This window comes from Kribbella sp. NPDC051936, assembly GCF_040680955.1.
In the GTDB taxonomy this organism is placed as follows: domain Bacteria; phylum Actinomycetota; class Actinomycetes; order Propionibacteriales; family Kribbellaceae; genus Kribbella.
In genome coordinates this window covers 454,681-510,275 of the sequence record NZ_JBFAXS010000002.1, presented here as the reverse complement: position 1 = coordinate 510,275, position 55,595 = coordinate 454,681, and the positions used below count along the sequence as shown (strand labels likewise).

Here is a 55,595-nt window from a genome sequence, read left to right as displayed (position 1 = left end):
CGCTGACCCGCCACCTGCGGGAGCGCGGTGCGATGCGCGCCGGGATCTCCACCGAGGTCCTGGACCCGGCCGAGCTGCTGGCCAAGGTGCTCGAGCAGCCGCCGATGGTCGGCGCCGACCTGGCCTCGGAGGTGACGACGTTCGAGCCGTACGTCGTGCCGGCCGAGGGGGAGAAGCGCTTCACGGTGGTCGCGCTCGACCTGGGCATCAAGTCGATGACGCCGAAGCGGATGTCCGAGCGCGGCATCGAGGTGCACGTACTGCCGGCCACCGCGACCCTCGAGGAGGTGCTCGCGGTGAACCCGGACGGCATCTTCATGAGCAACGGCCCGGGTGACCCGGAGACCACCGAGCACCCGACCACGCTGCTCAAGCAGCTGCTCGAGCAGGACAAGCCGTACTTCGGGATCTGCTTCGGCAACCAGGTGTTCGGGCGGGCGCTCGGGCTCGGCACCTTCAAGCTGAAGTACGGGCATCGCGGCATCAACCAGCCGGTGCTCGACCGGGCCACCGGCAAGGTCGAGATCACCGCGCAGAACCACGGGTTCGCGGTCGACGCGCCGATCGACTCCGTGGTGCAGACGCCGTACGGGACGGCCGAGGTCAGCCACGTCTCGCTCAACGACAACGTCGTCGAAGGGCTGAAGCTCACCGGCAAGGACGGCCGCGTGCTCGCCTTCTCGGTCCAGTACCACCCCGAGGCGGCGGCCGGCCCGCACGACTCGGCGTACCTGTTCGACCGCTTCGTCGAACTGATGGAAGGGCGGAACTGATGCCGCGCCGTACAGACATCGATTCGGTCCTGGTGATCGGATCCGGGCCGATCGTGATCGGCCAGGCCTGCGAGTTCGACTACTCCGGGACCCAGGCCTGCCGGGTGCTCAAGGAGGAGGGGTTCCGGGTCGTCCTGGTGAACTCCAACCCGGCCACGATCATGACCGACCCGGAGTTCGCCGACGCCACCTACGTCGAGCCGATCACCCCGGAGTACGTCGAGAAGGTGATCGAGAAGGAGCGCCCGAACGCGCTGCTCGCCACCCTCGGCGGCCAGACCGCGCTGAACGCGGCGATCGCCCTGCACGACAACGGCGTCCTGGACAAGTACGGCGTCGAGCTGATCGGCGCGTCCGTCGACGCGATCCAGCGCGGTGAGAACCGGGAGTCGTTCAAGCAGATCGTCGAGAAGCTCGGCGCCGAGGTCGCGCGGTCGCGGATCTGCCACACCCTCGACGACGTGATGGGTGCGGCCGGCGAGCTCGGGTACCCGCTGGTCGTCCGGCCGTCGTTCACGATGGGCGGCGTCGGCTCCGGGATGGCCTACGACGAGGCGGACCTGCGGCGGATCGCCGGCGCCGGGCTGCACGCGTCGCCGACGACCGAGGTCCTGATCGAGGAGTCGATCCTCGGCTGGAAGGAGTACGAGCTGGAGGTGATGCGCGACAAGGCCGACAACGTCGTGATCATCTGCTCGATCGAGAACGTCGACCCGATGGGTGTGCACACCGGCGACTCGGTCACGGTCGCGCCGGCGATGACCCTGACCGACCGCGAGTACCAGGTGATGCGGGACCTGGCCATCGGCATCATCCGCGAGGTCGGGGTCGACACCGGCGGCTGCAACATCCAGTTCGCGGTGAACCCGGCCGACGGCCGGCTGATCGTGATCGAGATGAACCCGCGGGTGTCCCGCTCGTCCGCGCTGGCCTCGAAGGCGACCGGGTTCCCGATCGCGAAGATCGCCGCGAAGGTCGCGATCGGCTACACGCTGGACGAGATCCCGAACGACATCACCCGGCAGACGCCGGCCAGCTTCGAGCCGACGCTGGACTACGTGGTGGTGAAGGTGCCGCGGTTCGCGTTCGAGAAGTTCCCGGCCGCGGACGCGACGCTGACCACGCACATGAAGAGCGTCGGCGAGGCGATGGCGATCGGCCGGAACTACACCGAGGCGCTGCAGAAGGCGCTGCGCTCGCTGGAGAAGCCGGAGGCCCGGTTCTCCTGGGCGGGGCAGCCCGCGTCGGAGCTGGAGCCGTTGCTCGAGGCCATCAAGACGCCGCAGGACGGCCGGCTCCGGATCGTCATGGACGCGATCCGGGCGGGCGCGACGCCGGAGCAGATCTTCGAGTCGACGCGCATCGATCCCTGGTTCGTGGACCAGCTGTACCTGATCCACGAGACCGCCCTGCAGGTCGCGGCCGCGCCGCGGCTGACGCCCGACGTGATCAAGCTGGCCAAGCGGCACGGGTTCTCCGACCTGCAGCTGGCCGAGATCCGCGGGCTGACCGAGGACGTCGTCCGCGGTGTCCGGCAGGCGCTCGGGATCCGGCCGGTCTACAAGACGGTCGACACCTGTGCGGCCGAGTTCAAGGCCGAGACGCCGTACCACTACTCGTCGTACGACGAGGAGACCGAGGTCGCGCCGCGCGACACGCCCGCCGTCCTGATCCTGGGCTCCGGGCCGAACCGGATCGGGCAGGGGATCGAGTTCGACTACTCCTGCGTGCACGCGTCGATGGCGCTGCGCGAGGCCGGGTACTGCACGGTGATGGTGAACTGCAACCCGGAGACGGTCTCGACCGACTACGACACCTCCGACCGGCTGTACTTCGAGCCGCTCACCTGCGAGGACGTGCTCGAGATCGTGTACGCCGAGCTGCAGGCCGGCCCGGTCGCGGGCGTGATCGTCCAGCTCGGCGGCCAGACGCCGCTCGGGCTGGCGCAGCGGCTCGCGGACGCCGGCGTACCGATCGTCGGGACGTCGCCGGAGGCGATCCACCTGGCCGAGGAGCGGGGCGCGTTCGGCAAGGTGCTCGCGGACGCGAAGCTGCCGGCGCCGAAGCACGGCACGGCGCTGTCGGCCGACGAGGCGCACCAGGTCGCCGGGGAGATCGGGTTCCCGGTCCTCGTCCGGCCGTCGTACGTGCTCGGCGGTCGCGGCATGGAGATCGTCTACAGCTCGGCCGAGCTGACCGCCGCTCTGGAGCGGCTCGGCGGCGACGGGGCGTTCGAGCACCCGGTGCTGATCGACCGGTTCCTGGACGACGCGGTGGAGATCGACGTCGACGGGCTGTTCGACGGCGACGAGCTGTTCCTCGGCGGCGTGATGGAGCACATCGAGGAGGCCGGGGTGCACTCGGGCGACTCATCGTGCGCGCTGCCGCCGATCACGCTCGGGAACGCCGACATCGAGAACATCCGGAAGTCCACCGAGGCGATCGCCCGCGGTGTCGGCGTCCGCGGCCTGCTGAACGTCCAGTACGCGCTCGCCGGCGACGTGCTGTACGTGCTGGAGGCGAACCCGCGGGCGTCCCGGACGGTGCCGTTCGTGTCGAAGGCGACCGCGACGCCGATGGCGAAGGCGGCCGCCCGGGTGATGCTCGGCGCCACGATCGCCGAGCTGCGCGCCGAGGGTCTGCTGCCCGCGACCGGTGACGGCGGCACGCTGCCGCCGACCACGCCGATCGCGGTCAAGGAGGCCGTGATGCCGTTCAACCGGTTCCGGACCATCGACGGTTCGTCGGTCGACACGGTGCTCGGGCCGGAGATGAAGTCGACCGGCGAGGTGATGGGCGTCGACGACACCTTCGGTACGGCGTTCGCGAAGTCGCAGGCGGCGGCCTCGCAGCCGCTGCCCGGTGCCGGCAAGGTGTTCGTCTCGGTCGCGAACCGGGACAAGCGGCACATGATCTTCCCGGTCAAGCGGCTGGCGGATCTCGGCTTCCAGATCTACGCGACCGAGGGGACGGCTGACGTTCTGCGCCGCAACGGGGTCGAGGCGGTCACGGTCCGCAAGAGCAGCCAGGGCCCGGGCCCGAACGGTGAGCCGACGATCGTCCAGATGGTCCAGGACGGCGAGCTGAACCTGATCGTCAACACGCCGATCGGCATCACCCAGGGCGGCTCGCCGCGTCTGGACGGCTACGAGATCCGCAGCGCAGCCGTCGCCCGCAACATCCCGTGCATCACGACGGTCCAGGGCCTCGCGGCTGCGGTCCAGGGCATCGAGGCGCAGCGCGCCGGCGACATCGGCGTCCGGTCCCTGCAGGACTGGGTCCCGAGGATCCGCGGTGTCTGACCGGTCGATGTACGAGCGCCTTGTCCGGCCGGTCCTGTACCGGCTGGGCAAGGGCGACGCGGAGGTCGCGCACGAGCAGACGCTCGCCGCCCTCCGCCTGCTCGGCCGCATCCCCGGTGCTCCCCGCGCCGGAGCCCGGCTGTACGGCGCGCCCGCGCCGCGCACGGTCTTCGGCGTCCGCTTCCCCTCACCGGTGGGGCTCGCTGCCGGGATGGACAAGAACGGCATCGCACTGCGCGCGTGGCCGGCCATCGGCTTCGGCTTCGTGGAGGTCGGCACGGTCACGGCGCACCCGCAGCCCGGCAACGAGAAACCGCGGCTGTTCCGCCTCGTGGAGCACGAAGCCGTCATCAACCGGATGGGCTTCAACAACCTCGGCAGCGAGGCACTGGCCGCGCGGCTGGCGGCGTACGGCGACCTGGGCTACCCGCTGGGCATCTCGATCGGGAAATCGAAGGTGACGCCGCTGGAGGAGGCGGTCGAGGACTACGTGACCTCCCTGCGCCGCCTCTACCGGTACGGCGACTACTTCGCGGTCAACGTGTCGTCGCCGAACACCCCCGGCCTGCGCTCGCTGCAGGACGCCGGCCACCTCCGCGAACTGCTGACCGCGCTGCACACCGAAGCCGCGGGCCTGACCGTCGCGGGCCTCGAGCCGAAGCCGATCCTGGTGAAGATCGCGCCGGACCTGACCACCTCGGCGATCGACGAGCTGCTCCAGGTCTGCACCGACACCGGCGTCGCCGGCATCATCGCCACCAACACCACCATCGGCCGCCCCGGCGTCGAGACCCACCCGCTCGCCGGTGAGGCGGGCGGTCTGTCGGGCCGCCCACTCGCGGAGACGTCGGCCAAGGTCGTGGCCCACATCCACAGCCAGACCGGGGGAGAGCTGCCCGTCATCGGTGTGGGCGGGATCGTCGAACCGTCGGACGCGATCCGCCTCTTCGACGCCGGCGCGAGCCTCGTCCAGGTCTACTCCGGACTCATCTACAAAGGCCCCGGCCTGATCCGCCGGATCAACAGGAGCTTGCCATGAGCAACCAACCTTTGGGGAGCGACATGCGTAACAAGCCGTTCGGCGCCCGGCTGCGCGCCGCCATGGACGCCCGCGGCCCGCTGTGCGTCGGCATCGACCCGCACCAGCACCTCCTGGACGCCTGGGGCCTGCCCGACACCGCGCAGGGGCTCGCGTCCTTCACGTACGGCGTCGTCGACGCGCTCGCCGACCGGGTCGCGGTGTTCAAGCCGCAGTCGGCGTTCTTCGAGCGTTTCGGGTCGGCCGGGGTCGCCGTCCTCGAGCAGGCGACGATCCGCCTCCGCGAGGCCGGGGCGCTGGTGATCATCGACGCCAAGCGCGGTGACATCGGTACGACGATGGCGGGCTACGCGGCGGCGTACCTGGCCGAGAAGGGCCCGCTGGCCTGTGACGCGCTGACGGTCAGCCCGTACCTCGGGTTCGGCTCGCTGCAGCCGGCGATCGACGAGGCGCGGGAGGCGGGGGCGGGACTGTTCGTGCTCGCCCTGACCTCGAACCCGGAAGGCCCGCAGTTCCAGACCGCCCGGACCGCGGACGGGTCGACGGTCGCCGGCGCGGTCCTCGACGGGCTGCGCGAGCTGAACGCCGGCGTCGAGGGCCTGGGCTCCTTCGGCGCGGTTGTTGGGGCGACCATCAGCTCGACCGAGGAGAACCTGGACATCAACGGCCCGCTGCTCGCCCCCGGCCTCGGCGCCCAGGGCGGCACGGCCGAGGGCCTGACGAAGGTGTTCGGTCCGGCGGTGCGCAACGTCGTCCCGTCCAGCTCCCGCGAGATCCTCGGCGCCGGCCCCGGCGCCACCGCCCTCCAGGACGCCGCCGCCCGCACCAACGACGCCTACCGAAGCGTTCTCGGCTACTGAGCATCTGCAGCTCGACAGGAGGTATCCGGACCAGCGGTCACCGGCCACGCTCGTCCAGGCACCCGATCGGCCCGAAAGGGCCGACACCTCCTGTCGAGCTGCAGAACGAACGCGAACGACTGCCGTCAGTTGGTGGGGTCGCTCGACTCGCGGTAGAGCGCGGCCAGCAGGTCGACGGCGGCCTGGGTCGCCGGGTGCGGGTCCTCGCGATGCCAGATCAGGTGGACGTCGACCGGGGGCGCGTCCCGCACCGGGCGGTAGACGACGCCGTCGCGGCGGTACTGCGTCGTGGTCGCCTGCGGCGTGAGCCCGGCGCGGCGCCCCGACGAGATCGCGGCGAGCCAGTCGTCCACGTCCTGGGTCAGCTCGATCTTCGGCCGCGCGTCGTCCGGCCACAGGTCGGCCGTGGTGCTTCCGGTGCGGCGGTCGATGACGATGGTGCGGTCCCGGAGCTGGTCGAGCGTCAGCGACCGCTTGCGCGCCAGCGGGTCGTCGGCGGGCAGGGCGCAGTACCGGGGTTCCCGGGTGAGCAGGACGTGGGCGAAGCGGCCGAGCTCGAGGTGGCTGCGGACCACCGCGAGATCGCACAGCCCCTCGGCGAGACCGCCGGTCGCGGTGTTGGTGCGGATCAGCTGCAATTCGACGCCGGGGTGCTCGGCTGCCCAGCGGCGCTGGAATTCGCGGGTCCGGCTGCCGAACGCCGACCACGCGTGACCGACTCGCAGCCGCGTATGGCCGCTCGTCGCCTCACTCACCAGCTCGTCGAGCTCGGCGAGGATGTGCCGCGCCCGGGCCAGCACCCGGACACCGGCCGCGGTCGGGGTCAGCGAACGGCTGGTCCGGTGCAGCAGGCGGACGCCGAGCTCCCGCTCCAGGGCCAGCAGATTGCGCGACACCGCCGCCTGGGAGATTCCCAGCTCGATCGCGGCGTCGGTGAACGTGCCCGAGTCGACGATCTCGACCAGGCACCGCAACTGCCGGATATCCATGACTCCAGCGTATAGATCGGCGGGCGCCTGCATTTTGCGAACGGCGGCTTCCGGCGGACGCTCGGTGATCGTGAGGCGCGAACGGTTGACCGGTGTGGTGATGATGCTCGGCAGCGGCCTGTCGACGCAGGTGGGTGCGTCGGTGGCGGCGCTGGCGTTCCCGGTGATCGGCCCGGCCGGCGTGGTGGCGATCCGGCAGTGGGTCGCGGCGATCGCGCTGCTCGCGGTCGGCCGCCCGCGGCTCCGGTCGATCACCCGCCGCCAATGGCGCCCGGTGGTCGGTCTGGCGATGGTCTTCGCGGTGATGAACCTGTCGCTGTACACCGCCATCGACCGGGTTGGACTGGGCCTCGCAGTCACGCTCGAGTTCCTCGGACCGCTCGCCGTTGCGTTGCTGGGCTCCCGGCGCATGGTGGATCTGGTGTGCGCGCTGGTCGCCGCCCCCGCAGTCGTCCTGCTGACCCGCCCGCAAGCGACGACGGACTACCTCGGCGTCGGCCTGGGCTTGCTCGCGGCAACGTGTTGGGCGTTCTACATCCTGCTCAACCGCAAAGTCGGCCGGGAGTTGCCGGGCGCAACAGGTTCGGCCGCGGCGGCCGCGCTGTCGGGTCTCGCGTACGTCCCGGTCGGCGTGGTCGTCCTGCTGCATCACCCGCCGACGCCGGCCGCGGTGTCGTACGCCTTGGTGGCCGGTCTGCTCTCGTCGGCCGTGCCGTTCCTCGTCGACCTGCTGACGCTCCGACGCGTACCGGCCCAGTTCTTCGGGGTGTTCATGAGCGTGAACCCGGTGCTCGCGGCCCTGGTCGGGCTGGTGGTTCTGGGGCAGCGGCTCGCGATCCTCGACTGGGCGGCGATCCTGGTGATCGTGTCGGCGAACGCGGTCGCGATCACCGTCGCCAGACCTGAAGTCCACTCGAAGGACGGCGACGCGCCACATCACAACCCGGTTCCAGTCGCCGGGTGCGACGTTCTTCACGGCGTGCCGGAGCTCGCGTTGACCCCGGCGTTCGGAAAGGTGTCCGCGGACGGGGAGCCACGGACTTCCCGCGCGACACAGTGAAGGAACACGATGCGGAAGCTGGCAGCCCTCGCGGCCGTTGTGACGATGAGTGTTGGCGCCCTGACGGCCTGCTCGGGTGGCGACTACTGCGCGGACCTGAAGGGGTACGTCGACTCGTCGAAGGACCTGGACATCAAGGACTCCGACGCCGTCGGCAAGATGCTGGACCAGGCGAAGAAGGTGTCGAAGTCGGCGCCGAAGGACCTGCAGGACGACTGGAAGACCGTCATCGACTACGCCGAGAAGGCGCAGGACGCCAAGGGCGACACGAACAAGCTGGTGGAGCTGGCGAAGTCCGACGGCGACAAGATCAAGCCCGCCATGGACGCGATCACCAAGCAGGCGAAGGACACCTGCAAGATCGACCTGCCGGGCGCCGGCAACTGACGCGGTCCTGACCCGACGTGACCTGGTGGGACGGCTCTGCCCGTTCCGTCCCACCAGCCCGGAACGTATTCGTTTCGGATGATTTGGTCACTCCCGGTAGCGTGAGCCCGATGAAGCGTTCTCTCGCCATCCTCGCGACCGTGGCCGCCGGTGCCGGTGTGCTGACCGCCTGCACCGACGAGCAGGCGTACTGCGTCGATCTCGCCAAGTACGCCGCCAAGGCGGTCGACGTCGATCCGCAGAAGCCGGTCGACTACGTGAAGATCCTGGACGACGCGAAGAAGCTCCAGGAGTCCGCGCCGCAGGACGTGAAGGACGACTGGGGTGTCGTCGTCACGTTCGCCGAGAAGGCGCAGAAGGCCGGTACGGACGCGGCCAAGCTGGCTGAGCTCAGCAAGCAGACCGGCGGCGTCATGACGGCGTACAAGAACATCTCCAGCCAGGCGAAGGACAGCTGCAAGGTCGACCTCCCGGCACTGAACTGATCAACTGATCGTTCTAATTCGCGCGTTGTCCGGCGACTCTGTTCCACCACGGCCAGACCGCGGGCTGAACCCGTGTTAGGTTCCCTTGCGAAGCCATACAACGGGACAGGTGAAACGGTGCCACTTCCTTCTTTGACCCCGGAGCAGCGTGCGGCGGCTCTGGACAAGGCCGCGGCGGCGCGGCGTGAACGAGCCGAGATCAAGAACCGGATCCGGCACTCGGGAGCGTCTCCGACGGAGGTGCTCCACGAGGGGCAGACGAACGACGTGATCGGCAAGATGCGGGTCAGCCAGCTGCTGCAGTGCATCCCCGGCGTCGGCAAGGTCCGCGCCCAGCAGATCATGGAGCGCGCCGGGATCTCGGAGACGCGGCGGGTGCGCGGCCTCGGATCGAACCAGATCGCCGCGCTCGAGCGCGAATTCGCTGAGTGATTGCCGAGTGATTTCAGGGTGAGCCAGACCAAAACCTCGACCGGCTCGTTGGACACTGGTGTGACGATGACCACGCACGCGGGACACAGTTCGAACGAGCCGGCGGCGGCTCCCGACCCGGCGCGGCTGACCGTGCTGGCCGGACCGACCGCGGTCGGGAAGGGCACCGTCGCGGCCGACATCCGCGAACGGTTCCCGGACATCTGGATCTCGGTCTCCGCGACCACCCGCAAACCCCGGCCGGGCGAGGTGCACGGCGTGCACTACCTGTTCGTGTCGGACGCCGAGTTCGACCGGATGATCGCCGACGGCGAACTGCTGGAGTGGGCCGTGGTGCACAAGGCCGCCCGCTACGGCACCCCGAAGCAGCCGGTGCTCGACAAGCTCGCGGCCGGCCGCCCGGCCCTGCTGGAGATCGACCTGCAGGGTGCGCGCCAGGTCCGCGAGACGATGCCGGAGGCGCAGTTCGTGTTCCTCGCGCCGCCGACCTGGGACGAACTGGTCCGTCGGCTGCTGTTCCGCGGCACCGAGACGCCGGAGGAGCGGGAGCGCCGGCTGGAGACCGCGACCGTCGAGCTGGCCGCCGAGAAGGAGTTCGACGTGACGATCGTCAACGCCTCGGTTCGGGAGGCCGCCGATCAGTTGGTAAAGTTGATTCGATCACCCTCCATCTCTGGAAAGAGCTGAACTTGTCTGGCAACCAGCCCGTCGCCATCGGCATCACCTCCCCGCCGATCGACGACCTGCTCACCCACACCGACTCCAAGTACAAGCTCGTGCTGTACTCGGCCAAGCGGGCGCGGCAGATCAACGCCTACTACTCGCAGCTCGGCGAGGGCCTGCTGGAGTACGTCGGGCCGCTGGTCGAGACGCACGTCCAGGAGAAGCCGCTGTCGATCGCGATGCGCGAGATCAACGACGGTGTGCTGACCTGCACCGACATCGACCCCGAGGCCGAGGCGGAAGCCGCCGCCGCGGAGAAGTCCGAGTAACTCACCCCGTATGAAGCCCAACGTGGTGCTCGGGGTCGGCGGCGGCATCGCGGCGTACAAGGTCTGCGACCTGCTCCGGAGGCTGACCGAGTCCGGGCACAGCGTGCGCGTGGTGCCGACCGCGGCCGCGCTGGAGTTCGTCGGCGAGGCGACCTGGGCGGCGCTGTCCGGGCAGCCGGTGACCGCCGATCCGTTCGACGACGTGCAGGAGGTTCCGCACGTCCGGATCGGCAAGGCCGCCGAGCTGGTCGTGGTGGCGCCCGCGACCGCGAACCTGATCGCCAAGGCCGCCCACGGGCTGGCCGACGACCTGCTCACGAACACCCTGCTCACGGCGCGCTGCCCGATCCTGTTCGCGGCCGCGATGCACACCGAGATGTGGGAGCACCCGGCCACCCAGGCGAACGTCGCGACCCTGCGTTCGCGGGGGATCACCGTCCTCGACCCGGCGGTCGGGCGGCTGACCGGCGCCGACACCGGCCGCGGCCGGCTGCCGGAGCCGTCGGAGATCTTCGCGATCAGCCAGTTGATGCTCGCCGACGAGGCCGCCCGCGCGGCGGGCCAGTCGGTGGCCGACCTGACCGGCAAGCAGGTGCTGATCAGCGCCGGCGGGACCCGTGAACACCTCGACCCGGTCCGGTATCTCGGCAATTCCTCGTCCGGCAAGCAGGGCTACGCGCTCGCCCGGATCGCCGCCGCCCGCGGCGCCAAGGTCACCCTGGTCGCGGCGAACTCCGAGCTGCCCGACCCGGCCGGCGTCCAGGTCGTCCCGGTCACCAGCACCCGCGACCTGTACGACGAGATCACCGGGCGCGCCGGGGACGCGGACGCGATCGTGATGGCGGCCGCCCCGGCCGACTTCCGCCCGGCCGACGTCGCCGAGCACAAGATCAAGAAGACCGCCGACGGCTCGGTGCCGGCGGTCAGCCTGGTGCAGAACCCGGACATCCTGCAGACGATCTCGCACGACCGGGCCCGCACCGGTCAGGTGATCGTCGGCTTCGCCGCGGAGACCGGCGACGCGGACCACTCGGTCCTCGAGCTCGGCCGCGCCAAGCTCGAACGCAAAGGCTGCGACCTCCTGGTCGTCAACGACGTCTCCGGCGGCAAGGTCTTCGGCAGCGACGTCAACGAGGCCGTCATCCTCGACCGCGCCGGTAACGCCCTCCCGGTCCCCTCCGGGAGCAAGGACGCCCTCGCCGGCGTCATCTGGAACCTAGTCGCCACCCACTGGTCCTAACTCACCACCGCCTCGGCCACCCACCCCGTGGGGCACCCACCCCCTAGGGCCCCCACCCCCTGGGGCACCCACCCCTGGGGCACCCACCCCCTGGGGCACCGCCCCCCCGGCCACCCACCGCCCCCGCACCCGGCCACCCACCCCGTGGGGCACCCACCCCCTAGGGCACCGCCCCCACGGGCACCCACCCCCCGGCCACCCACCGCCCCGGCACCCGGCCACCCACCGCCCCCGGCACCCGGCCACCCACCGCCCCCTGCCGCCCACCACCCCCGGGCTGCCCGTGGGCCGTTTGCGAGGTGAACCTTTCGGCTTGCCCGTTCACCCTTGGCATGCGAGCTGCTAACGGTCCGTTTCAGTGGTGAACCACTGAAACGGTTATCCACAGAACAGCGAATCGGCGGTGTGCGGGGTGCCGGTGGCGCGGATGCTGTAGGGGTGAACTCAAAGCTCAGGTTGGTGGCGGAACGGCAGGGTGGTGTCTTCAGTCGGCGTCAGGCTGTCGCCAGTGGCTACACACCGAAGCAGATCCGCGCGCGGCTGCACGACGGTCGATGGGTCCGGATCCGGCATGGTCAGTACGCCGAGGCGCTCGACACGACCGGGGTCGAGCCTTGGGTCCTGGCCCGTCAGGACCACCTGCGATTGGTCCACGCCGCCGTCAATGCACGGCGGACCGCCGCGGTCGCGATCAGCCATCAGTCTGCGCTGGCTCTGCATGGTTTGCCGTTGTGGGGACTGGACCTCAGCTGCGTTCACATCACCCGGCGGGACGACACGACCAGCGGGACAGTGGCAGGTGTGCATCACCACGCGGGCGGCTTGGCCGACGCCGACCTCACCCGGGTCGGCGGGCTCGTGACGACGACCGCCGCTCGTGCGGTGTTCGAGACCGCGTGTACGACGTCCTTCGAGGCAGCCGTCGTGAGCTTCGACGCAGCGCTGCGCGACTGCTCGATCAGCGCGGCCGACGTACGGCGGTTGCTCGATGCGACGGCGTACTGGCCGGGCAGCGCGACAGCCCGTGCCGCACTGAACTTCGCTGATCTGCGTTCGGAATCCGTGGGGGAGTCCCGGATGCGGGTGCTCTTCGCCGACCACGGGCTGCCGGCTCCTGAACTGCAGGTCGAGTTCCACGATGCCCGCGGGTTCGTCGCCCGGGTCGACTTCTTCATCGCCGAGTTCAACACGGTCGTCGAGTTCGACGGGAGACTGAAGTACGCCGGCTCCTCCAGTGAGGTTCTGGTGCAGGAGAAGATCCGTGAGGACCGGCTGCGAGCGCTGGGGCTCGAGGTGGTCAGAGCGGATTGGACAGACTTCCACCGACCGGAACGCTTGCTGACCGACATCCGGAGCGCGTTCGCCCGCTCCGGCCGGGCGGCCTGACCCCCGCCGGTCCGCCGAGGAGGTCAACCGCTCATTTGGCCCCTTCCTGCCACGGATAACGCAGGGGGAACGGGCACCGTCGGGGGTTCACCTCTCAAACGTGCCGGTGCCCGGTGCCCGGTGCGGGGGTGCGGCGGTGCGGGGGTGCGCGGTGCGGGGGGTGCGGGGATGCGCGGTGCGGGGATGCGCGGTGCGGGGATGCGCGGTGCGGGGATGCGCGGTGCGGGGATGCGCGGTGCGGGGGTGCGGGGTGTGGGGGTGTGGGGATGTGCGGTGCGGGTGTGGGGAGAAGGGGACAGGGGCTGTCCGCTTTGCGTTTTAGGGTCGGGGTGTGGAGATCAGTTGGGAGGCCGTCGTAGCGCGGCGGATGCGGCGGCATGGGTTGATGGCGCCGGTCGGTACGGCGGTGGATGCTGTGCGGGCGATGTGTGGGGCGCATGCGCAGATCGCGGCGGCGGGGGAGGCTTCCGTGGCGCTCCGGGTGGAAGGGGCGACGCGGGACACAGTGCGGCGGGACGAAGGGCTGGTGAAGACGTTCGGGCCGCGGGGGACGGTGCATCTGTTGCCGCTCGAGGATCTGCCGATGTGGACCGGGGCGCTGGGTGCGCTGCCGGCGAACGGTTCGCAGCCGGAGCCGATCCGGATGACGCCGGACGAGATCGATCAGGTGGTCGTCGCCATCGGCGCGGCCCTGGCGCACGACGACCTGACCGTCGACGAGCTGACCGAGGAGGTCGTCCGGCGGACCGGTGAGTGGGCCCGGGAGCCGACGATCCCGGCGTTCCAGGGCGCGTGGGCCCGCTGGCGGCAGGCGGTCCACGTGGCAGCGCACGCCGGCGTCCTCTGCCACGGGCCGATGCGCGGCCGTCTCGTGACGTACGCGAACCCGCACCGCCTCCGGCCGTTCGAGCCGATGCCCGCCGAGCAGGCCCTGACCGAGCTCCTGGAGCGATACCTCTACTCCTACGGCCCCGCGACCCCGCAACAGTTCGCCCGTTGGCTCAGCGTCGCTCCGACGCGAGTCAAGCCGTACTTCGAGGGCCTTCCGCAGGTCGAGCTCGACGGTCAGGCCGCCTGGGTGGCTCCCGGTGACGACGAGTTCCCCGACGACCGCGCCGAGGGCGTCCGGCTGCTGCCGTACTTCGACGCGTACGGCGTCGGCAGTTTCCCGCGCGAGCTGCTCTTCCCGGGCAAGGCGTTCGCCCGCGCGACCGCCCGCGGCCAGGCCGGCAACTACCCGCTGCTGCTCGTCGACGGCATCGTGGCCGGCGTCTGGCACCAGAAGAAGTCCGGCCGGAGGGTGCAGGTCACCGTCGAGGCGCTCGCCCCGCTGAACAGGCGCCGCCGCGCCCTGCTGGACGCGGAGGTAGACCGCGTGGCTGCGATCCTTGGTGCTACGGCGTCGCTCACACTGGGCGACGTGACGGTCGGCGCTCACGCCTGAAACGGCAGCGATCGTCCAGAATATGGTCACAGATCTCGTATCCTGGATGAATTCGGAGCGTCACCGGGACGCGGGTGGAAACTGCTGGCATACTTCCCAAGATGCATCGCCAACCGCCGGTGCATGGGGGGATCGCGCGGTTGTGCCAACGCGCAACCGGGCGGCACAAGAGGAATCCGAGGGAGAACTGTGGCGAGGCGCCTTTTCACGTCCGAGTCCGTGACCGAAGGTCACCCGGACAAGATCGCTGACCAGATCAGCGACTCCATTCTCGACGCGTTGCTGGCCGAGGACCCGAAGAGCCGGGTCGCGGTCGAGACCCTGATCACCACGGGTCTGGTCGTTGTCGCGGGAGAGGTCACCACGACGGCGTACGTCGACATTCCCGGGATCGTGCGATCGCGCATCCTGGAGATCGGCTACGACTCGTCCCTGAAGGGTTTCGACGGCGCGTCCTGTGGGGTGCAGGTCGCCATCGGGAGCCAGTCCCCGGACATCGCGCAGGGTGTCGACACGGCGTACGAGACGCGCTCGGACGCGTCCCAGGACGCCCTGGATCTGCAGGGCGCGGGCGACCAGGGCCTGATGTTCGGCTACGCGTCGAACGAGACGCCGGAGCTGATGCCGCTGCCGATCACCATCGCGCACCGCCTGTCCGAGCGGCTCGCCGAGGTCCGCAAGAACGGCACTCTGGCGTATCTGCGGCCCGACGGCAAGACCCAGGTCACAGTCGAGTACGACGGCGACAAGGCGGTCCGGATCGACACCGTGGTGGTGTCCAGCCAGCACGCGGCGGACATCAACCTGGAGTCGATGCTGACGCCGGACATCAAGAAGCACGTCGTCGACCCGGTGCTCGAGCAGTTCGACATCGACGCGAGCGACTACAAGCTGCTGGTGAACCCGACCGGCCGGTTCGAGATCGGCGGCCCGATGGGCGACGCCGGGCTGACCGGGCGGAAGATCATCATCGACACCTACGGCGGGATGGCGCGGCACGGCGGCGGCGCGTTCTCCGGCAAGGACCCGTCCAAGGTGGACCGCTCGGCGGCGTACGCGATGCGCTGGGTGGCGAAGAACATCGTCGCGGCCGGTCTCGCGGACCGGGTCGAGTGCCAGGTCGCGTACGCGATCGGCAAGGCCGCGCCGGTCGGCTTCTACGTCGACACGTTCGGCACCGAGAAGGTCCCGGTCGAGAAGATCGCCGACGCGGTCCGCGAGGTCTTCGACCTGCGGCCGGCCGCGATCATCCGCGACCTCGAGCTGCTCCGGCCGGTGTACGCCCAGACCGCGCGGAACGGCCACTTCGGCCGCACCGGCGAGGGCTTCACCTGGGAGCGCACGGACCGCGTCGAGGCTCTCAAGGCCGCGGTCGGCAAGTAGTTGGCCTCATCGTTGTCCACAGCGGGTCGGCAGTGCACAACCGCACTGTCGGCCCGCTGCTCTAGCATTCCTCAGTGACATCGAACGTGGCCTCGGACGGGGATTCGCCGGAGCAGCTGACGCTGCTGCGCGACACCGTCCGCAAGTCACGCACCAAGGAACCGGCCGAGATCACCACGTCGTTGCCGGTGGCCCGGATCGCGGTCGACGTCTCGCTCCCGCACCTGGACCGGCCGTTCGACTATTTGGTGCCCGACGACATGGCCGATGCGGCGCAGCCCGGCGCCCGGGTCAAGGTGCGGTTCGCGGGCAAGGACCTTGACGGGTTCGTCCTGCAGCGGCTCGACGAGTCCGACCACGACGGCAAGCTGGTCCGGCTGCGGAAGGTCGTCTCGCCCGAGCGGGTGCTGACACCGGAGATCGCGGACCTGTGCCGCGCGGTCGCCGACCGGTACGCCGGGGTGCTCGCGGACGTCACCCGGCTGGCGGTCCCGCCGCGGCACGCGAAGGTCGAGGGGGAGCCGCTGCGCTGCGATCAGCCGGCGCGCCCGCCGGTGTCGACGTCCCGCTCCGAGTGGTCGCCGTACCCGGCGGGGTTCCTCGATGCGATCGAGCGTTCGGAGTCGCCGCGGGCCGTGTGGACCGCCGTACCGGGGGCCGACTGGGCGCTGGCGTTCGCGCAGGCCGCCGCGGTGTGTGCGGCGTCGGGGCGGGGTGCGTTGCTGCTCGCGCCGGACGCGCGGGATCTCGAGCGGCTCGCCGCCGCGTGCGCCGAGGTGCTGGGGGAGTCCGGCTTCGTCACGCTGTCCGCGGATCTCGGGCCGACGGCTCGCTATCGCGCGTTCCTGTCCGCGCTGCACGGCTGTGCGCGAGTGGTGATCGGGACCCGGGCGGCGGCGTTCGCGCCGGTCGCGGATCTGGGGCTGGTGGCGATGTGGGACGACGGCGACGAGTCGTACGCCGAGCCGCGCGCGCCGTACCCGCATGCCCGGGAGGTGCTGCTGCTGCGGGCGTTCCGGCAGCAGTGTGCGGCGTTGCTCGGCGGGTTCGCGCGCTCCGCCGAGGCGGCGGCGCTGATCGAGTCCGGGTTCGCGCACGAGCTGATCGCGGACCGGAAGACGATCCGGGCCGCCGCGCCGTCGGTGCACGTCGCGGGGGAGTCGGACATCGACCTGGCGCGCGACCCCGCGGCGCGTGCTGCCCGGTTGCCGCACCGCGCGTTCGAGATCGCCCGTGAAGGGCTGCGGGCCGGGCCGGTGCTGGTGCAGGTGCCGCGCGCGGGATATCTGCCGAGCCTGGTGTGCCAGACGTGCCGGGCGCCGTCGCGGTGCTCCACGTGCGGCGGCACCTTGCGTCGTACCGGCGGATCCGGACCGGCCAGCTGCAGTGTGTGCGGCCGTCCGGCCGTCGATCACCGGTGCCCGGAGTGCGGCGACACCCGGATGCGTGCGGCGGTGATCGGCGCCCGTCGTACGGCGGAGGAGCTGGGCCGCGCGTTCCCCGGTGTCGTCGTGCGGACGTCGGGCGGGGACAACATGCTCGACGTCGTACCGGACGCGCCGGCACTGGTCGTCACCACGCCGGGAGCCGAACCCGTTGCCGAGGGCGGGTACAGCGCGGCGCTGCTCCTCGACACCTGGCTGATGCTCGCCCGCCCCGACCTGCGCGCCCCTGAGGAGGCTGTCCGGCGCTGGTTCAACGCGGCCGCCCTGGTGCGCGCGGGCAGCCCCGTCATCCTGGTCGGCGACCCGTCGGCCTTGCCGCTGCAGGCGATCGTCCGCTGGAGCCCCGAGGGGTACGCCGCCCGCGAGATCGAGGAACGCCGTACGGCGCGCCTCGCCCCCGCCGCCAAGCTCGCCGAGCTCACCGGCCCGTCGGAGTCGGTCAACGACCTCGTCACCCGCCTCCGCGACCTGATCCCGCCGTCCTCCGGCCTCGAGGTCCTCGGCCCCGTGGACCTCGACGACGAGACGGTCCGTGCCGTGGTCCGCACCCCGCGAGCCCACGGCACGGCTCTCGTCCGCGCGTTGAAGGAAGCCCAGTCGACCCGAGCCACGAAGAAGAGCCCGGGCGCGGTCAGAGTCCAGGTCGACCCGCCCGGCTTCGGCTGACGCCCTACCTGCGGAACGCGGCTCTGGTCGCGGCCGCGGTGGAGGCGATGTACTCCGGTGGCTCGATGAACCACCACTCGTCGAACGGCACGCCGTTGGTGAGGTCGCGGTGGTAGCCGAAGCACACCAGGTAGAGCGGCCTGATGTACATCACCCCTTCGAGCCGGTCGAGTTCCTCGTCGGTCAGCTCGACATGCTTGCGGTAGGCGCTGACGACCGCTTCGACGTGCCCTTCGTTGGTGCGTCGGGCGGGAGCCCAGTCCCCGGTGCCCCACAGCAGGAACGCGAGGTCGGCGATCCTCGCCCCGCGGCCGGACGCCTTCCAGTTGATGGCCATCGGCCCGTCCGGGCCGATCACGGCGTGGTCGGGAGCATGCAGGAGGTTGCCGTGCAGCAGCCCCTCGGGCAGGCCGTCGCCGTCGTCCGCGGTGCGCACCTGCTCGAGGAGCTGCTCGAAGCGCTCCCGATCGGCCGCCCCGACCTTCGTGTCCACCGCGTCGAGAAAGGCCAAGCCCGCCAGGAGATCCTGCCGCGGCGTGCCCGTCCGGCGCGGGTCCTCACCGCTCGCCCCGCCGGGCCGGCTGACCGATTCGTCGAACGGCAGCGCGTGCAGCCGTCCGAGCAGGTCGCCCATGATCGCGAATCCCTCGCCGGGCGGAAGCGGGGTGTGGTCGATGAACTCCGTGACAAGCACCGAGCTGCCGTCGAAGTCGGACACCGCATCGTCGACGGCGAGACGTTCCGCGGGATAGTCGTGCTGCTCGAGGAAGCGCAGGACCGCGGCATCGCCCTCGACGTGGGCCCGCGGCCGCGCGGGCGGGAACGCCCGCGCGATCCACGGGGCGCCGTCGTTGCGGTCGATGCGGAAGACGTACGTCTTGTGCACGCTGAGCTTGGTCGCCGAGACCGCGTCGATCCCGTACCGCTTCCGCAGGTGGGCGAGCAGCCGGTCCGCGTCCGGCTCGTGGTAGATGCGGTCGTCGAGACCCTCGAGATCGGTCAATGCCTCGGTGTAGCGCTGCCCGGTCTCCTGGGCGTGCCGCCGTACGACCTTCTTGAAATTGCCGTCCTTCGTCACGACAAGCCTCTCCGTCGACACCTTCGTCCCCCAGTGACGTGGTGTTGAGAGATGGCCTGCTGGCATCAACGACCGAGAGGGCTGACTCCCCTTCGCGAATGGAACCCCGACTGGGGCGGATGTCCCACAGCTCGGCGACCGGTCGGCGCCGTCAGCCAATCTCGCGGATCGCCGCGGCGCTTGTCAAGGATCAGGCGGTCGTGGCGAGGGTCGTGGAGGCGGCCAGGAGTTGATGGCCGAGCGCGGTTCGATGGTAGAGCACGGCCCGGCCGTCGCGGCGGGACGTCACGACGCCGGCGTTGCGAAGGATGCTCAGGTGAACGCTGAGCGTGGGGGCGGAGACGCCCAGCTGGTTGGCCAGATGGGTGGTCGACATCGGCAGGTCGAGGTGGCTGACGATCGCGGCCCGGGTGCGGCCGACCAGGTCGGCGAGCGGCGAGTCGGTGGTTTCCTGGCGGTCCTCCCACAGCCTGCCGAGCCCGCGCGGCGGGTACGTGATGGTCGGGACGTGCGGCGCGCCGGTGACCGCCAGCCCGGCCGGCCAGGTGAACACGCACGGCACCAGCAGGACGCCCTGTCCGGCCATCGGCTCGCCGTCGCAGCAGTACGGCCGGTCGATGTCGATCCGGTCCCCGCTGAACTTGATCGACGGGTGCAGGTTGCGGAACAGCCGCTCGATGCCGCCGGCGGCCAGCTCGTCCAGCCGGAACGCGAGGTCCTCCTGCAGCAGCGACCGCATCCGCCGCCAGTCGGGCTCGATCGCGCGCCGCCAGTACGTCTCCAGCGCCGAGGTGATCAGGTCGAGCGCCGCGGCCGGCCGGGCGATCAGATCCGGCAGCATCGGATGCGGAGTGGCCCGGTACAGCCTGGTCAGCTCGGCCGTCGCCAGCGCGTGCGGTGTCGCGGCGATCGCGGCGAGACCGGACTCCAGGCTCGTCGACCGTCGCGGCGGGGCCGGGGTGAGGAAGTCCGGGATGTAGCCGGCCGACGGGATGAGGGCCCTGAGCAACGTCAGGTCGTCGCCCTCGATCGACGGCCGGACCTTCTGCAGCCACGGGCCGTGCACGCTCCGCGCCGTGTTGTTGCTCAGCGCGCGCACGCTCGTGACCGCCTCCCAGACCGGCGACAGTGCGAACCGGATCCGCCCGATGTCGCCGGCGTTCAGCCTGATCGTGATCACCGGCCAAGATTAGCCGTGAGCCTAATCGTCGACAAGGTCCGGGCCGTTCGCGGACAGTTGCCCCATGAGTGCAACCGCCGTCGGCAACCCCACGTCCACCGCGCTGCCGCGGGCCTTCTGGGCGTTGTGGGTGTGCCAGCTGGTCAACCGGCTCGGCAGCTTCGTGCAACCCTTCCTCGTCCTCTACCTGACCCAGGACCGGCACCTCTCCGCGGGCACGGCGGGCGCTGTCGCCGCTGCCGTCGGCCTGGGATCGGTCGCCGCACAGCTCGTCGGCGGCTTCCTCACCGATCGCATCGGTCGGCGGCTGACGATGCTGATCTGCTTCTTCGGGACCGGCGCCGCCCTGGTCCTGCTCGGCTCGGCCCGGTCGATGGCGCTGATCTGGGCGACCGCGTTCCTGGTCGGTCTGCTCGGTGACCTGTTCCGCCCGGCAGTCCAGGCGACCGTCGCGGACCTGCTGCAGCCGACCGAGCGGGTCCGCGCCTACGGTCTGCTGTTCTGGGCCATCAACCTCGGCTTCTCGGTCTCGACGGTCGCCGCGGGCGTCCTGGCCTCCTTCGGGTACGGCCTGCTGTTCTGGGTGAACGCCGCCACGTCGGTGATCGCCGGGCTGGTGATCTGGACGATGGTTCCGGAGAGCCGCCCGGCGCCGGTGGCCGGGGCGGCGAGCCGGGCGCTGTTGCCGGTGGTCGCGCGCGACACCGTGTTCCTGTTGATGATCCTGATCCAGATCGGCTACGCGACGATCTACATGCAGGGCTACTCGACCCTTCCGCTCGCGATGGCGGGTGACGGTCTGTCGTCGCGGGTCTACGGCCTGGTGATCGGGCTGAACGGCGTGGTGATCGTGCTCGTCCAGCCCTTCCTCGGCCGGTGGATGGTCAAGCTCGACCGCCCGAAGCTGCTGGCCACCTCGATGCTCGTCGTCGGGCTCGGGTTCGGTGTGGGCGCGGTCGTGCACAGCTGGTGGGGTTACGCGCTGTCGGTCGTGGTGTGGACGCTGGGGGAGATCGGGTTCGCGGCGGTCATCGGCGCGGTGTTCGCCGACCTCGCCCCGATCGACCTGCGCGGCCGCTACATGGGTCTGTCCGGTATGGCGTTCGGCGTCGGGACGGTGATCGGCCCGCTCGCCGGGACGAACGCGCTCGAGCACCTCGGCCCGACTGTCACCTGGCTCGGCTGCGCGGTCCTCGGCGTCACGATCTTCCTCGGCCAGTACGCACTGGCTCCCGCCCTGCACGCCCGCGCCGCGTCGAACGCCGAGGTGGCCTCGTAGGGTTGCAGTTATGAGCGACCGGACGATCGACGTGGTGGTGTTCGACATCGGTGGGGTGCTGCTGGACTGGAGTCCGACGTACCTGTACGCCGACCTCATCCCGGACGAGGAGCAGCGCACGCACTTCCTGACCAAGGTGGCTACGCCGGCCTGGAACCACCAGCAGGACGAGGGTCGTCCGTGGGCGGAGGCGGTCGCGGAGCTGACCAGCCTGCACCCGGAACACGCCGAGTGGATCGAGGCGTACGACACGGGGTGGCTGAAGATGGTGAAGGGCGTGTTCGAGGACACCGCCGATGTGCTCGCGCAGCTGCAGGCCGCCGGCGTCCCGACGTATGCGCTGACGAACTTCTCCGGTGAGAAGTGGGAGGTCGCGAAGGAGGCCTTCCCGATCCTCACCCACTTCGACGGCGAGGTCGTGTCCGGTGTCGAGCAGACGGTGAAGCCGGACGAGAAGATCTACCGGATCCTGATCGAGCGTTTCGGGCTGGACCCGGCGCGCACGTTCTACACCGACGACATGGCGTACAACGTCGACGGCGCGCGGGCGGTCGGGCTCGACGCCGAGCTCTTCACCGGCGCCGCCGACCTGCGAACCCAGCTGCGTGAGCGGGGTCTGCCACTAGAGTGAGCCGGTGACGTCGATGCCAGAAGACCGCTCGCCCGCGATCGGGGACGTGGACCGCAACGCGGCGGTGGAACGCGTCCAGGCGGCGTACACGGGTGGGTATCTCACCCACGACGAGATGGAGCAGCAGCTCCACCAGGTGCTGTCCGCCAGGACCCGCAAGGATCTCGAGGTGGCCGTCGCCGCGCTGCCGGCCGAGCAGCCGGGCCGCTCGGCGACCATCGGCGCCTCCGCCGGCCGGATCGTCCGGCGCGGTGTGTGGCGGGTGCCGCGGCACCTCAAGGTCGAGTCCCTGCACGGGCGGGTGCGGCTGGACCTGTCGCAGGCGCAGTTCGAGCATGGGGACGTCGACATCGAGCTGAACGTGCTGCACGGCGGCGTCAAGATCACGCTGCCGCGGGACGCGGTGGTCGACTTCGACGCGGTCCGCACCGAGTGGAAGGACACCCGGTACAAGCCGGCGCGCAACTCGACCGGCGACGGCCCGCGGATCCGGATCACCGGCGTGATGGGCTTCGGCCGGCTGAAGATCCGGCACGCGCGCCGCTAGAGCGCTGCCGAGATGCTCTCGGTGTACGTCGGGGAGCTCGCCAGGTACGCGGCCTCGACGTACACGGTGTTGTCCTGGCACGTCATCGGCGTGAGCGCGACGCCGGGCTCAGCGGCGTACAGCCGTTGCGGGGCGGCGAGACCGGGACGCCAGCGGTTGATCTGGTAGGTCTCCTGGCCGGCAGGGCTCACGGTCCTCGTCTCCCACAGGATCCAGTTGTCGCAGGCAAGAATCGTGTCGGTGACGACGGTGCCGAGCGGGCGGGCGGGGGAGTCGCCGGACTCCCGGACGTACGCCTTGCTCTGGTACTGGTCCGGGTCCGAGGCGCCGACCTCGGACCACACGGTCGCGCCACGCAGGGTCGCGCCGCTCCACTGGATGCAGTTGGTTGCCGCGGGCACCGGCTGTGCGGCGCCCGCGGACAGCGGAGCGGCGAGGAGGCGCTTGCACCGGCGGGCAGTCTCCGGCGCGACGATCTCGCTGAACGTCACGGTGTCGGCCGACAGCACCGGATCGGCCACGTAGCCGGGCGCTGCGACGCAGGTGACGGTGCGCGACTTCAGCGTCGCCAGGTCTGCGACGATCAGGCAGGAGCGGTTCCTCGCGTCGGTGGAGCTGTACGCGAAGGTGCCGTCGTACGCGCCGATCTCCGGCTCGGACACGGGCGGCAGAGCGGCCGGAACGGTGGCCTTGCCGGTCGTGAGGTCGTAGCGGACGACCTTGATCTGCGGATCGGGCCCGTCGGAGCGGATGTCCTCGACCAGCGCCCACCGATCATCGATGACGACCGGCGACTGCGCGACGAACCCGCTCGCCGGAACGTGCCGGACGACCACCCTCTTGCTCGTCCGGTCCGCGATGGTCGTCGTACCGGCCTCGTCACTGCCACGCGTGACGACGTACTTGCGCTGCCGCGTCACGAGATGCTGCCCGTCGACCGGCTGCCGCAGAACCTTTGCCCACGCCGGCAACGCGGTACCGGTGTCCGTCGGGCGGGTCGGCTGAGGCTGTGTCGTCGGCGCCGCTGACGTGGTCGGTGTGCGGCTGGGGGACGGGCTGCTCTGCGGCGGTTCGCTGGAGCAGCCCGCGACGAGCAGCACCAGGAGGGTGCCTGCGGCAACGGAACGACGACGCATTTACAGCCCGATGTTCTGGAAGGAGTTGGCCAGGGTGGCGTTGAACAGGGCGCTGGCGGGGATGTTCTTCGGGCCGTCGGTGACGTTGCCGCGGCTGTTGAAGCGGCGCTCGTTGAACACCTCGAAGATCGCGATCGTGCCCTGCGCCTTGTCGTAGCCGCGGCCGACCTGGTAGTGGCCGCTGTGGTTGAAGGCCAGGTACGGGAAGTACCGCTTGAGGAGCTGCACGTGCTCGATCACCGGGGCCTTGTACACGCCGAGGTGCTTCTGGTGCACGGTGAAGAAGGTCTGCGCGTTCCAGTGCGAGACGTTCTGCACGATGTACGTGCCGGCCGACTTGGGCCACGCGGTCTTCAGGTTCGTCTGCTTCACCATCGCCGAGATCGCCGTACCGGACGTGGTCGAGCCGAGGTCCTTCGCCCACGACGCCTGGGTGTCCTTCTGGTTGTCGTCGGCCCAGTCGATCGACTGGAACGTCGCCGGACCGCACCAGTACCCCTTCTCCTGCGAGGTCTGGAAACCCTTCATCAGGTACGCCGAGGCAGGTGCGGCGACCGGCGCCACCGGAGTCGTCGGCACCGCGGTCGGCGTCCCGCCGGTGGGAGCGGTCCGCGTCGGCGTGACAGTCGGCGTCGTGGTCGGTGTGGTGGCCGGGGCGGTGGTTGCTTCGTTCGTTGGCGTCGCGGGCGCGGTCGGCTGTGCTGTTGCGCTCTCCGGTGTCTGCTCGGTTTGCGGTGTCTGTGGGTTGGGCGGCGGCGTCTCGGCTTCGGCGAGTTGACGGAGTTCGCGGGCCTTCTCGCGGCCGTTCCAGGCGGCTTCCATCTCGTCGAGTTCGGCGGTCACCCGCTGGGTCTTCGGCAGCGCGGCCCGCTGGGCCACGAACGCGGCCGGCGTCAGATCACCGGTCGAAATGTCCTGCTCGGCACCCACCTCGTCCGCGGCGCGAAGGCTCGACTCGGCCATCAGCGCGTGCCGCTGCGGCCCGGTCGGCACCTCCTGCACGAACCCGAGCCCGAGGCAGTAGTTCTCGGCGTCGAGCTTGAAGCATCGGAGCATGGACGCGGCCTGCGCGGAGGTGTCGGCCGAGCGCAACTGCACATCACCCGGCGACGTCTCGCTGACCTGCTTCACCACCTCACTCCACGACCGCGCCGCAGGCTGACCCGAGCTCGACGTCGAGGCAGGAGGTTCCGGGGTCGGCGTCGTCGGACCGGCCGCTCCGGTGCGGAACTCCGGTTCGCGTGGCTGGTAGGCCTGGGCGGTGAGGGGTGCCTGGGCGAGCAGTGCACCCAGGAGGACCAGAGTTGCTCCCCGTGCTGCTGTGCGCATTGGGTCTCCCGAGCGGCGTGTGACGGCAGTGACTGAGGGTACGCCTGGGACCACAGTACGTGCTCGTGGCAACAAACGGGAGGGGCCTCCCACCGGAAACGGCTCCGGCAGGCCAACTAGACTTGCCCGGTCCCGGTTCGTGGAGCCCTGTGGAGAGTCTGTGTCGGTCCAACCCATCCGTCTGTTCGGCGACCCCGTTCTGATCACCAAGGCCGAGCCGGTCGTCGACTTCGACGCCGAGCTGCGCCGCCTGGTCGCCGACCTCACCGACACCATGCAGGACGCGCCCGGATCGGGGCTGGCCGCACCGCAGATCGGCGTCGGCCTGCGCGTGTTCACGTACCACGTCGAAGGCGAACTCGGGCACCTCGTCAACCCGGAGCTGACGCTGTCGCTGGAGGAGCAGTTCGGCCCCGAAGGCTGTCTGTCGATCCCCGGCCTGACCTTCGACTGCCGCCGGGCCCAGTCGGTGATCGCCAAGGGCTTCAACATGTACGGCGACCCGGTGGTGATCGAGGGCTCCGATCTGCTGGCCCGCTGCATCCAGCACGAGACCGACCACCTGGACGGCGTCCTGTTCGTGGACCGCCTCGACCGCGAGACCCGCAAGCAGGCGATGAAGGCCATCCGCGAGGCCGAGTGGTCGGGCCTGGGCGGCCCACCGCAGATCAAGGTCTCCCCGCACCCCACGAACGGATTCGGCCTGTGAGAGTCGTCTTCGCCGGTACGCCGGAACCCGCTGTCACCGCGCTCGAGGCGATCGTCGCCAGCCGGCACGAACTGGTCGGTGTCGTCACCCGCCCGGACGCGCCGGCCGGCCGCGGCCGGAAGCTGGTCGCGTCGCCGGTCGCGCAGTACGCCGAGGAGCTGGGCGGCATCGAGATCCTGAAGCCGGTGAAGCCGAGCGATCCCGAGTTCCTGGCCCGGCTGCGGGAGATCGCCCCGGACTGCTGCCCGGTCGTCGCGTACGGCGGTTTGCTGCCGCAGGCGGCGCTCGACATCCCGCGGCACGGTTGGATCAACCTGCATTTCTCGGTGCTGCCCGCCTGGCGCGGCGCCGCACCCGTGCAGCACTCGATCATCGCGGGCGACGACGTGGCCGGTGCGAGCACGTTCCGGATCGTGAAGGCGCTGGACGCCGGACCGGTTTACGGCGTACTCACCGAACCGATCGGCCCCGAGGACACCTCGGGCGACCTGCTGCACCGGCTGGCGGTGTCGGGCTCGAAGCTTCTCGTCGACACGCTCGACGGCATCGAGGCCGGCGTGCTGGAGGCCCGCGAGCAGCCCGCCGACGGCGTGACGCTGGCGCCGAAGATCACCGTCGAGGACGCGGAGCTGGACCTGACCGCGCCGGCGCAGCGGGTCGATCGGCTCGTACGCGGCTGCAACCCGGCGCCGGGTGCGTGGACGATGTTCCGCGGCGAGCGGCTGAAGGTCCTCGCCGTACGGCTGACCGACGACGACCTGAAGCCCGGTGAGCTGCGGGCGACGAAGTCGAGTGTGCGCGTCGGCACGGGGAGCAAGGCGGTGGAGCTGGTGACGGTTCAGCCGCAGGGCAAGAAGCCGATGGCCGCACCCGACTGGGCCCGCGGCGTCCGCCTCACCGACGAGGACCGGCTGGGACCTGCGGCGTGAGCGATCGGAACGCGCGGAACAGGGCGCCGCAGCGGCGGCCGGATCCGGTACGGCGGGTCGCGTACCAGGTCATCCGGCAGGTCACCGGTGAGGGCGGGTACGCGAACCTCGCGCTCAACAAGGCGCTCCGGGAAGCCCGGCTCGGCGGGCGGGACGCGGCGTTCTGCACCGAGCTCGTGCACGGCACGCTGCGCTGGCAGGGCACGTACGACGCCTTTCTGAAGCGGTGCGTTTCGCGGCCGCTCGCGGACCTCGACCCCGAGCTGCTGGACGTGCTCCGCCTCGGCGCCCACCAGCTGCTCAACATGCGGGTGGACTCGTACGCCGCGGTGGACGAGATGGTCACGTTGACTCGGTCCGAGCTCGGTCAGAAGCGCACCGGCCTGGTGAACGCCGTACTCCGCAAGATCAGTCAGCGCAGGCTGGACCAGTGGATCTCGACGACCGCGCCACACCCGGACGATGATCTCCTCGGCTACCTGGCGATCGCCGAGGCACATCCGCGATGGGTGATCGAGTCGTTCGACCGTGCACTCGCCGCGGGTCCGGGCGCCGCACCGGCGGGTGAGGCCGCGAACGAGCTGGAGCGGTTGCTGGTTGCCGACAACGAGCCCCCTCGGGTGACGCTGGTGGCTCGTCCTGGGCTTGCAGATGTGGATGAGTTGGTGGCTGCGGGGGCTACGTCGGCTCGGTGGTCGCCGTATGGGGCTGTGCTCGACGGCGGTGGGGATCCGGGGCGGATCGAGGCCGTCGCGACCGGGCGCGCCGGTGTGCAGGACGAAGGGTCGCAGCTGGTCGCGGTCGCGCTGGCCTCGGCGAAGGTCGACGGGAACGACGCGCACTGGCTGGACCTGTGCGCGGGCCCGGGCGGCAAGTCGGCCCTACTGGCGGCGCTCGTCCAGGACCGCCAGGACGGCCGGCACGGTCAGCTGACCGCGGTCGAGCCGCTCAAACACCGCGCGGAACTCGTCCGCCAGAACCTGCGCGCGATCCCCGGCAACCACAAGGTGCTCGTCGGCGACGGCACGAAGCCCACCTGGCCGGCGGGTTCGTTCGACCGCGTGCTGGCGGACGTGCCGTGCAGTGGTCTCGGTGCGCTGCGCCGCCGCCCGGAAGCGCGCTGGCGCCGTACGCCGGAGGATGTCGAGGAGCTCCGTCCGCTGCAGGAGGCGTTGCTCGACTCGGCGATCACGTCCGTCCGGCCCGGCGGGGTGGTGGCGTACGTGACCTGCTCGCCGCATCCCGACGAGACCCGCGCGGTGGTCGACGCCGTCCTGGGCCGTCGCGGCGACGCGACCCTTGAGGACGCACGGCCGCTGTTCCCCGACGTACCGCACCTGGGCGCCGGTCCGGATGTCCAGCTCTGGCCGCACCTGCACGGCACCGACGCGATGTATCTGGCGCTGATCCGCCGGTCATGATGCGGACCTGCTGTCAGGCGCTATTGGTCGAACGGTGATGATAGTGCGGTGACCACCACCGCCACCCGTCCCGCCCCTTCGACCCGGCGGCACCATGTCGTCGGCCTCGCCTCGGCGTTCGGGATCGGGATGCTGGTAGCGGTCCAGTCCCGTTTGAACGGTGAGCTCGGGGGCATCCTCGGCGACGGCATCCCCGCGGCGCTGATCTCGTTCGGCACCGGTCTGCTGATCCTGCTGGTCGCCACCGCCGTCGTGCCGCCGGTGCGGCGCGGCCTGGTCACGGTGTGGCGCACGATCCGGCGTCCGATGCGCGGGTACGGCGGCCTGCGCTGGTGGCAGTGCCTGGGCGGCATCGCGGGGGCGTTCCTCGTGGCGACGCAGTCGATCACTGTGTCCGTGATCGGTGTGGCGGTGTTCCTGGTGGCGGGCGTGGCCGGGCAGGCGATCAGCAGCCTCGTCGTCGACCGCCTCGGTTTCGGTCCGGCCGGCCCGCAGCCGCTGACCGCCGTCCGCATAGTCGGTGCGGTGATCGCGCTGGTCGCGGTCGGCCTCGCCGTGTCCGAGCAGTTGAGTCACCCCGACGGCCTGCTGCTGGCGATCCTGCCTGCGCTGGGCGGCGTCGGCACGGCTGTCCAGCAGGCCATCAACGGGCGGGTGGCGCGGACCGCGTCCTCCGACGCGTACGGCGCGGTCGCGGCCGGGGTGGTGAACTTCCTGGTCGGATTCGTCGCGTTGCTGCTCGTGTTCCTGGTCGATCTCTCGGTCCGCGGTGCGCCACGGCACCTGCCGAGCGAGCCCTGGCTGTACTTCGGCGGCGCGTGCGGCGTGATCTTCATCAGCGCCGCGGCCGCCGTGGTCCGGGTGGTCGGCGTCTTCGTGCTCGGCCTCGGCACGATCGCCGGTCAGCTGATCGCCAGCCTGTTCATCGACATCTTCCTGCCGGTGGCCGACAAGCCCGTCACCACGCCGGTCGTCGCCGGCACCCTCCTCGCCCTGGTGGCCGTGGTGGTCGCCGCGATCCCCAACCTGCGCCGCATCTGACGAGCGCCGGGCGGACCTCCACCACCCACCAACTGCTGCCCGCCCCGGCGCCCGACGCTCAGCCCCGGTCGGCGGCCACCCACCGGGCGGGGTTACTGAGTGGCGCAGGTCCGCACACCTCAGGTTGCCGCGGCCGCAACGACCGGCTTGCGGCGCACGGTCAGCAGGCCCTGGGAGACGGCGACGCCGAGCAGGACGACGAGACCGCCGACGGGCTGGTACCAGGTCAGGTGCTCGTGCAGGACGAGGATGCCGACGACGATCGAGAAGATCGGCATCAGGTAGGTGACCATCGACGAGCGGCTGGCGCCGATCAGGCGGATGTTGCGCATGTTCAGGACGAAGGCCAGTCCGCTGCCCAGCGCGCCGAGGGCGAGCACGCTCAGCACGGTCTCCGGCGACAGCGACCACGGCGGGGGCGGCGCCTGCCTGGTGACCAGCGGCGCGACGACGGCCAGCTGGACGGTTGCGCACAGCAACAAGCTGGTGGACAGCGCGGTGCCGGACAGCGTCGTACCGGCCAGGAACCGTTTCTGGTAAGGGATCGCGAGCCCGTACGACACCGCGGCGAGCATGCACAGCGCCTGACCGGCCAGGTCCGCGCCGCCCTGCACCCGCCAGGCGCCGAGGACGACGAGCATCCCGGCGAAGCCGATCAGCAGCCCGATCCCGCGTTGCGCCGAGAACTTCTCGGTCCGGAAGATCAGCACCGCGATCGGCAGCACGACCAGCGGGGTGATGCCGTTCCAGATGCCGGCGAGCAGCGACGGGATCCGCTCCTCGCCGTACCCGAACAGGGTCCATGGGATCGCCGAGCCGATCGCCCCGACCACGAACGAGTGCGCCCACAGCCACGGGTCGCGCGGCAGCGGCTCGCGCTTGGCGATCAGGATCGTGAGCAGGACGACCGATCCCGCGATCACCCGGCCGAGCGCGAGGTAGAGCGGCGGCAGCTCGCGGACGCCGACCGAGATGAACAGGAAGCTGCAGCCCCAGATGGCCGCCAGCGCCAGCATGATCGGGAGCCAGGCCCGGACCGGGGCCGCCGTGCTGTCAGGAGTCGTTACCGTTCTCACTCCTGACATCCTGCACTACTCCCCGGACAGTTCGCGCATTTTTATCCGTATTCGGGCAGGCGGTAGCGCGCGCTGTCAGGACCGAGAGAGGATGACGCGCATGAATGCCTTCGACGTGGTCGCCGTCCGCAAGCAGTTCCCCGCGCTCGACGAGGGAGCCGCGCACTTCGACGGCCCCGGCGGGTCCCAGACCCCGCAGGCCGTGGCCGACGCGGTGGCGCACACCATGACCTCGGCACTGGCCAATCGCGGCCGGATGACCGCCGCCGAGCGCCGCGCCGACGAGATCGTGGTCGGCGCCAGGCAGGCGATGGCCGACCTGCTCGGCACCACCGCCGAGGGGATCGTGTTCGGCCGCAGCATGACCCAGCTGACCTACGACTTCTCCCGCGCGCTCGCAAAGACCTGGTCCGCGGGCGACGAGGTGATCGTCACCCGGCTCGACCACGACGCGAACGTCCGTCCGTGGGTGCAGGCCGCCGAGGCCGCCGGCGCCACGGTCAAGTGGCTCGGGTTCGACCCGGAGACCTCCGAGCTGGACGACATCGCACCCCTGCTTACGGACCGCACCCGCCTAGTCGCGGTCACCGCGGCGTCGAACCTGCTCGGCACCCGTCCGGACACGCAGCGCATCGCCGACCAGGTCCACGAGGCCGACGCACTGATCTACGTCGACGGCGTCCACCTGACGGCGCACGCGCCGGTCGACGCACGGTACGCCGACTTCTACGTGTGCTCGCCGTACAAGTTCTTCGGCCCGCATCTCGGCGTACTGACCGCGGCGCCGGAGCTCCTCGAGACGCTGCGGCCGGACAAGCTCCTGCCGTCGACGGACGCCGTACCTGAGCGCTTCGAGTTGGGCACGCTCCCGTACGAGCTGCTGGCCGGTACCACGGCCGCGGTCGACTTCATCGCTGGGCTCGGAGGCAGCGGCACGACGCGGCGCGAGCGGCTGATCACGTCGCTGCGGAGCGTCGAAGCTCATGAGGACGGGCTGCGTGACGAGCTGGAGTCGGCCCTGAAGGCGATCCCGGGTGTCACCCTCTACGGCCACGCCGCACACCGCACGCCGACCCTGCTGTTCACGCTCGACGGGCACACGCCGGGGGAGGTGTCCGAGCATCTCGCGAAGGCGGGCGTCAACGCCCCGGCCGGCTCGTTCTACGCGTACGAGCCCGCGCGACACCTCGGGCTCGGCGCGGCGGGCGCGGTCCGGGCCGGTCTCGCGCCGTACACGGACCGCTCCGACGTGGAGCGTCTCGTCGCCGCCATGACCGCCTTGACCGGCCCGAGCGCGACTAACTAAAGTCTCTGGGGAAATTAATTGCCCCGAGGAGTCAGGTGAGAGAACCGAGCGCTGTTTTCGTCCAGGCGGACCCCTCGGACGGCTTGACCGCTCCGGCACGGGCCGGCATCGAGGTCAGCTGGAACGACGGGACGGTCGAGGTCACCGCGGCGAAGGTCTCCCGGGTCGCGCTGCGCTGGTCGGAGAAGCTGCCGAGCGACGCCCTGATCCTCGGCGACGCGTGGGAACGCTCGTACGGCGACCTGCAGTGGCGGCACCGGCAGCCCGAGCGGCTGCTGCCGTGGTACTTCCTCGCCCACTCCGCCGCGGGCACCTTCGGCATGGGCGTCGACGTGCAGCCGAACGCGTTCTGCGCCTGGACGGTCGACGGCGACGGCTTCACGTTGTGGCTCGATCTGCGGAACGGCGACGGCCCGGCGCTTTTGGACGGTCGTACCCTGACAGCAGCGGTCGTGCGACGATTCGAGGACGTCGGCACACCCTGGCAGACCCTGCACGCAGCGGTCGCCACCATGAGCACCCGGCTACCGGCGCGACCTGAGCCCGCGCCGGTGGCCGGGCCTGTTGTAGGTGCCAACAACTGGTACTACGCCTACGGCGAGAACTTCGACGAGAAGGCCGTCCTGAAGGACGCGTCGACCATCGTCGAGCTCGCCGACGGCCACCCGGTGAAGCCGTTCAGCGTCGTCGACGACGGCTGGTACCCGGGCGGCATCGCCTCCGGCGGCCCCTGGGACCGCGGCACGCCGGGCGTCTTCGACGACCTGGCGGGCACGGCGGCCGCGATCAAGGCGATCGGTGCGCGCCCGGGCCTGTGGTTCCGCCCGCTCCTGGTCCGCGAACCCAGCCGGTGGGCGAAGTCCGGCCCGCACGACAAACCCGGCCGTGCGCTCGACCCCACCCGCCCCGAGGTCCTCGACGGCGTGCGCTCCGATCTCGAACGCTTCCGGTCCTGGGGATTCGAGCTGGTCAAGCACGACTTCAGTACGTACGACATCTTCGGCAACTTCGGGCCGGCGATGGGATCCCGCCTGACCACCGGGGGCTGGCAGTTCCACGACCGGTCCCGGACGACGGCCGAGATCGTGCTGGCGTTCTACCGCGAGATCCGGGCGGCGGCCGACGACGTCGTACTGATCGGCTGCAACACCGTGGGCCACCTCGCGGCGGGGCTCATCGACGTCCAGCGGACCGGCGACGACACCTCCGGGCGGGACTGGGAGCGGACCCGGAAGATGGGGGTGAACACCCTCGCGTTCCGGCTCCCGCAGCACAACCGCTTCTTCACGGTCGACGCGGACTGCGTCCCGTGCACGCCGCAGACGCCGTGGGAGCTGAACGAACGGTTCCTGGATCTCGTCGCCCGCTCCGGTACGGCGCTGTTCCTGTCGATCGACCCGGCGGCGCGGACGGACCGCACGGACCGTGCGTTGCGCGACGGTATACGGTTGGCGCTCGACGGTGGTGCTGCCTCGGAAATCGAGCCGGTCGACTGGCTGGTCAACACCACTCCGAACGAATGGCGCACGGGTGGGGACACCATCCGGTACGACTGGTCGCAACCGTGGGGTGCGGATCCAATTGGTTAGACGGGGGACGAACCTCGATCGCGTCGGGGGCTTCAACGACGCCGTGGTGCTGGACGCGATCCGCCGCAGCGAGCAGCTGAGCCGCGTCGAGCTCGCCGAGGCCACCGGTCTGTCCGGCCAGGCGATCTCGAACATCGCGCGCCGCCTGCTCGACGCGGGCCTGGTCCGCGAAGCCGGACGGTTGCGGGGCGCGAGACTCGGCAAGCCGCGGACCCTGCTCGAGCTCGAGCCCACCGGCCGGTACGCCGTCGGCGTGCACCTCGACCCGTCCGTCGTCACCGTCGTCCTGCTCGACCTGACCGGCGAGGTGGTCGCGCGGCGGCCCGTGGACCAGTACGCCGACGACCCCGGCCTGCTGATCGACGGCATCGCGAAGACGATCGAGGAAGTGATCGCCGAGGCGGGCGCGCCGCGGGACCGGGTCACCGGTGTCGGGATCGCCGCGCCCGGGCCCATCGACGTCGAGCGCGGCGTGGTGGTCGACCCGCCGAACCTCTCGACCTGGCACCTGGTGCCGCTCCGCGACGAACTGGCCGAGCGGACCGGCCTGCCGATCGTCCTGGACAAGGACGTGACCGCGGCCGCCTCCGCCGAGCGGTGGGCCGGCCAGGGCGGCAGCTTCGTCTTCTTCTACCTCGGCACGGGCGTCGGCGCCGGGCTGGTGATCGGCGACGAGGTGATCCGCGGCTCGTCCAGCAACGTCGGCGAGATCGGTCACGTGATCGTCGATCCGGACGGTCCGCTGTGCTACTGCGGCCGGCGCGGCTGCGTCGGCGAAGCCAGCCAGCCGCGGTACCTGGTGCAGCAGGGAGTCCGGGCCGAAGTGCTTGCCGATGGCATCGACCTCGACGACCGGCAAGCCGTCGAGGCGGCCTTCTCCCGGCTGTGCGCGCTGGCCGCGGACGGCTCCGTCCCGGCGCGGGCGATCGTCACCGCGCTCGCGGAGCGGATCGCCAAGGTGGTCGAGGACATCGCGAACCTGCTCGATCTGGAGCGGGTCGTCTTCGGCGGCCCGCACTGGGAACACCTCGCACCGGTCCTCGACGCCGCGGTCCGGGAGGCCTTGGAAGGCCGGTTCCTGCTGCGGGCGGTGCATCCGTTCGAGGTCACCGGTACGGCGCTCGGCGTGGACGTCGGCGCGATCGGCGCCGCGAGCCTGGTCCTGGACCGGACCTTCTCGCCCGACCCCTCTGTCGGCCTGACTCTTGATGGTGAAAGGTAGATGTGTTGATGATCGACCCCGAGGTCCTCGCCCGCGCCACGGAGGCTGTGCGGAAGGCCGGCGGCGACGACGTGATCGCGGAGATGTTCCGGCGCTCGATGGCCGAGAACCTGCCGGCCGTCGCCGAGCGGCTGCCGGACGGGACCACGTTCGTGCTCACCGGCGACATCCCGGCGATGTGGCTGCGCGACTCGGCCGCGCAGCTGCGCCCGTACCTGCTGCTGTGCAAGGACGATCCGGGCCTCCAGGAGATCCTGATCGGCGTGCTGCACCGGCAGCTCGAGTACGTCGTCCTGGACCCGTACGCGAACGCCTTCAACCAGGAGGCGAACGGCGCCGGTCACGTCACCGACGAGACCGAGATGTCGCCGTGGGTGTGGGAGCGCAAGTACGAGATCGACTCGCTGTGCTTCCCGCTCGAGCTGGCCTACCGGCTGTGGCGGATCACCGGCCGCGCCGACGTGATCGACGACCGCTTCCGGGCCGCCGCGGAGGCGATCGTCGAGCTGTGGACCGTGGAGCAGGACCACGAGGCGCGCTCGCCGTACCGGTTCCAGCGGCACGACGACCGGCCGTCGGACACCCTGGTCCGCGAGGGACGGGGACGGCTGACGCGACCGACCGGCATGTCGTGGAGCGCGTTCCGGCCGAGTGACGACGCGACCGAGCTGGGCTTCAACGTACCCGGGAACATGTTCGCGTCGGTCGTGCTCGGGTACCTGCAGGAGATCGCGACCGAGGTACTGCGGGACGAGCCGCTGGCCGACCGGGCGAAGGCGCTGAAGGCCGAGATCGACGAGGGCATCGCGACGTTCGGCACGGTGGAGCACCCGGTGCACGGCCGGGTGTACGCGTACGAGGTCGACGGCCTGGGCGAGACGCTGCTGATGGATGACGCCAACATGCCGAGCCTGCTGTCGATCCCGCTCACCGGGTACGCCGCGCCGGACGACCCGACGTACCTCGCCACGCGCTCCCTGCTGCTCAGCCCGTCGAATCCCTACTACTACAGCGGTACGGCGGCCGCCGGTATCGGCAGCCCGCACACACCGCCGCGCTACATCTGGCACATCGCGCTCGCCGTGCAGGGGATCTCCAGCACGTCGGCCCAGGAGCGCCAGCAGTTGCTGGAGCTCCTGCGCGACACCACCGGCGGCACCGGCCAGATGCACGAGGGCTTCGACGTCGACGACCCCACGCAGTACACCCGCGAGTGGTTCTCCTGGGCCAACGCGATGTTCTGCGAGCTCGCGTTGGTGCACGCCGGGATCAGGTGACGTCGCGGCGCCGCGTGGTCCAGGCCGCGAGGACGGCGAACACCGCGCAGTAACCGATCAGGGTCAGGAGCGCCCGTCCGCCGCCGACGGCATCGCGGACGCCGGGTGGTGCATCGGCGGCGGCCATGCCGGTGACGCTGAAGACGAGCGAGCCGGCGTTCGTACCGGGCAGCGCGTTGGCGAGCCAGTCCAGGCTCGGCAGCAGACTGCTCACGACGCCGGCCAGCAGCGTCTCGATGCCGAGGATCCACACCACGCCGAGGCCGATCGGCATCGCGACGTTGCGGAAGGCAACAGCCAGGACGGCTCCGGCGAGGCTCCACATCATCAGCACCAGCCAGCCGCCGCCGAGGCCTTGCAGGAGATCGACGATGCCCGGCCAGTTCGTCGAACCGTTCTCGGCCGCGGCGATGCCGAGGCTGCACAGCGCGCAGGCGGCGAAGATCCCGAGCACCCAGAGCGCGATCATCGTGCCCAGCGCCAGGAACTGCGCGCCGAGGATCGTGCCGCGCTGCGGGCGCTGGGTGAGGACGGTCTTCAGCGTGCCCCAGGTGTACTCGCCGCCGATCACGATCGCGCCCAGCACGAGCGCGAGCGCGCCGGCGAAGATCGGGTACCCGCCGATCGTGTTGTCGACGACGCGTTCGGGCAGCATGCCGCGCAGGATCTCGGCGCGTGGTATGCCGTTGGTCTGCGGGTTGTCGTCGCCGGTCGCGTAGCCCAGGTACGGCAGCAGGTAGCCGAAGATCAGGCTCAGCACCAGGCCGGCGCCGAACAGCACCCAGACGGCGGATCGCTTGCGGAGCTTGAGCAGTTCGGCTCGGTAGCTACCCAACATCGGTGGTCTCCTCCCCGGCCGACAGCTCTGTCGACGGCTCTGTCGACGGCTCTGTCGACGGCTCTGTCGACAGCTCTGTGGTCAGCTCGAAGAAGATGTCCTCGAGCGCGCGTTCGGTGGTGTGCAGCTCGGACACCTCGATACCGGCCTCGACGAGCGTCCGGTTCACCTCGGCGGCCTTCGCCGGATCCACCTGCACCCGGAGCGTGTCGTCGTAGCGGTGGACGCTGCCGAAGCGGGTCAGGATCGACTGCGCCTGGTCCTTCGGTGCGGCCCGGACGACAAGTTCCTGCTCGCCGCGCAGCTCGTCGACGTTGTGCTCGGCAACCATCCGGCCGGCGTTGATGATGCCGACCCGGTCGCAGATCTGCTGCACCTCGCCGAGCAGGTGGCTGGACAGCAGCACCGTCCGGCCGCCGGTGCCGAGCTCGCGGATCAAGCGGCGCATGTCGCGCATCCCGGCCGGGTCGAGGCCGTTGGTCGGCTCGTCGAGGATCACCAGCTCCGGGTCCTTGAGCAGCGCCGCCGCGACGCCGAGGCGCTGCTTCATCCCCAGGGAGTACGTCGAGAACCGGTCGGTCGCACGATCGGCGAGGTCGACGAGCTCGAGCACCTCGTCGATCCGCTGTCGCGACACCCCGGCGTACTCGGCCAGCAGCCGCAGGTTGTCCAGGCCGGACAGGTACGGGTAGAACGCGGGCGACTCGATCATCGACCCGGTCCGCGCCAGCACGCCGGACTCACCCGGCCAGCCGCCCAGCACCCGCACCCGGCCGCTCGTCGGCGCGATCAGCCCGGTGAGGATCCGGAGCGTCGTCGTCTTGCCCGCCCCGTTCGGCCCCAGGAACCCGTACACCTCACCCGGCAACACCGTCAGATCGACACCGTCAACCGCCAAGGTGTCGCCGTACCGCTTCGTCAGCCCGCTGACCTCAACTAGCGCATCCATACCTAGAGCCTGGCCGTCCGCCCCCACGTCCGGCGTCGCCCAGGAGGAGTCACCCGCCCTACCTCTGGGGGAGTAGTCAGGTGCTGGGATTGGTCTCCAGCCGTTGCACACTGCCGGCTGCGAGAGCTTGCGCCACGTGCTCGAAGCCGCTCCTGATCAGGTCGCCGTAGTCCCCGGCGGGGAGCTTCGAGAGGTTGGCCTCCGCCGCTGCGAGGTGCTCCCGGGCTTCCTCGGGCCGGCTCAGCCGGCGGTAGTCGTCGGCGAGGCTGAGGTGCAGGGACGGCAGCCATTGGTCGTCCGAAACGAGCTCCAGGGCCCGGAGGTCCCAGGTCAGCTCGTCCTCGGTCTCGTCCTGCACGTCGGCGAGGAAATGCGCGATCACGCACCGGGTCGCCGGGTCGTCGATCTCCTCCCAGAGCGCGGTCAATCGGGTGCGGGCAGCCGCACGATCCCCGCCCCGGCCGGCCTCGACAGCGGCGGTGATCTCCTCCAGTCGCATCATGCGACCACCCTCGCCCCTCGACCAGCTGGAAGGTCAACTCCGCAGACGAACCCGTGCAGTCTCGACAGGACGTATCCGTCTGCAACCAAGCACCAGACCTCGAATCACGCGAGCCGACAGCCGCGAGTTGCAGAGACGTCCTGTCGACCTTGCACGCGTCGGCAGGTCAACCGAGCCAGCCGGGCCGCACGAGCCCGGTTTGATAGGCGACCACCACCAGCTGGGCGCGGTCGCGGACGCCGAGTTTGATCATCGCGCGGCTGACGTGGGTTTTCGCGGTCGCCGGGCTGAGCACCAGCCGCCCGGCGATCTCGTCGTTGGACAGGCCTTCGCCGACCAGCGCGACGATCTCCTTCTCGCGTTCGGTGAGGACGTCGAGCTCCGTGCTCGCATGCGGCTGCCGCGACCGCGACGCGAACTCCGCCACCAGCCGGCGTGTCACACCGGGGGACAGCAGCGCGTCACCGCGCGCCACCACTCGCACGGCCTGCAGCAGCTCGACCGGCTCGGTGTCCTTCACCAGGAACCCGCTGGCCCCGACCCGCAGCGCCTCGAACACGTACTCGTCGAGGTCGAACGTCGTCAGGATCACCACGTGGACGTCGGCCAGCTCCGGATCCGCTCCGATCTGCCGCGTCGCCTCCAGCCCGTCCGTCCCGGGCATCCGGATGTCCATCAGTACGACGTCGGGCTTGTCCCGCCGCGCCACCGCGACGGCCTCAGCGCCGTCCGCGACCTCGCCGACCACCGTGATGTCGTCCTCGGCGTTCAGCAACGACCGGAACCCGGCCCGCACCAACGCCTGATCGTCCGCCAGCAGCACCCGAATCATGCGCGGAGCCTATGCGAGCCCCGCGTCATGTGCGAGCAGCGCGATCTGTGTGCGGTTGCCGAGCTCGAGTTTGGTGAGGATGTGCGAGATGTGCGCCTTCACGGTCGCCAGGCTCATGAACAGCTCGGAGGCGATCTGCGCGTTCGCCTTGCCCTGCGCGACCGCGAGCATCACGTCGTACTCCCGGGGCGACAGTCGCTGCAGCTTCTGTTGCGCGATCGTGTGCGCGTCGGCCTGCGTGGCGGCGCGGTCCATCAACCGGCGGGTGATCGCCGGCGACAGGATCGGGTCTCCGGCCGCGACCCGCCGGACGGCGTCGACGATCTGCGCGGGCGGCGTGTCCTTGAGCAGGAACCCGCTCGCCCCGGCGCGGAGCGCGTGCAGGACATTCTCGTCGGTGTCGAACGTGGTGAGCACGACGACCTCGGGCGGGTTCGTCCGCGCCCGCAGCCGCCGGGTCGCAACGATCCCGTCGACCCGCGGCATCCGCAGATCCATCAGCACGATGTCCGGGAAATGCGCGTCGACGGCCGCCGGTACCTCGTCACCGTCGGCGGCCTGCGCGACCACGGAGATCCCGTTCGCACCGTCCAGCATCATCTCGAGGCTGGCCCGTACCAACGCGTCGTCGTCCACCACCAGCACCCGGATGTTCACGAGGGCCACGGTAGCGAGGCCTCCAGCCGGAACCCGCCACCGGGCACCTGCCCGTGGTCGAGCGTGCCGCCCGCGAGCTGGACGCGCTCGGTCAGTCCGACCAGCCCGGTCCCACTACCGGGCGCCAGCGGCGTACCGTTCGAGGCCGGGTTGGTCAGCTCGATCCGCAACCGATCACCCGGTTCGCCGGAAACGAGCACGGTTACCGGGTGTCCGGCCGCGTGCTTGCGAGCGTTCGTCAGTCCCTCCTGCACGACCCGGTACGCCGTCCTCCCCGTTGCCAGCGGCAAGGATGCCGGATCGGCGACCTGGTCCTCGTACGCGATCGTCGTACCGGCGTCGCGGGATTCGTCGACGAGCGCCCGGAGGTCCCCGAACGTCGGTTGCGGCCGGCCTTCGTGCACGTCCTCGTCGCGCAGCACGTTGATCACCTCGCGCAGTTCGTCGAGCGCCTGGTGGACGCCGGTCCGGATCACGCCGGCCGCCTTCGCGAGCTTCTCCGGTGACGAGTCCGGGCGGTACTCGAGCGCGCCGGCGTATGTCGCGAGCAGCGAGAGGCGATGGGCGAGGACGTCGTGCATCTCGCGCGCCATCTTGGTGCGCTCGAGCGACCGCGCCTCGGCGATCCGGCGGCCCTGCTCGGCCTCCGCGCGCCGCGCGCGTTCCCGCAGCGACTCCAGCAGTTGCCGTCGTGCCTGCGTTCCTTGCCCCCAGCCGAGCAGTGCGGCGTGCACGGCCACGTCCAGGACGGCGAACCAGAGGAACGGGAGGCCGTGGATCGGTTGCCACAGACCCTGGATCAGGTGCGCGACTGTGCCGATCACGGCGACCAGGATCGCCGGACGCCACGGGCGGCGCATGGCCACGTTCAACGTGCCGAGGGTGGAGGGCGGTGTGGCGGCGGGGGAGAGGGCCGCCAGGACGGCGAGTGCGATCGCGCCCGGCACCGGGCGGCGGAGCGCCACCGGGATCAGCGCGACCGCGGCGACGCCGACCGCGATGTCGAGGAACAGGAACTTGTCGTGCTCCGGGTCCGGCAGCCGCCCGACGATCGTCAGCGCGACGAGCACGCCCATCGCGCCGGTCGCGACGAGCTCGGCCTGCTTCGACGGCTTCGGCGGCACACACTCCTCCATGCCGCCGACCCTAGGCGGTCACCCTCGATCCCCACCACCAACCAAAGTCGAACCCCCACAGACTTCCGGCCGCCTACCCCCAGCCCCACGACCGATGCCGCCACCCCCACTCCACAAGAAGGTGATCCCACAACCCCATCACCCCAGGAGCCCTCAATGCACAACCACACATCCCAGCCCACGCCCCAGCCCCAGCCCGCGGCTCAGCCCACGGGCCAGCCGCAGCGCGCGGCTCATTCCCAGCCCACGGCCGAGGCTCCTCCCGCGGCCCCCGCGCTGCCTGAGGACCCGGCTGCCTCGGCGACTTCTCGCCGGGTTCCTGGGCGTAGCCGCCTGGCCGTTGTTGGGGTTGCCGCTCTTGCAGCGCTCGCCGACTGGGCGATTCTCGGCCCGCTCGCCGGCATCACCTTGGAGGCCCGGCAGGGCGGCACCCAGCACATCGGCGCCGCCGCCGTGCTCGTCTCGACCGTCGTCGTCGCGCTGGCCGGCTGGGCCCTGCTCGCGATCCTAGAGCGCCGTACGCTGCGCGCCCAGAACATCTGGACCGTCGTCGCCGCGATCGTCTGCACCACCTCGCTCGGCAGCCCGCTGACGAACGGTATCGGGCTCGGCGCCAAGCTCGGCCTCGCCTCACTCCATCTGGTCGTCGGCGCGGTCGTGATCCTGGGCCTGCGCCGCACCGCCCTCAGCGCCGCCGAACGGTGCTAACTGGGCCGCCTGGTAGAACCCCCGGATGTGCGCGGTCACGAGCCCGGCCGCGCGCTCCGGCTCGCCGCCGCGCACCGCCGCCAGGATCGCCCGGTGCTCGCTGCGCAACCCGACCGCCGTCGCCTCCCAGTCCGGCAGATTCGGTACGGCGGCCAGCACGTAACCGTGGATCGCCGACCGCAGCGAGGTCATCACCGCGGCGATCAGCACGTTCCCCGCCAGCCCGGACAGCGCGACGTGGAACTCCGCGTCGAGCACGTGGAACTCCTCCGGCGACAGCGCGGTGTCGTCCATCCGGTCGAGCAGTTCCTCGGCGACCTTCAGCTCGCGCGCCTCGAGTTCCCGCGCCGCCGCCTCCCGCGCCGACCAGGACTCCAGCAGCAGCCGGGTCTGCACGACGTCGCCCATCGGCAGATGATTGGTTGCCAGGTGCAACCGCAGTACGGCGGTCAGCGGCGACACCGGCTCCGCCACGATCACCGCGCCGGCCTCGGGACCGGAGCCGGTCGCGGTCCGCACCACGCCCATCGCCTCCAGGACCCGGACCGCCTCCCGCACCGACGGCCGGCTGATCCCGAGTTGCTCGGCCAGCGCCCGCTCACCGGGCAGCCGCCCGCCGATCCGCAGCCGTCCGGCGGCCAGATCGGCCTCGACCCGGTGCAGGACCAGCTCGTAGTTCTTCATGTGGACGAGCCTATCTGTGTGGTCGGACCACAGGGTAGGGTGTGGTCCGACCACAGATTCAGCCGGGAGACGTGATGACCGATCGCCAGATGCCCAAATGGTCCGAGTTGAAGCCGCTGCTGCGGCCGAAGCCGATCACGGTGAACCCGACCGAGCGGCGGCTGGAGAAGGCGCTGACGATCGCGGACCTGCGGGCGATCGCGAAGCGCCGGACGCCGCGGTCGGTGTTCGACTACACCGACGGCGCCGCCGAGGCGGAGATCAGCCTGCGCCGCGCCCGCCGGCTGTTCGCCGAGATGGAGCTGCAGCCGTCGATCCTGCGCGACGTCTCCGACATCGACCTGGGGACGTCGATCCTGGGCGGCCGCTCAGAGTTGCCGTTCGCGTTCGCGCCGACCGGCTTCACCCGGATGATGAACCACGAGGGCGAGAGCGCGGTCGTGAAGGTCGCCGAGCAGGTCGGCATCCCGTACTCGTTGTCGACGATGGGCACCACTTCGATCGAGGACGTCGCGGCCGCGGGCCCGAACGCACGCAAGTGGTTCCAGCTGTACGTGTGGAAGGACCGCACGGCCGGTGAGGACCTGGTGAAGCGGTCGGCCGCCGCCGGGTACGAGGCGCTGATGCTCACCGTCGACGTACCGGTCGCCGGGGCCCGGCTCCGCGACGTCCGCAACGGCTTCACGATCCCGCCGTCGCTGACCGCGAAGACCGTCCTGGACGCGTCCCTGCACCCGGCCTGGTGGGCGAACCTGCTGACCACGCGCCCGCTGACGTTCGCGTCGCTGTCCACCTGGGACGGCACTGTCGCGGAGCTGCTCGACAAGCTGTTCGACCCGACCATGACGATCGACGATCTCAACTGGCTGCGCTCGATCTGGGACGGCCCGCTGATCGTCAAGGGCATCCAGACCGTCGAGGACGCCCGCCGGGTCGTCGATGCCGGCGCGGACGCGGTCGTGCTGTCGAACCACGGCGGCCGGCAGCTGGACCGCGCCCCGACGCCGCTGCGCATCCTGCCGGACGTCCGGAAGGCGGTCGGCAGCGACGCGGAGATCTACCTCGACACCGGCATCATGTCCGGCGCCGACATCGTCGCGGCGATCGCGCTCGGCGCCGACGCCTGCCTGGTCGGCCGCGCGTACCTGTACGGCCTGATGGCCGGCGGTCAGCGCGGTGTCGCCCGGGCCGCGGACATCCTGACCAAGGAGGTACGCCGCACGATGGCCCTGCTCGGAGTCTCCCGCGTGGCGGACCTGAACCCGTCCCACGTCCGCCTGCCCTGACACCGGCCGGCTTGTTCACAGCGGCAGCGTCGCCGTGATCCGCAGGCTGCCGGTCGGTGTGCGGTTCGCGGTCAGGGTGCCGCCGAGTGCGGTGGCGCGTTCGCGCATCCCGGAGATGCCGTTGCCCTCCTTCGGCGCACCGGCCAGCGACTCGCCGTTGTCGTCGATCTGAAGCACCAGGGACTGCTCGCCGTACTGGATCCGGACCGTCGCCGACGTCGCCCGGGCATGCCGTACGACGTTCGTCAGCGACTCCTGGACGATGCGAAACGCGGCACGGTCGAGCCCGGCCGGCAGCGGCCGCGGATCGCCGTGCACGATCTTGTGTACGTCGAGGCCGGCCCGCTCGGTCCGGCTGATCAGGTGATCGAGGTGATCGAGTCCGGTGACCGGCTGCCGCGGCGCGGACTCGTCGGACTGCCGCAGTACGCCGACGATCGACCGCAGCTCGACCAGCGCCTCTTTGCTCGCGTCCTTGATCGCGGACAACGCCGGGGCGGCCTGCTCGGGCTGCCGGTCGACCAGGTGCAGCGCGGTGGACGCCTGCACGTTGATCAGCGAGATGTGGTGCGCGACGACGTCGTGGAGCTCCTGCGCGATCCGCAGCCGTTCCTCGCCGGCACGGCGCAGCTCCTCCTCCTTCCGGGTCCGCGCGGCGGCCATCACGCGGTCGCGGTGCGCGCGGAAGAGCTCGGCGAGGAAGCCCAGGACGCAGAAGCAGGTGCCGACGAGCAGCACCTGGTAGATGCCCTGCTCGTTGATCCCGAGGATCATCCGCCCGCCGACGTGCCCGACGTACAAGGTGATCAGCCCGAGCCAGCCCGCCAGCCGGTGACCGAGGCGGATCGTGGTGAACACGGCGATCACGAACGCGAACACGACCGGGCCCCACGGGTACTCGCAGAGCATGTAGACCAGCGTCGAGAGGACCGTTGCCCACAGCACCGGGATCGGCCTGGTCCGCAGCCAGTACAGCGACAGCGAACCGATCAGCAGCAGCACCACCATGAACAAGTCCGGCTCGTGGCGGTCGGTCTGACCGCGGGACGCCCCGAACGTGCCGACCACCGAGAACACGGCCAGCGCCACGGGCAGGGCCACGCGGCGCACTCGTGCCCCGGGGGACGGGGGCGTCTCGGTCGTGCTCACAGTACGGAACCGTAGAGGCCGGGCGGGGCCGGTGTCATCGTCGCCACGGAGTACATCGGCCTGCGCCCGCCGCGGTAGTTCAGTACTTGACCTTGTAGATCTTCTCCTCGTACGCCGTGCCGTAGTACTCCTCGAGCGTCGCGAGCTCCTCGTCAGGCCGCTCCAGCGCCTTCGCGATCCGCGGGCGGCTCGGCATCGCCTCCGGGTTCCAGGTCTCCGGCTTCCACAGCTGGGAGCGCAGGAACGCCTTCGAGCAGTGGTGGAAGATCTCCTCGATCTCGACCAGCAGCGCGAGCTGCGGGCGGTTGCCCTTCACGACCATCTCGTCGAAGAACGGCGCCTCGCGAACGATCCGGGCGCGGCCGTTGATCCGCAGCGTGTCGCCGCGGCCGGGCAGGAAGTAGATCAGCCCTACGTGCGGGTTGGAGAGGATGTTGGTGAACCCGTCGACGCGCCGGTTGCCGGCCCGCTCCGGGATCGCGATCGTGGTGCTGTCGAAGATCTTCGTGAATCCGGCCGGGTCGCCCTTGGGGGAGACGTCGCAGGTGCCGTCGTCCGCGGAGGTGGCGATCAGGCAGAACGGCGAGGCCGCGAGCCACTCCCGGTCGAGGTCGTGCAACTCCTTGCGGGCCTTGCCGGCGGCGGCTGCCAGTGGTTGCGGGACGACCTCCCGCAGTTCGTCGTACGTCGTGATCTCGACCAGTCCGGGAATCTCCATCAGGCGGCGTTCTCCTCTACCAGCGACGGCGTGGCGTCCTCGTTGACGGCCCTCGTCCGCGCAGCCCATCGTACGGCGGGACCAGTCGCGCAACTGGTCCCCAGGAACAGTGCACCGACGGCCAGCCAGCCCATCGGGCCCCAGCCGAGCACCACTGTGGTGAGCAGTGCCGGGCCGAGCATCCGGGCGATCGCGGGGCCGGTGCCGAAGAAGCCCTGGTACTGGCCCTGCTTGTCGGCGGGGGCCAGCCCGAAGCTGATTTCCCAGGCGCCGGAGGCGAGTTTCATCTCGCCGAGCGTCAGGAGTGCGGCGGCGATGACGAGGACGACGGCGGTGAGCGGGGCGCTCAGGCCGGCGGCGGTGGTCGCGAAGACCGCGCAGGCGGCCAGCATCGCGACACCGGCGTACCGGACGCTGCGGGACGCGGTGCGCAGATCCTTGACTCGCTTCGCGATCCGGACCTGGAAGAGCGTCACTCCGAGCGTGTTCACGATCATCAGCGAGGCGACGACCCAGTTGGGCGCGTTCGTGCGGGTGACGATCCAGAGCGGGCCGACCAGGCTGATCAGCGGCATGAAGAGCAGCATCACCGCATTGATCAGCGCGAGCACGGTGTACGGACGGTCGTGCAGCACGGCCAGCCGCGGCTCGCCCGCGACGCGCAATGTGGTCGCGATCGACGGGACCCGGCGCAGCAGCGCGGCAGCGATCAGGAAGCTGAGGGCATCGACCGCGAACACAGTCAGGTACGCCGCCGTGCTGTCGAAGCGGAGCGCCACGCCGCCGAGAAGCGCGCCGATCGCGAGCCCGGCGTTCACGGTGGATTGCAGGAACGCGCGGATCCTGGTCCTCTCCGCCGGGGCGACCAGGCCCGCGAGCAACGCCTGCCGCGCCGCGGTGAGCCCGGTCTGACTGCACGCGTAGATCACCGCGGCGATCAGGAAGCCGGCGAAGCTCCTGACCACCAGGAACGAGGCGACTGCTGTCGCGGTCGTCAGCGCCAGCAGGACCGCGGTGCCGCGGGCTCCCCGCCGGTCCGCGAGGTTGCCGAGCGGGACGCCCGCCAGGAATCCGACCAGCCAGGCGATCGTCAGCCCGAGCCCGACCTCCGCGGTCGAGAGCCCGACCACGCGGGTGAAGAACAACGCCGAGGTGACGACGAACGCCCCGTCCCCGACCGAGTTGGCCAACTGCGCCATCGCGAGATCCTGCGGCGCTCCGGCCGGCGGAAGCATCTGCCCAAGTCTGCTGCTCATGTCCTCGAGCCTAGATGCGCAACGGCCCACCCAAGAGATCCATTCCCACCCTCAGAACATGGGCCAATTTCGGCTGTGGACAACCCGGCCCGGTGGCCGGAATCACGGCACCTTTACAGGCATGAGCTTCGAGAACCTCTCCGCCACCTGGCCCGACCGCCCGCTCACCGACCCCGCCGTCACAGCCGACGTCGTAGACCTCATGGTCAGCCACGGCGACCGCCGCCGAGGCACTCTCACAGTCCTCATCTGCGCCCCCGACAACCACTACCTGGCCACCGTCACCGTCGAACTCCCAGCCGACGCCATCCCGCCCGCGGCCGTCCCAGCCGACCGGTCGCCCCATCCCGCGGACCCCAGCCCGGCCCAGCTCTGCGGGACCGCCATGCACCCGATCATCCCGGCGGTCCGCACCGCCCCCGGCGCGGCTCTCATCCTGGCCCTCGGCCGCCCCGGCTCCGCCCGCCTGACCGACCTGGACAACCAGTGGTCACAAGCCGCCACCGCCATCTGCCGCGCCGCCGGCATCCGCCTCCTCGGCTTCTACATCGCCACCAAAGACGGTATCTACAGCCCCGACATCACCGCCGCAGCCGCCGCATGAAACCGACCTACCCGACCTGGCCTCCAGCCCCGCCTCAATCAGAAGGTCCGGTGGTTTATCGGACTCCGCGGGGGCGGAACTGGATGCTGATGCGCGGGCCTACGCGGCCGGCTGCCTTCGGGATGGCGTGTTCCCAGGTGCGCTGGCAGGAGCCGCCCATCACGATCAGGTCGCCGTGTCCGAGCGGATACCGCACCGTCGAGCCGACCGGTCCGCTGGCGCCGCCTGGCCGTGGTCGCAGGGCGAGCACTCGTGGCTCGCCGACAGACAGGATCGCGACCATCGTGTCCTCGTGGTTGCCGCGCCCGATCCGATCCCCGTGCCACGCCACGCTGTCCCGGCCGTCGCGGTAGAAACACAACCCCGCCGTACGGAACGGCTCACCCAGCTCGTCCGCGTAGTAGCCGCTCAACGCATCCCGCGCCTCGTCGAGGATCGGCAGTGGGAGCTCGGCGTTCTCACCGTAGAAACACAGCAGGCGCGGTACGTCGACCACCCGGTCGTACATCTGCCGCCGCTCCGCCTGCCAAGGCACCTCCCGAGCCAGCCGCTCGTACACCTGATCCGCCCCCGTCAACCACCCCGGAAGCACATCGATCCAGGCCCCGCGCCCCAACTCGGTCCGCGACACCCCGCCCAGCGACCCCAACTCCGGATCCGCGAACGCATCCAGCAACGAGCCCTGAAGGTCAGCACCCATGCCCCCACCATACCCCCGTACTCCCGAAACTCGAACACCTGTTCCCCTCGAAGATTCCGCGCCGGCGAGGAAAGGTCCGGCGGCCGCCATGTCACAGAGGAGGTATGTCTATGGAATCTGTTGCCAATTCTGTGCAGTTGCCGCCGCTGGACAATCCGAACGAGCGGCAGGCCGTCGGTGAAGAACTGGAGGTCGTGCTGCAAGACCTGATCGATCTCTCCCTGATCGGGAAGCAGTTGCACTGGAGCGTGGTCGGGTCGGCCGCCCGTGGCGCGCGTCTGTTCCTCGACGAGCTGGTCGGGGAGTGGCGCGAGCTCGCGGATGTCGTCGCCGAGCGTGCGGTGACGCTGGGGATCGTTCCGGACGGCCAGAGCTCGGCGGTGGCGAGCGGGTCACGGGTCGAAGCTGTCCCGGCGCGGTCGCTCGCCGACCATGCGGTGGTCTGGGAGCTGGCTCGGCGGGTGGCGGCGGTGGCCGAGCTCATCCCGGCACGGCTGGGCGCGACCGGTGCTGCGGACGTCGTGACGCAAGACGTGCTGGTGAGGGTGGTCGGGGCGTTGGAGAAGCAGCAATGGCTGTTGCGTGTGCAGCTAGGGGAGAAGGCCTGATGGCCGTCACCAGGGGGTTTCTCGGTCGGCGCACCGCAGATTCCTCGCGAGTGCCGCCGGGGCAGTACGTCACGCGTGACTTCCCGGTGCTGTCGGCCGGGCCCACGCCGTACACGCAACCGGACGCCTGGGACTTCACGATCCGCGGTGCTGTGGATCATCCGGTGTCCTGGTCGTGGGCCGAGTTCCGGGCGCTGCCCCGCGAGACGTTCACCGTGGACATCCACTGCGTGACCAAGTGGACCAAGCTCGACATGACCTGGTCAGGGGTGTCCCTCGACACCTTCCTCGATGCCGTGCCGACGCAGGCGTCGTACGCCGTGGCGTTCTCCGACGGCGGCTACACCACGAACGTTCCGGTGGCGGACCTGCGAGGCGGCAAGGCATGGATCGTCGACGAGTACGACGGCCGGCCGCTCGAGCCGGAGCACGGTGGGCCGGCGCGGCTGCTGGTGCCCCATCTGTACTTCTGGAAGAGCGCGAAGTGGATCCGTGGTCTGGACCTGCGCGCGACGGATCAACCTGGCTTCTGGGAGATGTTCGGCTATCACAACTATGGAGACCCGTGGAAAGAACAGCGCTACTCCGGCGATTGACGTGGCAGACCGGCACGGTGCTCTCCACGACCTTCGAAACTCCGCGGGTGAAGACCATCACGCTCGCGGTGACCGATTGGCCCGGGCACCGTGCGGGGCAGCACGTGGACGTGCGGCTGACGGCGCCGGACGGATATCGGACCGAGCGGAGTTACTCGATCGCGTCCGGACCGGAGGACGACGGCCTGTCGCTGACCGTCGAGCGGCTCGACGACGGGGAGGTGTCTCCCTATCTGGTGGACGAGCTGCGCGCGCTGTGCTCCGCGCGCTCTCTCGAGCTGCTGATCTACCGCGAGGAGCTCATGGAGATGGCGGCCGACGACCTCGTCACGGTCTCGATCACCTTGACGCGGGCGGCCCCGAGCGGCTGGCAGGGCTATCGCGGGCGCATCGACCCGATGCTCTTGTCCACGGCCGGTTGGGCGGCCGGCCGTGATCCGCTGACCTACATCTGTGGCCCGACCGCGTTCGTCGAGACGGCTGCGGCCGGGTTGGTGTCCGTCGGGTACGCGGCCGAACGGATCCGGACCGAACGCTTCGGCGGGACCGGCGGGTGACGACAATGGGATCACTCGATGGCAACGCCCTGGCGGGTGTCATGCACCACCTCTTCGGGCGAGACATGACGACCATGGCCTACACGTGCACCAGTTGTGGCCGTACGGGCGTAATGGCGGAGATGGTCGTGTACATGTCAGGGCCTGGTGCGGTGGCGCGCTGCAGGAACTGCGACACGATCCTGCTGATGCTGACCGAGCGCCATGGCATGTACTGCGTCGACATGTCAGGCACGACACAGATACCCGCACCTTTGAAAGGAGACTGATGACCATCCAGAACCCACCCGATCCGAGTGCGGCCGACCTGGCGAAGCATTTGCCGGCGGCGATCATGAGGTACCTGCGCGAGGCCGATCCCCAGCACAAGGCGAATGCCCACGACCTGTTGTCGGCGTTCGCGGCCGACGCGACGGTGATCGACGACGACGGCACTACCTACACCGGCCATGACGAGATCCACCGGTGGCGGGAGAACGAGGCCAGCGAGTACACCTATACGGTCGAGATCGGCCACGTCGAGAAGTTCGACGACACCCACTACGTCGTCACGCATCACCTCGAGGGCGACTTTCCCGGTGGCGAAGTCGACATCATCTACCGTTTCACCCTCGTCGACGGCCTCATCAGCAGGCTCGAGATCGTTCCCTGACTCCGCCGCCTCTCCTGCGGTGCCGGCTGGATGCTGAAGGGCGACCTCGATCGAGGCCGTCCTTCAGCATCGCTGCCGCGGATGCCGGTCAGCTACGGGCGAAGGCGGATGATCGTCTTGCCCTTGAGCCGTTCGGTCGAGGTGAAGGTGGTCACCGCGTCGTCGAGCGTCGCGACGGTGCCGATGTTCGTCCGCAGCCGCCCGTCCCGAACCCGCTGGACGATCTCGGTCAGCTGGCCCCGATCCGCCTCGACGACGAAGTCGATCGCCAGGCCGTCCGCCGGCCGCGCCTCGGGCGGGCCCACGACGGTCACCAGCGTCCCACCGGGTTTGATCCGGGCCGCGGAGCTCTTCTGGACCTGTCCGCCGATGACGTCGAACACCAGATCGACCGGCCCGACGTCGTCCAGCGCGTCGTTGGCGAGGTCGACGAACTCGTGCGCACCGAAGTCGAGTGCCTTGTCACGGTCCGCGGCGCGTCCGGTGCCGATGACGTACGCGCCGAACTCGCGGGCGAGCTGCGTCACCATCGTGCCGACCGCACCGGCCGCGCCGTGGGCGAGGACGCTCTGCCCCGACTGGAGGCGGCCGTGCTGGAGCAGGCCCTGCCAGGCCGTCAGTCCCGAGATGGGCAGGCTCGCGGCCACGGTGAAGTCGACGTCACCCGGGAGCGGCGCGACGTTGCGTGCCTCGATCGCCACGTACTCCGCCAGCGTGCCGTCGCGATGCCAGTCCGCGAGGCCGAACACCCGTTGACCGACCGACAGACCCGTCGTGCCGTAGCCGAGCTCGGTCACCACGCCCGCCAGCTCGTGCCCGGGGATCGACGGTGCTCGGTCACGGCCGGCGCGATCGGTCCAGGTCGAGGGCCACTCGAGCTCGGTCGGGACGTAACCCGCCGCCTGGACCTCGACGACGACGTCGTTGATCGCCGCTGCCGGCGCCGGCCGCTCCGCGAGCGTCATGCCGGCTGGTCCCGCTGCCTGGTCCGTGACCACGATTGCCCTCATCAGGCACCTCCTCGTATCCAGTCCTTCGCCGGCACAGCACCGCCGGCTCGTAAGCATTCGCGGCACCGCATACTCGCCGTCTTACCACCGGGACCGGCAATTGGCTGCAACGAGGCCGTAAGATCCGTTGCCGGCCGACCACCAACGGGTATCCGGACAGGACATCGGCGACAACGAGGCTTTTCGGATCAACTGCTAGAGGTGAACAGTGACCGGCTGGCGGGAGGGAATCGAGCGATTCCTCGCCACAGACCCAGGCGACATCGGGTGTGACGAGTCGAGGGCTGCTCTGCACCTGTATGCCGAGTTCCTCGCAGCGGGAGTCGACGTCGCCGAGCGCTGCCCCGGGCTCGCGTCGCACTTGGCCGCCTGTCGCGCCTGCGCAGAAGACGCCGACGGACTGCTGGCCGCCGTACAGAACCACGATCCAGACAGCGCCGCGTCCGACCTCGACCCGTAAGCACGAGGGGATCGACGGCCACCAAGGAGTCGTACAGACTCGACATGGAGGCCCGAGCGCGATGAGCGACAGACTGCAGGACTTCGACACCACCGATGGCGCGGCGATTGCCGTGGCCGACATCCCGACGGCGGTGACGGCCGGCCGGTTCGTCTACTCCGACGGTGCGACCCAGATCTTCACGATCGACGGGCAAACCACCTACACCGAGCGAGGACGTGACAGCGCGGGGGAGTGGTACGTCGATGGCCAGGGCAGGTTTTGCTCGTTCTGGCCGCCGAGCTATCGGGCCTGCTATGCGTTGCGCTGGATCGTCGAGGACTCACGGATCGCTGGAGTCAGATTCACCGGGCTCCAGGACGGCGTGACGTTCGAGGGCCGCTACGCGTGATCGGGCGCCGGCGTATCTGACACGGCGGCCATGACGAGCGGCCCCGTCATCTCTGGCAAACGGGACGAGATAGACCAGTTACAACTCATCTGAGTAGCCAATATGCGTCTCCTGCGGCGGATTGGACGGAGTCATGAATGGACGGTATCGTCCATCTTGCTGATCCGGGGTGCGCCACGCCGCCGTGCCGCACCTGTGGGGTCACCGTGTTCCGCTGACCGCCGGAGATCCATGAAGAGCCAAGCTTCCGAGTCGTCGTCCCAGGTGCGGGTCGTCTCCGCTGACGTGGTCCTGGAGAACTGCGCCTGGGTTCGTGACCTGAGCAGCGAGGGAGATCGGCGCGAGCTGGCGAGCCGGCGCCTGTACGAGATCCTGCTGCGCGCCGCGCGAGCGGAGGCCGGCCGGCGGGCGACCAGGCTGCGCCTCGCCGGACCGGAGCTGGACGACCTCGCGCACCAGGCCGCGGCGGACGCGCTGCTGGCGATCTGCGGCAAGATCGAGACCTTCCGCGGTGACTGCAAGTTCACCACCTGGGCGTACAAGTTCGTGATCTTCGACGTGGCGGCCAAGGTCAACCGGCATTTCTGGCAGCGAGCCGGTGTCGCGTTCGACGAGGAGGACTGGGACCGCCTTCCGGCCCGGCTGGGGATCGGCCCGGAGGCGTACGCCGAGAGCCGGGACCTGCTGACCGCCGTACACCGTGCCGTCGACGAGAGCCTCACAGCCAAGCAACGCGTGGTTTTCGTCGCTCTGGTGCTTAACGGGATGCCCACAGCTGTGCTCGCCGATCAGCTCGGTGCGACCCAGAACGCGATCTACAAGCTGATGTTCGACGCCCGCCGGAAACTGCGTGCCGCGCTGGTCGACGCGGGCTACCTACGACGCGAGCGACACTGCGAGTTCGGCTGACTGATCCCCTTCGATCGAGAGGATGTCCTTCCGGTCCACTTGACGGTTTCGTCGTAGAAGCCGGTGATCCCGTCGACGATGTCCTGCAGGCAGTCCTCGGTCGCGAAGTGTCCGGAGTCGAGGCGGACCAGCTTTGCGTCCGGGAGGTCACGCAGGTACGCCTCGCCGCCGGCCGGGGTGAAGAAGAGGTCACCCCGGCCCCAGAAGATCAGCGTCTTGGGCTGGTCGCGGCGCAGCCGTCGCTGCCAGGCGGGGTACTGCGCCGCGTTCGTGCGGTAGTCGTACAAGAGGTCGAGTTGCACCCTGCGTGCGTTCGGGCGGGCCAGGAAGTGCAGATCCAGGTTCCAGTTGTCCGGGCTGATCTTCGCCGGATCGCGATGGCCGGTCAGGTAGATCGCCTTCACCGCCTCCGGTTCGAGCAAGGCCGCGACCGGCGCCTCCGTCCGGGCGGTGCGCTCGACCCAGAGGACATGACGTATCCCGTCCCAGATCTCGGTGAAACCCTCCTCGTAGAGGTTGGAGTTCTGGATGACCTGCCACTCCAACCAGTCCGGATGGAGCGAGATCAGCCGGTTCCCGATCTGACCGCCGTAGTCCTGCATGTACAGCCCCATCGGACCGGTGAAGTCGATCGCGAGCAGCGACTCGTCGACGATCTCCGCGAGGTGGTCGAAGCTGTAGTCCCACGCCGCGGGATCAGGCATTTCGGTGTTCCCGAAGCCGGGGTAGTCGATCGCGACCAGGTGGAACCTGTCGGCCAGGGCCGGCATCAGGTTCCGGAACTGGTGGGACGAGGAGGGAAATCCGCCGAGCAGCAGGAGTTTCGGCGCTCCCGGCTTGCCCGCCTCGCGGTAGAAGACCTCCAGCCCGCCGGCGGACACGGTCTGAAAACTCGTCATGTCACTCCACAGTCGGTGACCGGGTTCGGCTGCTCGAAGGTCAGTTGCGCCCGGCCATGACGCCACCGTCGACGTTGAGGATCGCGCCGGTGATCCAACTGGCCCCCGGAGAAAGGAGGAACACGATCGCGGACGCGATGTCCTGGGCTGTCCCGACCCGTCCCAGGGGGTGGAAGGCGTCGAATCCCTTCACCGTCTCCTCGAGTTGGTCTGCCGGGATGAAGCCCTCGTACAACGGTGTGGCCACCACCGCGGGAGCAACGGCGTTGACGCGAATGCCGTCGGCCGCCAGTTCCATGGCCAGGTTGTGGGTCAGTGCGTGCAGGCCGGCTTTCGCCATCGAGTAGCCGGTCGCCGGCGTCGCCGCCACGGCCTGATGGGCCCACATGCTGCCGATGTTGACGATCGCACCGCCGGAGCCGCTCGCCTTCATCCCGCGAACCACTGTCTGGGTCAGGAAGAACGTCGCTCGGCTCAGCTCCAGGTACGCGTCGTAGTCCTCCTGGGTGTAGTCGAGGAAGCCTTCGGGGATGAAGAATCCGGCCGCGTTGACGAGCAGTGTCGCATCGGCGTGCTCCGCGGCGAGTTGCTCCTGCACGTCCTCCACCTGCTTGCGGTCCGCCAGGTCGGCGGTGATGCCCCAGGTCTCGCCCTTCTCGCCGAGCTCGGCGACGGTCCGGTCGACCTTCGCCTGCTGACGTCCGACGATGACTGCCTTGCCCCCTTGCCCGACAACGTCAGCAGCAGTCTGCCGGCCCATGCCGCTGCTGCCGCCGACCACGATGAGCTTGCGGTCTTCGAAGTATCCGCTCATGAGTTTCCCCTCGATTCGTGCCGGGCCGGAGTGCCCGGATGCCCCTGCTTGTGTGCCGATCGGGGGTCCGCCTTACTGCTGTCCGGGATCCTGATGAGTGTGAGTTGTGTCGGACTCGGACATCGAACGGGCGTCGTCGGGCGTGCCGAACAGATAGTGGGAGAAGGCGGAATGCTGGTTCGCGTGCTCGGCCGGCTCGGTCGGAAGCCCACGTCCTTCGAGCTCGTCCCAGGTCGAGTCGGCGATACGCCACAGCTGGTGTGCCAGTCGGCCGGCGACTCCGGCATGCGGCGAGTTCGGGTGCGGTCGGGTTGGTGAACTCCACTGCCGTTTCGCCAAGGTCCTGGCCAGATCTGTAGCGCCGTCGGCACCATGGAGTCGCTCGAGATCGGAGACGATCCGTACCTCGGTCGCTTCGTGCTCGTCCAGTAGCCGTTGGGCCTCTCGCCAGGTCTCGGCTGCACTGAGGCCCAGGAAGCGCGCATCGCCGTACGCCCTGCCCTTGAGCACCCGCAGCGCCTGTTCGAACTGTTTGAGGTTGTCGAGCAGTACAGCGGCGTCATCACCGGACAGCGTCCTGGCCGCGGTCAGCAGGACATCCGCGACGGCGGCGGCGTGCTGTGCGGCGACAGCGGCGAACTGGTCCGTGACGCGACGCCTTTCGAATCCGTCCAGGCCCGGATCCTGAGAGCGTTGGGCGAGCTCTCTGAGCCTGGCGTGCTGGGCATGCACGAGTTGCCGCAGCGGCGCGGAGTGCGGATGCATCGATGGATGGGACGCGTCGAGCACCACGAGGTACTCCGGCTGGGCGTGGAGGAAGCAGTCGACCGCGGGGCAGTAGTTCGTGACCCGGATGCCCTGGGAAATCAGGTCGTCGAGGACCGCCTTGATCAGCCCGGTGCCGAGTCCGCGGCCACGGTGATCGGCTGCGATCTCGGTGTGTCCCAGGACGCGTCGCCGGCCGAGGATGCGGAAGTCGAGGGTTCCTACGATCGTGCCCGCGACGAGTAACTCGTACCTGCGTGATTTGTGATTCTCGACCACGGT

Annotated in this window: 58 protein-coding genes (2 of these 58 only partly in view); 37 read left to right on the top strand and 21 right to left on the bottom strand. The window is 70.1% G+C overall.

Annotated elements, in window-relative coordinates; all coding sequences use genetic code 11:
- The 4 genes in view from carA to pyrF are tightly spaced (each overlapping or abutting the next) and all read left to right on the top strand, a layout consistent with a single transcriptional unit that may run on beyond the window.
- Positions 1 to 773, top strand: the 3' portion of a protein-coding gene (gene carA / locus AB0L64_RS08010) for a glutamine-hydrolyzing carbamoyl-phosphate synthase small subunit (RefSeq protein ID WP_363708986.1). It extends 349 nt beyond the left edge of the window; only the last 773 of its 1,122 coding nucleotides appear in the window; the start codon falls outside the window, past its left edge; its stop codon occupies positions 771 to 773.
- Entirely contained in the window at positions 773 to 4,075 is a 3,303-nt protein-coding gene (gene carB, locus AB0L64_RS08005; RefSeq protein WP_363708984.1) for a carbamoyl-phosphate synthase large subunit, read from the top strand. Before carA ends, carB begins: the two co-directional genes overlap by 1 nt.
- Positions 4,068 to 5,114, top strand: a complete 1,047-nt coding sequence (locus AB0L64_RS08000; RefSeq protein WP_363708982.1) for a quinone-dependent dihydroorotate dehydrogenase — start codon at positions 4,068 to 4,070, stop codon at positions 5,112 to 5,114. The genes carB and AB0L64_RS08000 overlap by 8 nt, the downstream gene beginning before the upstream one ends.
- Entirely contained in the window at positions 5,111 to 5,974 is an 864-nt protein-coding gene (pyrF, locus tag AB0L64_RS07995; RefSeq protein WP_363708980.1) for an orotidine-5'-phosphate decarboxylase, read from the top strand. The genes AB0L64_RS08000 and pyrF overlap by 4 nt, the downstream gene beginning before the upstream one ends.
- Positions 5,975 to 6,099: 125 nt before the next feature.
- Here the strand turns inward: pyrF and AB0L64_RS07990 are convergent, their stop codons facing one another.
- Positions 6,100 to 6,963, bottom strand: coding sequence for a LysR family transcriptional regulator (locus AB0L64_RS07990; protein ID WP_363708978.1), 864 nt, complete (start codon positions 6,961 to 6,963; stop codon positions 6,100 to 6,102).
- Between the two features lie 70 nt (positions 6,964 to 7,033).
- Between AB0L64_RS07990 and AB0L64_RS07985 the strand changes: the two genes are divergently transcribed.
- The 11 genes from AB0L64_RS07985 to AB0L64_RS07935 all read left to right on the top strand — a co-directional run bounded on the left by AB0L64_RS07985 (position 7,034) and on the right by AB0L64_RS07935 (position 17,883).
- Complete coding sequence (locus AB0L64_RS07985; protein WP_363708976.1) at positions 7,034 to 8,023, top strand: EamA family transporter; 990 nt, start codon at positions 7,034 to 7,036, stop codon at positions 8,021 to 8,023.
- A 9-nt stretch (positions 8,024 to 8,032) separates the two neighbouring features.
- A complete protein-coding gene (locus AB0L64_RS07980) occupies positions 8,033 to 8,410 on the top strand; it encodes a hypothetical protein (protein ID WP_355691703.1) in 378 nt (125 codons plus the stop codon).
- A 110-nt stretch (positions 8,411 to 8,520) separates the two neighbouring features.
- Positions 8,521 to 8,895 (top strand): hypothetical protein, encoded by a 375-nt coding sequence (locus AB0L64_RS07975; RefSeq protein ID WP_363708974.1) that lies wholly within the window; start codon positions 8,521 to 8,523, stop codon positions 8,893 to 8,895.
- A 117-nt stretch (positions 8,896 to 9,012) separates the two neighbouring features.
- Entirely contained in the window at positions 9,013 to 9,327 is a 315-nt protein-coding gene (mihF, locus tag AB0L64_RS07970; protein ID WP_132145957.1) for an integration host factor, actinobacterial type, read from the top strand.
- A gap of 66 nt (positions 9,328 to 9,393) precedes the next feature.
- On the top strand, positions 9,394 to 10,014 hold the full coding sequence (gmk, locus tag AB0L64_RS07965) for a guanylate kinase (protein WP_359923608.1): 621 nt from the start codon (positions 9,394 to 9,396) through the stop codon (positions 10,012 to 10,014).
- A 2-nt stretch (positions 10,015 to 10,016) separates the two neighbouring features.
- A complete protein-coding gene (gene rpoZ, locus AB0L64_RS07960; protein WP_355478349.1) occupies positions 10,017 to 10,319 on the top strand; it encodes a DNA-directed RNA polymerase subunit omega in 303 nt (100 codons plus the stop codon).
- A 10-nt stretch (positions 10,320 to 10,329) separates the two neighbouring features.
- Complete coding sequence (gene coaBC / locus AB0L64_RS07955) at positions 10,330 to 11,559, top strand: bifunctional phosphopantothenoylcysteine decarboxylase/phosphopantothenate--cysteine ligase CoaBC (protein WP_363708971.1); 1,230 nt, start codon at positions 10,330 to 10,332, stop codon at positions 11,557 to 11,559.
- A gap of 459 nt (positions 11,560 to 12,018) precedes the next feature.
- Entirely contained in the window at positions 12,019 to 12,945 is a 927-nt protein-coding gene (locus tag AB0L64_RS07950) for a type IV toxin-antitoxin system AbiEi family antitoxin domain-containing protein (RefSeq protein WP_363708969.1), read from the top strand.
- Positions 12,946 to 13,276: 331 nt separating this feature from the next.
- Positions 13,277 to 14,389: a winged helix DNA-binding domain-containing protein gene (locus tag AB0L64_RS07945; protein ID WP_363708967.1), complete on the top strand. Its 1,113-nt coding sequence runs from the start codon at positions 13,277 to 13,279 to the stop codon at positions 14,387 to 14,389.
- 189 nt (positions 14,390 to 14,578) lie between these two features.
- Positions 14,579 to 15,772, top strand: coding sequence for a methionine adenosyltransferase (metK, locus tag AB0L64_RS07940; RefSeq protein WP_359923616.1), 1,194 nt, complete (start codon positions 14,579 to 14,581; stop codon positions 15,770 to 15,772).
- 74 nt (positions 15,773 to 15,846) lie between these two features.
- Complete coding sequence (locus AB0L64_RS07935) at positions 15,847 to 17,883, top strand: primosomal protein N' (RefSeq protein WP_363708965.1); 2,037 nt, start codon at positions 15,847 to 15,849, stop codon at positions 17,881 to 17,883.
- Positions 17,884 to 17,887: 4 nt separating this feature from the next.
- On the opposite strand, the gene AB0L64_RS07930 is transcribed toward AB0L64_RS07935, so the two are convergent.
- Together AB0L64_RS07930 and AB0L64_RS07925 are read right to left on the bottom strand one after the other, a co-directional pair.
- Complete coding sequence (locus AB0L64_RS07930; RefSeq protein WP_363708963.1) at positions 17,888 to 18,961, bottom strand: phosphotransferase; 1,074 nt, start codon at positions 18,959 to 18,961, stop codon at positions 17,888 to 17,890.
- Positions 18,962 to 19,151: 190 nt separating this feature from the next.
- Positions 19,152 to 20,141 (bottom strand): winged helix-turn-helix domain-containing protein, encoded by a 990-nt coding sequence (locus AB0L64_RS07925; protein WP_363708961.1) that lies wholly within the window; start codon positions 20,139 to 20,141, stop codon positions 19,152 to 19,154.
- Between the two features lie 64 nt (positions 20,142 to 20,205).
- Here AB0L64_RS07925 and AB0L64_RS07920 point away from each other — a divergent pair, with 64 nt between their 5' ends.
- From AB0L64_RS07920 to AB0L64_RS07910, 3 genes are read left to right on the top strand one after another with little or no spacing between them, the layout of a single operon-like run.
- Entirely contained in the window at positions 20,206 to 21,420 is a 1,215-nt protein-coding gene (locus AB0L64_RS07920) for an MFS transporter (RefSeq protein ID WP_363708959.1), read from the top strand.
- 10 nt (positions 21,421 to 21,430) lie between these two features.
- Positions 21,431 to 22,051 (top strand): HAD family phosphatase, encoded by a 621-nt coding sequence (locus AB0L64_RS07915; RefSeq protein ID WP_363708957.1) that lies wholly within the window; start codon positions 21,431 to 21,433, stop codon positions 22,049 to 22,051.
- Between the two features lie 13 nt (positions 22,052 to 22,064).
- A complete protein-coding gene (locus AB0L64_RS07910) occupies positions 22,065 to 22,598 on the top strand; it encodes a DUF1707 domain-containing protein (RefSeq protein WP_359925121.1) in 534 nt (177 codons plus the stop codon).
- On the opposite strand, the gene AB0L64_RS07905 is transcribed toward AB0L64_RS07910, so the two are convergent.
- Positions 22,595 to 23,734 carry a hypothetical protein gene (locus AB0L64_RS07905; RefSeq protein WP_363708955.1) on the bottom strand — a complete coding sequence of 380 codons (1,140 nt, stop codon included), beginning with the start codon at positions 23,732 to 23,734 and terminating at the stop codon, positions 22,595 to 22,597. The two genes, AB0L64_RS07910 and AB0L64_RS07905, sit on opposite strands and share 4 nt — an antisense overlap.
- A complete protein-coding gene (locus AB0L64_RS07900; protein ID WP_363708953.1) occupies positions 23,735 to 25,063 on the bottom strand; it encodes a C39 family peptidase in 1,329 nt (442 codons plus the stop codon). It lies immediately after the preceding gene.
- A gap of 160 nt (positions 25,064 to 25,223) precedes the next feature.
- On the opposite strand from AB0L64_RS07900, the gene def reads away from it, so the two are divergent.
- Genes def through AB0L64_RS07880 form a run of 4 tightly spaced genes read left to right on the top strand, consistent with a single transcriptional unit; the run spans position 25,224 to position 29,163 of the window.
- Complete coding sequence (gene def / locus AB0L64_RS07895; RefSeq protein WP_363708951.1) at positions 25,224 to 25,772, top strand: peptide deformylase; 549 nt, start codon at positions 25,224 to 25,226, stop codon at positions 25,770 to 25,772.
- Positions 25,769 to 26,701, top strand: coding sequence for a methionyl-tRNA formyltransferase (fmt, locus tag AB0L64_RS07890; protein ID WP_363708949.1), 933 nt, complete (start codon positions 25,769 to 25,771; stop codon positions 26,699 to 26,701). The genes def and fmt overlap by 4 nt, the downstream gene beginning before the upstream one ends.
- Positions 26,698 to 28,122, top strand: a complete 1,425-nt coding sequence (locus tag AB0L64_RS07885; RefSeq protein WP_363708947.1) for a transcription antitermination factor NusB — start codon at positions 26,698 to 26,700, stop codon at positions 28,120 to 28,122. The genes fmt and AB0L64_RS07885 overlap by 4 nt, the downstream gene beginning before the upstream one ends.
- A 48-nt stretch (positions 28,123 to 28,170) precedes the next feature.
- On the top strand, positions 28,171 to 29,163 hold the full coding sequence (locus AB0L64_RS07880; protein ID WP_363708945.1) for a DMT family transporter: 993 nt from the start codon (positions 28,171 to 28,173) through the stop codon (positions 29,161 to 29,163).
- Between the two features lie 119 nt (positions 29,164 to 29,282).
- Here AB0L64_RS07880 and AB0L64_RS07875 read toward each other — a convergent pair whose 3' ends face one another.
- Positions 29,283 to 30,239: a DMT family transporter gene (locus AB0L64_RS07875; RefSeq protein WP_363708943.1), complete on the bottom strand. Its 957-nt coding sequence runs from the start codon at positions 30,237 to 30,239 to the stop codon at positions 29,283 to 29,285.
- 100 nt (positions 30,240 to 30,339) lie between these two features.
- On the opposite strand from AB0L64_RS07875, the gene AB0L64_RS07870 reads away from it, so the two are divergent.
- Genes AB0L64_RS07870 through AB0L64_RS07855 form a run of 4 tightly spaced genes read left to right on the top strand, consistent with a single transcriptional unit; the run spans position 30,340 to position 35,633 of the window.
- Positions 30,340 to 31,545 (top strand): cysteine desulfurase-like protein, encoded by a 1,206-nt coding sequence (locus AB0L64_RS07870; RefSeq protein WP_363708941.1) that lies wholly within the window; start codon positions 30,340 to 30,342, stop codon positions 31,543 to 31,545.
- A gap of 35 nt (positions 31,546 to 31,580) precedes the next feature.
- Positions 31,581 to 33,134 (top strand): hypothetical protein, encoded by a 1,554-nt coding sequence (locus tag AB0L64_RS07865; RefSeq protein ID WP_363708939.1) that lies wholly within the window; start codon positions 31,581 to 31,583, stop codon positions 33,132 to 33,134.
- Positions 33,127 to 34,356 (top strand): ROK family transcriptional regulator, encoded by a 1,230-nt coding sequence (locus AB0L64_RS07860; protein WP_363708937.1) that lies wholly within the window; start codon positions 33,127 to 33,129, stop codon positions 34,354 to 34,356. Before AB0L64_RS07865 ends, AB0L64_RS07860 begins: the two co-directional genes overlap by 8 nt.
- Positions 34,357 to 34,364: 8 nt before the next feature.
- Positions 34,365 to 35,633 carry a glycoside hydrolase family 125 protein gene (locus tag AB0L64_RS07855; protein WP_363708935.1) on the top strand — a complete coding sequence of 423 codons (1,269 nt, stop codon included), beginning with the start codon at positions 34,365 to 34,367 and terminating at the stop codon, positions 35,631 to 35,633.
- Here the strand turns inward: AB0L64_RS07855 and AB0L64_RS07850 are convergent.
- From AB0L64_RS07850 to AB0L64_RS07825, 6 genes are all read right to left on the bottom strand, one after another.
- Positions 35,626 to 36,471, bottom strand: coding sequence for an ABC transporter permease (locus tag AB0L64_RS07850; protein ID WP_363708932.1), 846 nt, complete (start codon positions 36,469 to 36,471; stop codon positions 35,626 to 35,628). The two genes, AB0L64_RS07855 and AB0L64_RS07850, sit on opposite strands and share 8 nt — an antisense overlap.
- A complete protein-coding gene (locus AB0L64_RS07845; RefSeq protein WP_363708930.1) occupies positions 36,461 to 37,420 on the bottom strand; it encodes an ABC transporter ATP-binding protein in 960 nt (319 codons plus the stop codon). The genes AB0L64_RS07850 and AB0L64_RS07845 overlap by 11 nt, the downstream gene beginning before the upstream one ends.
- 76 nt (positions 37,421 to 37,496) lie before the next feature.
- On the bottom strand, positions 37,497 to 37,922 hold the full coding sequence (locus tag AB0L64_RS07840) for a hypothetical protein (protein WP_363708928.1): 426 nt from the start codon (positions 37,920 to 37,922) through the stop codon (positions 37,497 to 37,499).
- A gap of 166 nt (positions 37,923 to 38,088) precedes the next feature.
- Positions 38,089 to 38,754, bottom strand: coding sequence for a response regulator transcription factor (locus AB0L64_RS07835; RefSeq protein WP_363708926.1), 666 nt, complete (start codon positions 38,752 to 38,754; stop codon positions 38,089 to 38,091).
- Between the two features lie 9 nt (positions 38,755 to 38,763).
- Positions 38,764 to 39,411, bottom strand: a complete 648-nt coding sequence (locus AB0L64_RS07830; protein WP_359923668.1) for a response regulator transcription factor — start codon at positions 39,409 to 39,411, stop codon at positions 38,764 to 38,766.
- On the bottom strand, positions 39,408 to 40,547 hold the full coding sequence (locus AB0L64_RS07825) for a histidine kinase (RefSeq protein ID WP_363708923.1): 1,140 nt from the start codon (positions 40,545 to 40,547) through the stop codon (positions 39,408 to 39,410). Before AB0L64_RS07825 ends, AB0L64_RS07830 begins: the two co-directional genes overlap by 4 nt.
- Before the next feature lie 156 nt (positions 40,548 to 40,703).
- Here AB0L64_RS07825 and AB0L64_RS07820 point away from each other — a divergent pair, with 156 nt between their 5' ends.
- On the top strand, positions 40,704 to 41,255 hold the full coding sequence (locus AB0L64_RS07820) for a DUF6069 family protein (RefSeq protein ID WP_363708921.1): 552 nt from the start codon (positions 40,704 to 40,706) through the stop codon (positions 41,253 to 41,255).
- On the opposite strand, the gene AB0L64_RS07815 is transcribed toward AB0L64_RS07820, so the two are convergent.
- Positions 41,178 to 41,939, bottom strand: coding sequence for an FCD domain-containing protein (locus AB0L64_RS07815; RefSeq protein ID WP_363708919.1), 762 nt, complete (start codon positions 41,937 to 41,939; stop codon positions 41,178 to 41,180). The genes AB0L64_RS07820 and AB0L64_RS07815 overlap by 78 nt on opposite strands.
- 74 nt (positions 41,940 to 42,013) lie before the next feature.
- Between AB0L64_RS07815 and AB0L64_RS07810 the strand changes: the two genes are divergently transcribed.
- The gene (locus tag AB0L64_RS07810; protein ID WP_363708917.1) at positions 42,014 to 43,225 is read left to right on the top strand and encodes an alpha-hydroxy acid oxidase; all 1,212 of its coding nucleotides are present in this window, start codon (positions 42,014 to 42,016) and stop codon (positions 43,223 to 43,225) included.
- A gap of 15 nt (positions 43,226 to 43,240) precedes the next feature.
- Here AB0L64_RS07810 and AB0L64_RS07805 read toward each other — a convergent pair whose 3' ends face one another.
- The 3 genes from AB0L64_RS07805 to AB0L64_RS07795 form a co-directional block, all read right to left on the bottom strand.
- Positions 43,241 to 44,374, bottom strand: a complete 1,134-nt coding sequence (locus AB0L64_RS07805) for a sensor histidine kinase (RefSeq protein WP_363708915.1) — start codon at positions 44,372 to 44,374, stop codon at positions 43,241 to 43,243.
- 79 nt (positions 44,375 to 44,453) lie between these two features.
- A complete protein-coding gene (locus tag AB0L64_RS07800; protein WP_363708913.1) occupies positions 44,454 to 45,092 on the bottom strand; it encodes a pyridoxamine 5'-phosphate oxidase family protein in 639 nt (212 codons plus the stop codon).
- The gene (locus AB0L64_RS07795) at positions 45,092 to 46,348 is read right to left on the bottom strand and encodes an MFS transporter (RefSeq protein ID WP_363708911.1); all 1,257 of its coding nucleotides are present in this window, start codon (positions 46,346 to 46,348) and stop codon (positions 45,092 to 45,094) included. Before AB0L64_RS07795 ends, AB0L64_RS07800 begins: the two co-directional genes overlap by 1 nt.
- A gap of 121 nt (positions 46,349 to 46,469) precedes the next feature.
- On the opposite strand from AB0L64_RS07795, the gene AB0L64_RS07790 reads away from it, so the two are divergent.
- On the top strand, positions 46,470 to 46,952 hold the full coding sequence (locus AB0L64_RS07790; protein ID WP_363708909.1) for a hypothetical protein: 483 nt from the start codon (positions 46,470 to 46,472) through the stop codon (positions 46,950 to 46,952).
- Positions 46,953 to 47,007: 55 nt separating this feature from the next.
- On the opposite strand, the gene AB0L64_RS07785 is transcribed toward AB0L64_RS07790, so the two are convergent.
- A complete protein-coding gene (locus tag AB0L64_RS07785) occupies positions 47,008 to 47,652 on the bottom strand; it encodes an alpha-ketoglutarate-dependent dioxygenase AlkB (RefSeq protein WP_363708907.1) in 645 nt (214 codons plus the stop codon).
- A 110-nt stretch (positions 47,653 to 47,762) separates the two neighbouring features.
- Between AB0L64_RS07785 and AB0L64_RS07780 the strand changes: the two genes are divergently transcribed.
- The 5 genes from AB0L64_RS07780 to AB0L64_RS07760 are packed head-to-tail and all read left to right on the top strand — an operon-like array spanning position 47,763 to position 50,065.
- Positions 47,763 to 48,260 (top strand): DNA starvation/stationary phase protection protein, encoded by a 498-nt coding sequence (locus AB0L64_RS07780; protein ID WP_363708905.1) that lies wholly within the window; start codon positions 47,763 to 47,765, stop codon positions 48,258 to 48,260.
- A complete protein-coding gene (locus tag AB0L64_RS07775) occupies positions 48,260 to 48,856 on the top strand; it encodes a sulfite oxidase-like oxidoreductase (protein ID WP_363708903.1) in 597 nt (198 codons plus the stop codon). The genes AB0L64_RS07780 and AB0L64_RS07775 overlap by 1 nt, the downstream gene beginning before the upstream one ends.
- Positions 48,857 to 48,903: 47 nt before the next feature.
- On the top strand, positions 48,904 to 49,413 hold the full coding sequence (locus AB0L64_RS07770; RefSeq protein WP_363708901.1) for an FAD-binding oxidoreductase: 510 nt from the start codon (positions 48,904 to 48,906) through the stop codon (positions 49,411 to 49,413).
- A 5-nt stretch (positions 49,414 to 49,418) separates the two neighbouring features.
- Positions 49,419 to 49,682: a DUF6510 family protein gene (locus tag AB0L64_RS07765; RefSeq protein ID WP_363708899.1), complete on the top strand. Its 264-nt coding sequence runs from the start codon at positions 49,419 to 49,421 to the stop codon at positions 49,680 to 49,682.
- A complete protein-coding gene (locus AB0L64_RS07760; protein ID WP_363708897.1) occupies positions 49,682 to 50,065 on the top strand; it encodes a nuclear transport factor 2 family protein in 384 nt (127 codons plus the stop codon). Before AB0L64_RS07765 ends, AB0L64_RS07760 begins: the two co-directional genes overlap by 1 nt.
- 92 nt (positions 50,066 to 50,157) lie before the next feature.
- Here the strand turns inward: AB0L64_RS07760 and AB0L64_RS07755 are convergent, their stop codons facing one another.
- The gene (locus AB0L64_RS07755; protein ID WP_363708895.1) at positions 50,158 to 51,075 is read right to left on the bottom strand and encodes an NADP-dependent oxidoreductase; all 918 of its coding nucleotides are present in this window, start codon (positions 51,073 to 51,075) and stop codon (positions 50,158 to 50,160) included.
- Positions 51,076 to 51,283: 208 nt separating this feature from the next.
- Here AB0L64_RS07755 and AB0L64_RS07750 point away from each other — a divergent pair, with 208 nt between their 5' ends.
- The 3 genes from AB0L64_RS07750 to AB0L64_RS07740 all read left to right on the top strand — a co-directional run bounded on the left by AB0L64_RS07750 (position 51,284) and on the right by AB0L64_RS07740 (position 52,835).
- A complete protein-coding gene (locus AB0L64_RS07750; protein WP_363708893.1) occupies positions 51,284 to 51,535 on the top strand; it encodes a hypothetical protein in 252 nt (83 codons plus the stop codon).
- A gap of 61 nt (positions 51,536 to 51,596) precedes the next feature.
- Entirely contained in the window at positions 51,597 to 51,926 is a 330-nt protein-coding gene (locus tag AB0L64_RS07745; protein ID WP_363708891.1) for a hypothetical protein, read from the top strand.
- A gap of 231 nt (positions 51,927 to 52,157) precedes the next feature.
- Positions 52,158 to 52,835, top strand: coding sequence for a sigma-70 family RNA polymerase sigma factor (locus AB0L64_RS07740; protein ID WP_363708889.1), 678 nt, complete (start codon positions 52,158 to 52,160; stop codon positions 52,833 to 52,835).
- Here AB0L64_RS07740 and AB0L64_RS07735 read toward each other — a convergent pair.
- From AB0L64_RS07735 to AB0L64_RS07725, 3 genes are all read right to left on the bottom strand, one after another.
- A complete protein-coding gene (locus AB0L64_RS07735) occupies positions 52,799 to 53,734 on the bottom strand; it encodes an alpha/beta fold hydrolase (protein ID WP_363708887.1) in 936 nt (311 codons plus the stop codon). The genes AB0L64_RS07740 and AB0L64_RS07735 overlap by 37 nt on opposite strands.
- Positions 53,735 to 53,774: 40 nt before the next feature.
- Positions 53,775 to 54,548: an SDR family oxidoreductase gene (locus AB0L64_RS07730; protein WP_363708885.1), complete on the bottom strand. Its 774-nt coding sequence runs from the start codon at positions 54,546 to 54,548 to the stop codon at positions 53,775 to 53,777.
- 72 nt (positions 54,549 to 54,620) lie between these two features.
- A protein-coding gene (locus tag AB0L64_RS07725) for a GNAT family N-acetyltransferase (protein ID WP_363708883.1) crosses the window boundary here: on the bottom strand, positions 54,621 to 55,595 show its 3' portion. 42 nt of this gene lie beyond the right edge of the window; only the last 975 of its 1,017 coding nucleotides appear in the window; its start codon lies beyond the right edge, outside the window; its stop codon occupies positions 54,621 to 54,623.

Excerpts from the sequence above, each read along its gene's own strand:
- AB0L64_RS07850 (WP_363708932.1), bottom strand. The coding sequence starts at position 36,471 with ATGTTGGGTAGCTACCGAGCCGAACTGCTCAAGCTCCGCAAGCGATCC.
- AB0L64_RS07790 (WP_363708909.1), top strand. The coding sequence starts at position 46,470 with ATGAGCTTCGAGAACCTCTCCGCCACCTGGCCCGACCGCCCGCTCACC.
- AB0L64_RS07815 (WP_363708919.1), bottom strand. The coding sequence starts at position 41,939 with ATGAAGAACTACGAGCTGGTCCTGCACCGGGTCGAGGCCGATCTGGCC.
- AB0L64_RS07760 (WP_363708897.1), top strand. The coding sequence starts at position 49,682 with ATGACCATCCAGAACCCACCCGATCCGAGTGCGGCCGACCTGGCGAAG.
- AB0L64_RS07780 (WP_363708905.1), top strand. The coding sequence starts at position 47,763 with ATGGAATCTGTTGCCAATTCTGTGCAGTTGCCGCCGCTGGACAATCCG.
- AB0L64_RS07775 (WP_363708903.1), top strand. The coding sequence starts at position 48,260 with ATGGCCGTCACCAGGGGGTTTCTCGGTCGGCGCACCGCAGATTCCTCG.
- AB0L64_RS07910 (WP_359925121.1), top strand. The coding sequence starts at position 22,065 with ATGCCAGAAGACCGCTCGCCCGCGATCGGGGACGTGGACCGCAACGCG.
- AB0L64_RS07810 (WP_363708917.1), top strand. The coding sequence starts at position 42,014 with ATGACCGATCGCCAGATGCCCAAATGGTCCGAGTTGAAGCCGCTGCTG.
- AB0L64_RS07795 (WP_363708911.1), bottom strand. The coding sequence starts at position 46,348 with ATGAGCAGCAGACTTGGGCAGATGCTTCCGCCGGCCGGAGCGCCGCAG.
- AB0L64_RS07990 (WP_363708978.1), bottom strand. The coding sequence starts at position 6,963 with ATGGATATCCGGCAGTTGCGGTGCCTGGTCGAGATCGTCGACTCGGGC.
- AB0L64_RS07825 (WP_363708923.1), bottom strand. The coding sequence starts at position 40,547 with ATGGAGGAGTGTGTGCCGCCGAAGCCGTCGAAGCAGGCCGAGCTCGTC.
- AB0L64_RS07845 (WP_363708930.1), bottom strand. The coding sequence starts at position 37,420 with ATGGATGCGCTAGTTGAGGTCAGCGGGCTGACGAAGCGGTACGGCGAC.
- AB0L64_RS07840 (WP_363708928.1), bottom strand. The coding sequence starts at position 37,922 with ATGATGCGACTGGAGGAGATCACCGCCGCTGTCGAGGCCGGCCGGGGC.
- AB0L64_RS07735 (WP_363708887.1), bottom strand. The coding sequence starts at position 53,734 with ATGACGAGTTTTCAGACCGTGTCCGCCGGCGGGCTGGAGGTCTTCTAC.
- AB0L64_RS07740 (WP_363708889.1), top strand. The coding sequence starts at position 52,158 with ATGAAGAGCCAAGCTTCCGAGTCGTCGTCCCAGGTGCGGGTCGTCTCC.
- AB0L64_RS07855 (WP_363708935.1), top strand. The coding sequence starts at position 34,365 with ATGATCGACCCCGAGGTCCTCGCCCGCGCCACGGAGGCTGTGCGGAAG.
- AB0L64_RS07765 (WP_363708899.1), top strand. The coding sequence starts at position 49,419 with ATGGGATCACTCGATGGCAACGCCCTGGCGGGTGTCATGCACCACCTC.
- AB0L64_RS07835 (WP_363708926.1), bottom strand. The coding sequence starts at position 38,754 with ATGATTCGGGTGCTGCTGGCGGACGATCAGGCGTTGGTGCGGGCCGGG.
- AB0L64_RS07920 (WP_363708959.1), top strand. The coding sequence starts at position 20,206 with ATGAGTGCAACCGCCGTCGGCAACCCCACGTCCACCGCGCTGCCGCGG.
- AB0L64_RS07785 (WP_363708907.1), bottom strand. The coding sequence starts at position 47,652 with ATGGGTGCTGACCTTCAGGGCTCGTTGCTGGATGCGTTCGCGGATCCG.
- AB0L64_RS07745 (WP_363708891.1), top strand. The coding sequence starts at position 51,597 with ATGAGCGACAGACTGCAGGACTTCGACACCACCGATGGCGCGGCGATT.
- AB0L64_RS07905 (WP_363708955.1), bottom strand. The coding sequence starts at position 23,734 with ATGCGTCGTCGTTCCGTTGCCGCAGGCACCCTCCTGGTGCTGCTCGTC.
- AB0L64_RS07915 (WP_363708957.1), top strand. The coding sequence starts at position 21,431 with ATGAGCGACCGGACGATCGACGTGGTGGTGTTCGACATCGGTGGGGTG.
- AB0L64_RS07820 (WP_363708921.1), top strand. The coding sequence starts at position 40,704 with ATGCACAACCACACATCCCAGCCCACGCCCCAGCCCCAGCCCGCGGCT.
- AB0L64_RS07730 (WP_363708885.1), bottom strand. The coding sequence starts at position 54,548 with ATGAGCGGATACTTCGAAGACCGCAAGCTCATCGTGGTCGGCGGCAGC.
- pyrF (WP_363708980.1), top strand. The coding sequence starts at position 5,111 with ATGAGCAACCAACCTTTGGGGAGCGACATGCGTAACAAGCCGTTCGGC.
- AB0L64_RS07870 (WP_363708941.1), top strand. The coding sequence starts at position 30,340 with ATGAATGCCTTCGACGTGGTCGCCGTCCGCAAGCAGTTCCCCGCGCTC.
- coaBC (WP_363708971.1), top strand. The coding sequence starts at position 10,330 with ATGAAGCCCAACGTGGTGCTCGGGGTCGGCGGCGGCATCGCGGCGTAC.
- AB0L64_RS07900 (WP_363708953.1), bottom strand. The coding sequence starts at position 25,063 with ATGCGCACAGCAGCACGGGGAGCAACTCTGGTCCTCCTGGGTGCACTG.
- AB0L64_RS07980 (WP_355691703.1), top strand. The coding sequence starts at position 8,033 with ATGCGGAAGCTGGCAGCCCTCGCGGCCGTTGTGACGATGAGTGTTGGC.
- AB0L64_RS07800 (WP_363708913.1), bottom strand. The coding sequence starts at position 45,092 with ATGGAGATTCCCGGACTGGTCGAGATCACGACGTACGACGAACTGCGG.
- AB0L64_RS07755 (WP_363708895.1), bottom strand. The coding sequence starts at position 51,075 with ATGAGGGCAATCGTGGTCACGGACCAGGCAGCGGGACCAGCCGGCATG.
- AB0L64_RS07975 (WP_363708974.1), top strand. The coding sequence starts at position 8,521 with ATGAAGCGTTCTCTCGCCATCCTCGCGACCGTGGCCGCCGGTGCCGGT.
- gmk (WP_359923608.1), top strand. The coding sequence starts at position 9,394 with ATGACCACGCACGCGGGACACAGTTCGAACGAGCCGGCGGCGGCTCCC.
- carB (WP_363708984.1), top strand. The coding sequence starts at position 773 with ATGCCGCGCCGTACAGACATCGATTCGGTCCTGGTGATCGGATCCGGG.